Source organism: Fulvivirga ligni (genome assembly GCF_021389935.1).
Classification (GTDB): domain Bacteria; phylum Bacteroidota; class Bacteroidia; order Cytophagales; family Cyclobacteriaceae; genus Fulvivirga; species Fulvivirga ligni.
Genome location: NZ_CP089979.1, coordinates 3,008,693 through 3,066,363 on the forward strand (window position 1 = coordinate 3,008,693; position 57,671 = coordinate 3,066,363).

Here is a 57,671-nt window from a genome sequence, read left to right on the forward strand (position 1 = left end):
ATTATTTGTTCATTGATTATTCCAGAGGCGGTTTTACCAATTAATTTTTTAGTGATTGCATTGAGCTGGTAAGTGCTAAGATGAAGATTGTCAGCGTATTCTGATACCTGTTTGCAAGTTTGAATGTTGGCCTCTAAGAGCTCAGTGAAGGTATCCAGTTTCTCTTGTGCATGAGTCTGGTCGGTAGATAAAACAGCTTTTTTCTGTTGACGATTTAATTCAATAAACAAAAGGTTCATCCATGATCCGATGGCCTCTTCAAAATGTTGCTTTTGTTCCAAATACTCATTTTCGATGCTTTTGGTGATGAGAATAACCTTTCGAAGACTTTCCTCGCTCAGTTGAATCGGGCTATTTTGAGCTAGTGATCTGAGATGGCTGGTTTGGGTAGTTGAGAGCAGTTCTTTGCCAAACTGTAGGATGTAACCATGTGCAGGTTGATTGATATGTAGCGCATGGACCTGCCCCGGCTTTAATAAAAACGCGGAGCCTGCCTTGACTTCATATTCTGCAAAATCGATCGCATGAATACCATGTCCTTTTTCTACGATCAACAGGTAGTAAAAGCTATGCCGGTGTAATGGTTCGGAGAGTTCCTTTCTGGATAGGAGGGTGTGGAGATTTTTTATTTTGAAATGTGAATCACTGGGCAAATCAGAAAGTTGGCGAATTGGTATATCACTCATTATTTGCAGTTTTCTTGTATCAGGGCATTCACTTCATTACCATACTTTTCCTCAAAGCCCAGTAAAGAGGATTTAAAGAGATCTTCGCAGGCTAGTTCCATATTTCCTTTTTCCAAATGTACCAGTGCTCTATTTTTATAAGCATAGGCATTTTCTGGGGCTAATTGCAGGGAAGAATTAATGTCATCCAGCGCCTCATCTAACTTTCCGAGCTTGTATTTTGCAAAGCCTCTGTTGTTGAAGGTAAATGCGTAGATTGTAGAAAGCGTAGGGATATTTTTTGTAATCCTAATTAGCCTGCTATGATCCAAAATCGCTTTCTCGTATAAGTTGGCAGATGTATACAGCAACGCCCGTTGTTCAAAGGCAAAATAATCGGTTGAATCAATGTCTATGGCTTTATTCAGGTATTCCAATGCAATGTCAGGTTTATTTTGTTTTCTATTTACTGCACCTAGATAACTAAGAGCATTGTAATTATTTGGCTTTTGTTTTAGAATAAGTTCGAAATCCTGCTCGGCTTCTTTGAGCATGTTTGTTTTATAATGAAGTGAGCCTATGATTGATTGTATTTCAAGATCATCTGTATACTTAAACTGATACTTTTCTAGTATTTTCAATGCTTCTCTATCTGAATAGAGATTGGCTTGGTGATATATCATGGCCTTATAGATATTAGCCTTTTCATAATTATTAGTTTTGGTAGCCTGATTTATTGAATAAACCGCAGAATCTAGCTCGCCGGTAGCTGCATGAATGCGACTTTTAATGGTCCAAGCCAGCTCATCTTTGGGGTAAGATGCTAAGTAAGAATTTATTATAGTTAGAGCCTCATTGTACTTTTCCTCATTAAAAAGCTGAGCAGCATTTTCCACTTCATTAGGTGGCTGCGCACAGGCTGTTAAAATCGAAATATTAATTATTATTATAAGGAAGTGAAGAGCTCTCTGCATAGAGAGATAAGAAGGATTTGAACAGAACATTGAATTAGATTTAAGGTCTTTGCGCTAAACCGATTTAATTTCCCAACTTTAAGGCTGTCTATTCACGATAAATCTGATTAATGCAATGAAATACTACGTTAAATATTTTTTACTCTTTTTCCTATTTTCCACAACAGCTTTTGCCGCTGAGGTAGATACTGTTACTACCCACAGTACATCCATGAACAAGGATATCAATGCTGTGGTGATTACTCCTAAAAGCTATTCTAAAAAGAAGCAGTTTCCGGTGGTGTACCTTCTCCATGGCTATTCTGGTAATTATAAAGAATGGGTAAGGAATGTACCTAAGATTAAAGATTTGGCCGATCAATACGGGATGATTATCGTTTGCCCTGATGGTAATTATGGCAGTTGGTATATGGACAGCCCAGTGAAAAAGGAATCGAAATTTGAGACTTACATCGTAAAGGAATTGGTTAGTTATGTAGACAAAAACTATAGTACTATTGCCAAAAGAGAAGGGCGTGCCATTACTGGCTTGAGCATGGGAGGTCATGGAGGCCTTTATCTGGCATTCAGAAATCAGGATGTTTTTGCCAGTGCAGGAAGCATGAGTGGAGGTGTGGACTTAAAGCCGTTTCCAAATAACTGGGAATTAGCCAGTTTACTAGGCACTTATGCCGAGCATCCAGAAAATTGGGAGGCTAACAGTGTAATTGAACTGACTCACCTGCTTACGCCTAATTCATTGGCCATTTCTATTGAGTGTGGTACGGATGATTTCTTTTATGCTGCCAATGTAAAGCTCCATGAAAAGCTAGTTTACCATAATATTCCTCACCGTTTTACCTCAAGCCCTGGCGGACATACCTGGGAGTTTTGGAGTAATGCTATTGATTATCAGCTGGCGTTTTTTAACGTTCAGTTCAATAAGAAATAAATCAAATCACCAAAACTGTTTAAAAGCAGTTTTGGTGAAGTATTTATATTACCATCATGCAAGTGATGAAACCGCCTATTAATGTTAATTGCGTTATAAAGCCTATCCACCAGTTTTTCTTTCTGGCCTTTGGTGTGTAAATGGTTTTGAAGTCTCTTTTTCCAAGGTAGAATACCAGCCGGATTAAGGCTCCAAGCCAAACTGTAAACTGAGGCTGAACCTCAGCTGCGTTTTTAACATCGAGGTCGCTATTTTGAGAGTTTTCTTTCACTATTACTGTGACATGAAAGAATTAAGGTACCCACTTTTACTCAAAAAGCTTTGATAATCAGCAATATTTAGGATTTCCTTAACGGCAGTTTTTTTATCTTCAGCGTTCTGGTAGTAAGCTTCGCATATTTTATACCCCATCCAATAGCCCATATCCTTCGGCATACCTTCTTTTCTTTTGCCACCATATAGCCAGCCATGGTAGTTTTTGTCATTCATTATTTGAGTAAAATCCTTGCATAACTCTTCTTCATGTTCACTGCCATATTGAAATGAATATCGGTCACTGAGGTCGGAGTCAATCATAAGGCCGGCAATGAAATCAGCGGCCCCTTCTCTTATGCACTGCCCTAGTAAGGTGATCGATTTAGGATAGTTCTGATTGAAATGCACAGATTCATGCGCTACCATAAACTCGGCCGTAGCGAGTTGACCTTGTAGCACTTCTACTCCTATGATTATGCCATTTTTGGAGGCCGTTCCGCCAGAATTGAAAGCCCCTATCACATAGTAGGTGGTAGGAAATTGTGCCTCAGGATAGAGAGATGCTAGCTTCTTATAATAAGTAAGTATCTTCTGATTAACGATGCTGAGATCTAACTTGTCGCGAATAGCCAGGTAATCGTCTTTTCGTTTTTTTACCGTTTTTAGAAGGTTTTTATCGCTCTCAATTCTGTAGGGAATAAAGTCCTTGAGGCCGACGGAACCCTGGTCTAAGTATTCAGAAAATGGATTTTTTTCTATGTCCATTTTATCATAAGCAGCCCAGAAATTATCTATGTCTGTAGTGATAAATTGAGCCTCACCTGGATCAGACGACATAAGCGATTGAGCAAAGAGGGCAAACGGTAAGCAACTGAATAATAAGGTAATAATAGGTTTCATAGGTAAATTAGGTTTTTACCTAGAGACATGTGAAAATTACGAAGGTTGCAATTTTTTAAATAAAAAAGCCGGTGTATTCATTATAATACACCGGCTTTCATACTATATATTCAATCAGTTACAAGTCACATTGTCTTCAATGTAAATAGTGGTACCATGCAAAGTTTCAAGATCACATACATCACTAGGTATAGATGTAAGGTTGTTGGCCGCGAGGTTTAGGGTGTTAAGATTAGTGAGCTGACCAATCTGCTTTGGTATAGCGGTCAGTGAGTTATCTCTTAAATTGAGGTAGGTCAATTGAGTCATTGAGCCTATGGAAGTAGAGACCTGAGTTATGCTATTGCTTTCCAGATGCAAATAGGTTAATGAGCTGAGACTCCACATTTCTTCGGGAATGGTGGTGATATTATTGCTCCAGAGTGTCAAAAACTGAAGAGATGGGAAGTCATCAATATAGGTAGGAATAGTTTCTATTTCATTGCTCGTTAATATCAAATTCTCCAGCTTCGGCATCTCGCTTAAGGGCTTGGGAATTGAGGTGAAAGCATTGCTGGAAAGATTCACATAATCTACATTTATTAAATTGCTCATTTCTTCTGGTAAGTCAGAGATCAAATTATCACTCATCCAAAGAAGCTCCAGACTTTCTATTTCAGTGATAACAGTAGGGAAAGAGGTGAGACCTGCACTTGCCATTCTGAGCTGTTTTAAGGATGTGAGATTGCTAAAGCTTTCCGGTAAGTCACCAATGTTATTATCGGAAAATGAAAGGCTTTCTATTAATGTCAATTTGGTGATTTCAGGATCAAATTCAGTGAAATCATTGCTAGTCAAATTGAGGTATCTGATTTTATTCAATGCTCCAAAATTATCTGGAAGTTCTGATAAGCTGTTTGCTGATGCGTTTAAAGTGGTTAGATTAGTTAGCTGAGTAATTTCATCGGGCAGCTCCGTAAGTTGATTGCCACTTAATCTGAGCACTTCCAGGTTAGTTATATTGCCTAATTCATGAGGTAGAAAAGTGAGCTCGTTATATTCAAGATCGAGTATTCTAAGCATTTCAAGTTGATCAATCTCTCTTGGTACATATTTTAGCTTTGTTTCATCTAAAAGCAAGTTAGTTACTTCATCACCGCTATTGACGGTTACCCTGTTCCAACTGCTTAAATCAGCATTTTCACTGTCCCATCCCAATTCATTTCCAGGGTTCAGATTATCTATTTCTGTCAGTACTTCTTTATCTGATAGTACAAGACTCACATCCACCATATATTCCGCAGTACTTCCATCTTCCGCGGTAACGGTATACATTACAGGGAAAGCGAAATTTTGAGGGCCAGTAGGTGAAACGGTAGCTCCTTCACTGATTTCTATTTCAGGGGTTAGGGCAGTTCTGTCTATCCAGCCGGTGTAAACTACTGAAATGGTCTTAGAAGATTCTTCTATGGTTAAATCCAAGTCACCATTTAGCGTAGAGTTTTCACTGTTGGCAAACATAAAGCTGGTGATTTCTTTCTCATCATTCAGCTCTACCGGAGTAGGGGCATCGTCATCTTTTTTACAGCTGTAGAGCGATGTTAGTATTATTAATGTCAGGAGGTTGAGGTAATATATAGTTTTCATTTTTTTTTATGTTTTAATTAATCACATGCGCCAAAAATGGTAGTGCCATAGGTATCCTTCAAATTACATATTTCTTCAGGTACATTACTCCCATGTCCATTGCCATTGATGTAAAGGCCTTTAAGGTTGGATAACTCGCCTATTTCTTTTGGTATAGAATTCAGTTGACGACAATTATCGAGATGTAGCCTGTAAAGTTTTTTTAACTGGCCAATCTGAGGAGATACGTAGTTAAGCTCACTGTTTATGCCACAAGAAAAGTATTCAAGGTTAGTCAACTTACCTATTTCATCTGGTAATATCTCAAAATCATTCATGTGAATAAGTAATATCTTGAGGTTCTTTAAATACTGAATTTCAGGTGGAATATTCGTTAAACCGATGTTACCAAGAGTCAACTTGGTGATCACCCCATTAACCATTTCAATTCCATCCCAATTCTCTATATCATCCGATCTAACGTCCCATTCTAGCCCCCAGCTGTCAGGATTAGCATTGTAAATAGCTACCAGAGCATCCTTTTCATTCATGACTTTCACTTCGTAGTCAGCAGTAGATCCATCTTCAGCCGTTACCGTGATGGTGCTCTCATTGCTGAAATCATAGGCGCCAAAGACATTAATGGTAGCGCCTGAAGATACTTGAATGTGGGGTACGAGTGAAGTTTTTAAAGTGGCACCTGGAAGCACAGCTGTTATGGTGTGATTTAGGGTGTCAATTTCCCCAATCACATTGCTGCCGATCGGGTTTTCGCTAATGAGAAATTGAAAGGATAATAATTCCTTTTCACTACTCAGCATAACTGGGGCTGGGCCATCGTCATCAGAACCGCAGGCTGTAGCCAACAGAAAAAATGTCAATAATATAAATGCTGTTTTTTTCATATTCATAATTTTAGAGCTATTCGCAAGGGGTACTGCCTCTGGATATATAAGTTTCGTACATGTCTTCCATCTCACATATTTCTGAAGGGATGGCGCTTAAACCAGTGCTATAAATGTCTAATTGAAATAAATGGGTCAATTGCGAAATTTCTGTTGGAATGGAAGTAAGGTTCGGATTATTGTCTAATCTCAAATACTCAAGGCTTCTTAGGCTTCCAATTTTTGGAGAAATCGTTCTTAAAGGAGGATTGGAACCTACTGAAAGCACCTTGAGGTTTTTCAGGCCTTCGATTTCATCAGGAATTTCACGCAAAACGTTTTCGCTAAGAATTAAAGTCTCAAGGTTACTTAGGTATCTAATTTCAGGTGGTAAATAGTATGCATTATTGTTGGAGAGATCCAATCCTACCACTGAGCCATTACTCATTGTAACGCCGTCCCAGTTCTCTAAATCATAGGTGCTTGAACTCCATGAGGCAGCACCAACTCGGGATAGGCTTATTAAGGCATCTCTTTCATTCACTACCGTGATGGTATATTCTGATTTAGTGCCATCTTCAGCGGTGATGGTCATGGTGATTTCATTATTAAAATCATAAGCTCCATGAATGTCGGTGGAGGCGCCTTCTGAAACTCTTATTTGGGGCACTAATGAGCTCTTCAGTGTAGCACCGGGAAGCACAGCTAGCACAGTATGATTGGCACTATCTACTTCACCTATCACATTGCCATCAATCGGGTTTTCACTAATTAAAAATTGAAAGGATAATAATTCCTTTTCACTACTTAGCATAATTGGGGCTGGGCCATCGTCAGACCCGCAGCCTGAGAATAAAATGAGGCTTGCCCAGCAGATAAAAATAAATTTCTTCATGATTGATTTAGGTTTAATAATCACAAAGTTATTATCACTGCCCTTGGGCGGGTAGGAGGTATGTAACACTCTTTAGGAAATATGTAACATATGCCTTAAAAATGCCTTGCAAGCATCATAAAGTATTATTCAATTAGGGTTTAACTTTTAATATGTTACAAAAAGAATTACTCACATGGGGTAGATTCAGTGTACACATCGGTACCATAGAGATCTTCCATTTCGCATATTTCAGCTGGTATTACGGTTACGCCATTGTTATAAAGTCCCAGATAGTAAAGTTTAGTGAGCTGAGCAATTTCAATGGGTAATTCTGTTAAATCCGTGCTTCCAAATATGGCTAATCTCTGTAAGTTTTTTAATTGGCCTATGGTGGCAGGTATCTTATTCAGGTTTTCATTAAGGGCAATAGTTACAGATCTAAGATTCTGTAGTTTCCCAATCTCTTCTGGTAATTCCGTTAAAGGGTTATCGATGAGAACAAGTGATTCCAGATTTTTAAGATAGGCAATCTCAGGTGGAATTTCATAGCACAATACCTCGCTTAAATGAAGCCCGGTTACACTGCCATTATTAGTGCTAACGCCTTCCCATTCGTCCAGATTATTGATAGTAAAGTGCCAGGGCGTTAGGAGAGAGGTCTCTGCTAATTTCATAAGGGCCTCTTTTTCATTTACCACGGTAACTTCATAATTCTTGGTGGAGCCATCTTCTGCAGTAACTGTGAAATTAACAGCAGAGTTGAAGTTGTAAGCCCCTAGTAAATCTACAGTGGCCCCCTCAGAAACCACAATGTGAGGAACCAATGATGATTTTAAAGTAGAACCAGGCAAAACTATAAGTACTGATTGGTCTACGCTGTCAATTTCACCGATGGTATTGTAAGTAATGGGGTTATCCTTAATGAGAAATTGAAAGGATAATAATTCCTTTTTACTACTGAGCATTACTGGAGCAGGGCCGTCATCCTCAAAACCGCAGCCTGAAAATGAGATGAGACTTGTACACAAAATAAACATAAGATTCTTCATGATTGATTTAGGTTTAATTGTAACAACGGCTAGAAGGCATATATCCTAACTTAGGAGATATGTAATATTGGTAATAAAAAATGCCTCAATAATTACTTTCAAATTAAGAAACAATAACACATGAGGCACTTTTTATCCTTTATTTTTTTATAAATTTTCTCACAAAAGATCCATTTATGTTTGTTAATTGAATTAAATACGTGCCAGCTTTCAGTTGACTGATGTCAATCGACTGCCCCGGCTCTATTACGGTACTTGAAATTCTGCTCCCAGAAAGATCGAATATCTCCATGTGAGTAGACTCTTGTAATCCAATAATATTCAAGGTGTGGGTGGAAGGATTGGGATAAATTTTCAAGTCTTTATTCCCTTCTATATCGTCCTCTTGAGCCACGCGAGCATAGGCCGCTGCCGAGCTGGAGCTTATACGCAGCCAGTTGATGTTCCATCCACCAGCGGTGGCCTTTATAGCCAGCTGTTGCTGACCAGAATTGAGGTTAACAGTATGAGAAACAGTGGTCCAGTTTTGCCAGCCTCCTGTATTTGAAATATTTACAGTACCATAAACAGGTGAACCGCCTGCATTTTCAAGCTGCAAAGTTCCGGTGCTGTTGGGGCTGGCCACCCTGTACTCCACCATATAACTACCTGATGCCGGTACATTGATGTCATAAACCATCCAATCGTCTGCATCTATATAGCCAACATTGTTGCCACCTTCTACGCAACTTTCAACCTGTATGCCCGATTGCAGCGAGAAGCTCTCTCCTTCTATTTGAATAGAGAAAGTAGAGGTTGAGCCCCCCAGTTGTTTGAATGTAGCATCATTTCTTCCCAAATCATTTGAAATAGACTCCACAAAAAGCTCGGAGTTACGGTGCCTGATATAACTTCCCGGCAAATTATATGATTCAAAAGACTGTTTTGAGCCATCTGCGAGGCCAGCCCTGAGATAAAAAGTGGCATCTTGTTTATAACCATCGGTATTTTCATAATCATCCAGCCATACTTCTCCGCTTCTGTGCCTGAGGTATCTGTTAGGGAAGTTTCTTGACTGGAATGACACACCTGCACCTGCCAGGCCTGGTACCATTTTCCAGTAGGCATCATTTACAGGAGAGATGTTGGCGTCTATCCTGCCTCTGGAAGAAGCATGTCTGATATATCTATCCGAAAAATTATGTGACTGCCATGCAGAATAGCCTTCCGGGGGCTCAGGCAAACCATTTCCTGGATTTACATTCAGTCCGTTTGCTTCTCTTATGAGCTGAAAAATATGGTCTGGTCTAACTACTACATAATTGCTGTTCAAGGAATTAGCCACATTTTTAAAGCTGGTAGGCGTTACTCCCTGCCAGGGCTGAGCCTGTATGATGATAAATCTCGGAGAGTTGCCGTCCCAGTTTTCTGAGGCATAACCAATATGATCCTTCATGGCCTGCTCATTGGTGCAATAATTACAGGATAGTGCCATGCCGGGCATGCTATTGTTGTAAATGCTGAGGCCACCGCCGGTATTCTGTGCTGTTAATCCAAGTAATGAGGGAGCATGGTTGGCAAAGCTCTGTCCTACATTTTGGTTAATACCACCTGTGATGGTATTCCAAATGGTCACCACCCTGAAACCAGCTCTTTTGGTATAGTCTTCGGTAGTAGTGACAAATCGATTTAGCGAGGTTGCATTAGGATAGCTGTTAGGGTATGAATACCCATAACCGGAAGGACCGGAAATCAGATTATCATTATTAGTAGCCGTTTGATAATAAAAGTTCAATGCTCCTGGCATGGCGTCCAGCATAGCAGGTGAAAGTGTCCAGCCAATAGGCACTGAGCCTCTGTCAGGGTTATTCCATAGTTTACGCATGAGGTGCTCAACATATTGTAAATTGTCACCATCACTCAGAATAAAGGCTACATATAGCTTGTTTTGAAGCGCTGGCTTGGCAGGAGGCGCTGAAACATTTACTGTTCTGGGCATACCACTGTGAACCGTAAGGTTGGTAGACCAGTCACTGGCAATGGTGGCAATACCATAGTTAGATGCCCTTTCCACACCGGGGCCTTCTTCTGGCCACCAGCCCATATAATTAGCTCCTGCTGGCATAGAGCTTAGAAAATTATTGAGTAATTCGCTTTCTCCTGAAACGTTAGGATCCAGCCATATTACGGCAGCACCGAGCGCAGTGGCATATTCTCTTAAAGCAGCTTTATGTGCATTGGGGTTCAAGCCTATGAGCACTCTTTTGTCAAGTCCAGACCAGTAATTGTTAAATAAGGTCTGGTATACCTGAAGTTTGCTGGTAAATTGCCCACGCATGTCCATGACTATGGGCAGATTATAAGGTGCTGATGTGAGCCTGCTTACCAGAGAGGGAGCTACCACAAGCGCATTTTGGTTAGCAGCCAGCGTGGTGGCCAGGTTGATAGTGTGGGGCTGGCCATTATCATATACAATAATGCCATCTATCTCATTCAGGTATTTGCTGATCAGGTCCCATTTGTCAGCGGGCTCATTGTAGCCTAAGCCCAATGAATTTAGCCAGGTATACTGACCTTCTGCAAAGGCATCACCCTCATAAGAAAATATACGAGGTTGTGTTTTGTTTACAATACCTTTCAGTGAGGCAAAGAGCACCATCTCATCAGTCGATTGGCTACGATTCACCCAGAGGCGATCTACTTTTATGTAGGCCCCACCATGCCAGAACACCCTAAGCTCTATGGAGTGACCATCAGCAGGAATGGTAAAAGGTAATGAGAAGTCATTATAGGTTGAAGCCGTAGCAAAATCCTGACGATTGATAATTCTGGAGGCCAATCCCTGACCTGTGGTGGCATCTCTGACATCAATGGTCACCATAGGATCATTGTTAGCGGTGTTGTTGTCTACTTTTATCCTGAAGTTAGCTGTGTTTCCGCCTGCAGGTAAAGTAGTTACATAAGGGCCGTAAATCATGTGCTGGTTAGGTGCATCTATTCCTGTTTGACATAGCCATCCATCCCCATCAATATGACCGGTGTTATGGCCTAAGGCGGGGCCTTCAGCTTCCCAACTTTGTGAGGTCTCCCTCAGGATAATCAGATCTTGCGTAGGTGCGGTAGAGGGAAATGAAGGTAGCAATTGGTTTTGTGGCCAGCTAATCTGACCATAGGAAGTAGTAAGGGTACATAGCCAGATAAAGGCATAGACCAACCACCTCCATTGTTGTGGTGTTTTAATCATTGGTTTGGTATTTAGGTTGAAAAATAAAATTATGTGATTATCTCACACGTTAAATATACGCATAAAAAAAGGCTGGCTCTTTTCAGAACCAGCCTTTTCTAGAATTTATAAAGACTTTATTATTTCACTTCGAATTGTTTTACACCCATTCTGTACTCATCAGTGTAAACTTCCATAGTGTATATACCATCTTCCCAGTCAGAGCCTTTTTGATATTCAAAAGTAAGCTGCTGCTTAGTGTTATCAAATAATATTTCCTGGCTGGCAGTGTAGAAAACCTCCTTACCATCAACCATAAAGGTGCCAGATCCTTTGGCTACATCAAAGATTACCTGATCGTTTTGATCTACAATCCTTACTATGATGTCTTTACCTTCTATAGGAGCCACCTTGTTTTCTGCAATATTAAATACCACCTTGATTTTATCAATTTGGCGGGCTTTAAAAGGAGAATCTCTTTCTTTTCCTTTGTTGTTAACAGCGAAGATTTCAATGTTTTCAGCTTTCAGTTGAGAGGCCACAGCCACTTTATCCGCTAGCTTTTCGCTTGATTGTTTTATTCTGTTAATAGAATCAGAAAGTTGGTTCTTTTCAGTTTTTAAAGAGGTGTTTTCAGTAAGAAGCTCGTCATTCACACTTTTTAAGTGTTCTATTTCCTCATCTTTAGCTTTCAATAAGGTCTCATAGCCACCTACTTTGTCTTTTAGACTTCTAATAGTGCTTCTGTTTGCTTTTTGTGTTCTTGCAAGCTCTGCTTCAATATCTGCCTTAGCTTTTTCAAGTTCATCTACGTTACCACCTAGCTCTTGAATCTGAGCTATTTTCTCTTCCAGCTCTGCACTAATATCACTTAGCTTTTGCATGGTAGTAGCCAGTTCTTCTTCAGTATTAGTAAGCTCAGTGTCTCTGGCCACACTTTCCTGATGGTCCAAATAAATCTTAACTCCCTGAAGAATAATGATTACAGCAAGAATAGCCACTACTATAGCTGTTTTCTTACTTGATTTCTTTGGTGGTGGGGTAGAAGTAGTTTTATCGTTAGTGGTTTTAATTTCTGTCATAGGTTTAACCAGGTTTTAGCAATTAGACCGTAAAATTATTCTTTATTTAATAGAATTCAACTTTTTATCATTCATTTGTGGGATATAACGCTTTAATACTATTACTGTTATGTGTCTGGATGAAAATTACTGGAGTGGTCGGTATCAGTCTCATGATACGCCGTGGGATGTAGCTCAGATCACTACTCCCTTAAAAGAGTACTTTGATCAGCTTGAAGATAAATCTTTGAAAATCATGATACCCGGAGCAGGTTACGGCCATGAAGTAGCCTATTTATATGCAAATGGATTTACCAATGTTTTCATGGCAGATATATCTAAAGCACCATTGGAAGATTTTGAAAAAAGAAACCCTGACTTTCCATCTCACCAATTGCTCCATGTTGATTTTTTTCAGCATGAAGATAAATATGACCTTATTATAGAGCAAACTTTCTTCTGCGCGCTAGATCCTTCTCTCAGACAGCGCTATGCAGACCAGTGTCATAAACTACTAAAGCCGGGAGGAAAGGTTGTAGGCCTATTATTTCACGGAGAGTTTAGTACCAATCCACCTTATGGAGGTACTATGGAAGAATACCTCGAGCATTTTCAAGCCTTTGATAAACAGGTTTTTGAGCCATGTTATAATTCTATTCCTGCAAGGGCGGGAAGGGAGTTATTCTTCTCAATTGTGAAAAGTGGTTATCTCACTACACACAATGACTAGAAATTTCAACATCTTATTATTCGAAAAGCCTTAAATAGTGGTTTTTAGCCACTTGGAATAGTTTGTGCCTCTCTTAAATCAATTAGTTTAAGATTTAGAACATAAATAGAAATATTATGAATACCGAGAAACAAGCTATTCAGAACGTAATAAATATTTGTCATGATGGTGCTAAAGGATATGAAAGGGCCGCTGAAGAAATTAATAACGAGGAGTTCAAAACCATCTTCAATAGACTGGCTCAGCAGAGAAAGCTATTTATAGAAGAACTTAAGAATGATGTAAGAGACCAAGGCATTACGCTAGAAGATTCTGGTACTGTTAAGGGATATTTCCATAGAAACTGGTTAGATATCAAATCAACTTTTTCTAAGAAAGAAGACCATCAAATTATAGAAGAAGCCAAGTATGGTGAGCAGGAAGCTGTGAAAGTTTATGACGAAGCGCTGAATGCTGATGTGCCAGAGTATATCAAAGAAAAGCTAAAACAACAAAGACATTTAATAGCTGGTTCTATTGACCAATTGACGGAATTTGAAAGAGAAACTGTGTAAGTGATAATTGGCTGTTAAAATGAAAGGGTGTTGATTCAATCAACACCCTTTTTTATTAATCCAATTTCCATTTCTTTTCTACAATATCTTCAGCCAGCAATTTTCCTAGCCCTGCAATAGCGCTGGTGGCCACAGTCCATATAATTACGTGTGCCGTATCATAGCTATTTTGTCTAATTGTTTTAGGAGGATCTTCCTTCCTTACTTTCTGATATCCATAATCAAACAGTCTGCGTAAAGCAAAACTACTTGCAATGGCTATTCCTGGAAATACTATATTACTTAATATCTGTTTTTTTCGTTTTTTATTCATGGTCTGGTGTTTTTTATAGATCGTTCAATTTTATAGAGGTCAAATTACGTTCCAAGCTACTGGCAAATCATAGGGGCCTCATTGGGGAATTTATGTGGGGATTTACTGCCACACTTAGGGAATTTCTCAAGAATGAATGTTTGAAAAAATAAGAGAGAAACGTGTTGGCATGTTTTTTACAGTAGTTGCTTGTCAACTTAAACGGATAAATTATGAATTGCACTGTAAGATTAGACATGCCAGCCAAAAGATTTACCACAGTAATAGATGGTAAAGAAAGCTATTTGCAGTTTAAGCAAGTGGCTCCACAAGTGTTGGATTTAGAGTATATCTACGTTCCTGAAGAGATCAGAGCAAGAGGTATAGCCACTAATTTGGTATACAATGCCTTGATTTTCGCTCAGAAGGAGCATATAGAAATCATACCTGGGTGCGAGTTTGTTCAAAACTACATGATTAAACATCCTGAGTTCAGATGCGTTTCATGGAAAGAGGCTGTTTAATAAGCCTTATTAAATCAGTTTTATTTATATGTCAGAAGAATCAACCAAGGAAGACTTAAAAATTTTAAAAAAAGCGGAGAAGCACATCGTAGCCCTATTTAAGGAAGAGCTCTCCACCAAACTGCTTTATCATAGCCTTGCCCATACCACAGAAGTGGTGGAGGCATCTGAGAAACTAGCTGATGCTGCCGATTTAAATAAAGAAGACAAAGAGGTACTTATCATAGCTGCATGGTTTCATGATACCGGATATATCAAAAAATATAATGGTCATGAGGCTGAAAGTGTAGTTTATGCCAAGAAGTTTTTAGAAGAGGAGGGGTATCCTCAGGATAAGATTGACCAGGTAGAAAAGCTTATTCTCAGTACCGTGATGGCCAGTAAGCCAGAAAACTACCTTGAAGAGCTACTGCATGATGCGGATATGGCACACATGGGCCGAAAAAGGTTCTTTAGAAAGGGTGAATTACTGCGTGTAGAGCTGGAGAATTACTTGGACAAGACTTACTCTGAACTGGAATGGGAAAAGCATCAGTATAACTTTTTGGTGTCTAACACATTCATTACAGAAGTGGCCAAAAGTGAGTTTGAAAAGCGCAGAGTTAAGAATATAAAAGAGCAGCGTCAGAACATACTGAAGGCCCGCAAAGTTACCATAAGGCAAAATACAGGTAAGGATTTTGGTAGAGGAATAGATACGCTTTACAGGGCTAATTATAGAAACCATATTAATTTCAGTGCTATTGCAGATGGCAAGGCCAATATGATGATAAGTATCAACACCATTTTAATATCGGTGATTGTTACTTTATCAGGAGCCAGCCTGTCAATAAGTGATGGATTTGCTGTGGAAAGCCTGCGTTTTACGATACCGATTCTCATTCTCCTGGTAGGATCTTTAGCCTCTGTAGTTTTTGCCGTGCTATCTGCCAGACCGAAAGTAACAGAGAAAAACGTTGATTTAAATGACGTAAAGAAGAACAAGATCAGTCTTTTATACTTTGGAAACTTCCAGGGTGTGCCTAAAGAAGAGTTTGTTCAATATTTAAATAATTTGAAAAAAGATCAAAAAAGGCTCTACGAAAGTATGTCAGTAGACCTTTACAATTTAGGAATAGTGTTGAAGGAAAAATACCGCTTATTAAGTATATCATATAACATTTTTATGGCTGGCCTCAGCATTACCGTGGTAGCCTTTATAGTTATCTTTTTCTACACCAGCGGTTGATAAATCATAGATTATACATGCGAGATAGATCCCAAAAAATGGCCAACTTAAAACTTGGCCTTACTTTTTTATATATTATTTTACTCAGCTCCTGTAAAGTATCTGAGTATAGCCATAACGAATCAGTGAAGCAGGAGGTGCTTGAACATAACGGCCCTGATTCAGTAACTGTGCGAGCAGGTAAGCTATATGAGGCGGGCAAGTTCAAACGCTTTATGCTGGGAGACCACTACAGAGATGTGTGGCTGGCTCCGGTAAAGGTTCCCATTCTGAACATCAATGAAGTAAAAGGTGGCCTGAAGCTGGAGGATAAAGGAGGAGGTATGCAAACCTATTCTTTAAAAGTGGAAGGTGGAGATGGTAGACTATATTCTATCAGATCATTGCAGAAAGATCCTACACCCACACTGCCCACGGCGCTCCAGTATTCATTTGCAGATGACATTGTGCAGGATCAGATCAGTGCATCGAATCCGTATGCAGCTTTCATTTTACCATCTTTAGGAGATGCAGCCGGCATATATCATACTAATCCTCAGATATTCTACTTGCCGGATACACCCGATTTGGGTGAGTTTAGAAAGGATTTTGGCGGCACACTAGTAATGCTGGAAGAAGATGCCGATGAAAACTGGGAAGGCTATGAAAGCTTCGGAGGTACAGAAAATGCCGTAAGCACTAACTCCGTAATGGAAGATCTGCGTGATGATAATGATAATTACATTGATGAATCTAATCTATTAAGAAACAGGCTCTTTGATATGTGGATTGGTGACTGGGATCGACATGATGGCCAGTTTAGATGGTCCGAATTGGAAGATGAAGATGGTAAAACGTTCTTCAGGCCAATACCTGAGGATAGAGATAACATGTTCTTCAAATTCGATGGCTTCTTTCCCACCATAGCTAACAGAAAATGGGCGCTGAGAAAGTTTCAAGATTTTCAACCAGATGTGCGCGACATTGCAGGCTTAAATTTCAACGGCCGTTATTTAGATCGACGTTTCTTAACAGGAATGTCAGAAAAAGAATGGGTAGCTCTGGCCGAAGATTTACAAAAAAGACTTACTGATGAGGTGATAGAAAACGCCATTCATCAGATGCCAGATACGGTATTTGCATTAACCGGTGAGCGCACTATAAGAATACTCAAGGCAAGGAGAGCTAACCTGCCAGAGTTTGCTAAAAGGTACTATAAAATACTGGCGAAGGAAGTAGATATTTTAGGTAGCGATAAAGAAGAGGCCTTTGAGATTATCAGACATGAGAATAATACCACAGAGGTAAATGTGTATGAGTCTAACGGTAGTGGTAAGAAAAAGAGAAGGTTCTATCATAGAGTATTCCTACCAGGAGAAACCAAGGAAGTAAGGCTTTATGGTTTAGCGGATGACGATCATTTTTATATATCAGGCAAAAGCAATAAGGGGCCATTAGTAAGAATAATAGGAGGTAAAGGTGAAGATGTGCTTCAGGACTCCAGTAAAGTTTCCGGGTTAAAACGAAAAACCATTTACTATGATGATATAGACGAAGAGAATGAGGTAGAAGACGGTAAGGAAACGAAAGTGTTGTTATCAGCCGATAAGGACGCTAATAGCTATGATTTCAAGGACTTTAAATATGACTACTTCGGACCAACCTTGTATTTTGGGTTAAACAATGATGACGGCCTCTTCATAGGTGGAGGTACTATCATAAAGAAACAAGGTTTTAGAAAAGATCCATATGCCAGCATGCATAAGATTGTGGCGAACTATGCTCCAAGTACGTCAGCCTGGAATTTTGAGTATGAGGGAGACTTCACCGAGCTATTCGGAGATTTAGGATTGAGCATTAACCTTTTCGCGCGAGCTCCGAACTTCTTCACTAACTTCTATGGTTATGGAAATAGCACTGAAAAGACAGTGGATGATGACATGTATTACAGGGTTCGTTATGAGGAAGTATGGTTCTCGCCTGGGCTTACTTACAAGCCAGGAAAGCTTTCATCAGTAAAATTCGGGCCGGCTTATCAATATGGTAAGGTTCATAGAAGCAGTGATGATAACTTCCTGAAGGATAATCCTGATTTATTAGGTCCGGATGTGTTTAACAAGAGCCACTTTGCCGGATTCGCTTTCAAGGCTGATGTCAATACTACCAAAATACTGAATAAGCCCGAGAAAGGTATCCGCTGGATTACTGAAAGCACATGGCTGTCAGAGTTGAATAATGACAACAGCCGCATGAGTAAGATTGCCAGTGAGTTAAGAGCTTATTACACCATTGATATACCTCTAGAAACTACTTTGGCAGTGAGAATAGGAGGGGAAAGTATCTCGGGAGATTATACCTTCTATCAGGCTAGTACCATAGGTGGAAATGCAGGTTTGAGCAGACTGGGAACAGTAAGAGGATATGGTAGAGATAGATTTTCAGGAAGAAGTAGCATTTATCAAAACAATGAGATAAGAATGCGGTTATTGAGAGTGCCGTTCTACTATTTGCCATTTGAGTTCGGTATTTCAGGTCATTTCGATCAAGGAAGAGTGTGGTCTGATGTGGCAGAACAAGATGAGTGGCATACAGGTGTAGGTGGAGGAATATGGCTGGCGCCTTTAGGCCAGTGGGTATTTACAGCCACTTATACCAAAGGAGATTATGAAAACATGTATAACGTTAATCTAGGATTTCTTTTTTAATATAGTTTGTTAATAGATAGAAAAGGGAGACCCGGCCAGGTCTCCTTTTTTGTTGGCATAAAAAAAGAGCTACTTCTTGCGAAATAGCCCTTCTTCCACTTATCTGTGTTATAATTTCCTTAGTGCACTTGGTGATCTTTCTTGTTTGCTTTGTCAAGGAACTCTTCCAGCTCCACATTGCTGTCAGCACCGTAGCTATTGGTTAGAATTCCCTTCTCGCCAGCAGATGTTTCTAAAGTATATAGTATAGATGAATCTTCCGGGTTGGTTTCACCTTCGAAACGATACTCTTCAGTAATTGTGATTTCTTTCGGTTGATAAACCTTCTTTTGGCTGTCATTGTGTAATTCGCCATCTCTATAGTTAAAGTCATCAGTATAACCTTTCTCTCTAAGATCAGTCATCACTTCAGACATTGGTTTTAAATTATGAATAGACATATCAGTTTAATTTAAATATTAGTTAATGTTTATTCAATTAGTACCAATCTCATGCCAGTGACTAATGTCAGCTAGCGCGTTTATCTGCCCTGTTTCTCCCCAGCTCACCCAAGTAATCTTCTACAAACTGTGGAATATGTTATACATTGAATAAGAGGTGTTATGGGTCAATAATGGTTGATTTGTTTATTAAATAATTGATATTCAGTGAATTATGATTTTAACTTTCTTTTGGTATGTCTTTTTCATATGTAATGTCAGAAACAGCTAATTATTAACTTTTAAAGTGAAACAATTATGAATAATACAAACATTAAAATTATAGCAGGATTTGCAGCAGGAGCCATCGCAGGAGCATTAACAGGACTTTTATTAGCCCCAGAAAGCGGTGACAAAACAAGAAAAAAATTAGGTAAAGAGTCTGATAAATTCAGAGAGTCTTTAAGCAAATCTTTGGCAGAATCTTTTGATGCTGCAAAAACAAAATATAACACTTTATTAGACGAGTATACTGCTGAAGGTAAAAAGAAGCTCGCTAAGGTAAAAGACACTGCTAAGCTTAACTAAGCTTAGTAGTTTTTGAAATCAAATTAAAAAATCTAAAACCATACAGTCATGAGTGAATTAGAAATTAAAGGAAACTGGAACGAATTGAAAGGTAAGTTGAAACAAAAATATGGAGAACTTACTGATGACGATTTGACTTTTGCAGAAGGTAAGTATGATGAAATGCTAGGAAGAGTGCAAAAGAAAACTGGAAAGACTAAAGACGAATTGAGAAAAGAGATCGAAGCTCTATAAACCCAAGCCAGATAACCTGCGTGGCATTACGCTGCGCAGGTTTCTTTTTACCTGCATGTTATTAAGCCTTAATAGATGAAATTTAACTTTGAAAATGCCTTAGATCAGGTACTTGACAAACTTAACGGATGGCTAGACACATTCATAGGGATGTTGCCCAATATGGCAGTAGCCCTTTTGATATTTATTGCCTTTTTGGTCTTAGCCAAAATAACAAGAAATTTAATCCTTAAAGTATTTCACAGAGCCAGTAATAATAAAGCTCTGGAAAACTTATTCGCCACAGTGATTTATTATATGGTGATTGGCCTGGGCCTTTTCATCATACTGGGTGTATTAAAAATGCAAACCGCTGTTACCTCGCTCCTGGCAGGAGTAGGAGTAGTTGGTTTAGCGCTGGGTTTTGCCTTTCAGGATATCGCCGCCAACTTTGTATCCGGTGTGATACTGGCTTTTAGAAGGCCATTTAAAATTGGCGACATCGTGTCTATAACAGATTATATGGGCACCGTGGTAAGAACCAACCTGCGGGTAACTACAGTGAAAACATTTCAGGGCCAGGAGGTATATCTGCCTAACAAGGATGTACTACAGAGCCCTATTATCAACTACACCATTACAGGTGAGCGCAGAATAGACCTTGAAGTAGGTGTTTCATATGGAGACGACCTAAGCAAGGTGCAACAATTAGTATTAAAAGCAATAAAGAGCCTTGATGGACTGATCAGATCTGATGATGTCATTTTTGATTATCATGAATTTGGCAGTAGCTCTATAAACTTCTTTGTAAGATTCTGGATCGAATACCCAGATCAGCCAGGATTTCTGGCTATGAGAAACAAAGCCATCATGGCCATAAAAGATACATTTGACGAAAATGAAATCACCATTCCATTCCCTATTCGTACGCTCGATTTTGGGATTAAGGGAGGTGAAAAACTATCAGAAATGTCTCTACAGCTTGCTGGAGAGGCATCTAACTCTAACTAAACATTTACGATTATGAAAGCGGAAGAAAAAGAGATTTTATTTATATATAATTCTGAAAAACAAGAAGATAGAAAAGCTTTTGGGTACGCAGATTCTATTGATGGATTTGCCCTGAATGATAAAGATGTAAACAAAGTGAAGATCACTGAAACCCAGTTAGCAGAAATAGCTGATGATATGGGTGTAGCGGTGGTACAGCTGGTAGATGAAAACTCTGAGTACTACATGAACGAGCTGAAAGGCAAGAGCATCAATGACTCTGAGTTGACCACTATTTTGTCTAAGAACCCGCAGGCCATTAAAACACCTATAGCTTACTTAGGTAAAAAAGCCTTTTTCGTTGATTCAGCCTACAGCTTTGTGAAGCAAGGCATTGAAATAGAAGGTGTAAAATCTGAGAAGGGTAATGCATTTGAAAAGCAAGTATGAGTAAGCTGATCCATAGAATAACAATAATGGCTGCCTTCATGGCAGCCTTATTTCTGCAATGCCAGCAGAGTTCAGAGTCTGAAAATGCTGATGCTGAGAGCACATCCTCTGAAACAGTGCAAGAGCCGTCTTCTGAAAAGCCAGTCATGACTGATGATGGTAGCACAGAGGTCAAAACGGAAGGCTCCACAGACTGGTCTGCAGACAAGAATGGCCTTGTAAAGCAGGTGGATGATTATCTGGCAAAGATAGATGAGCACCTGGAGGACATTGCCGAGCATGTGGAAGAACTTCATGGTGATACCAAAGATGAAGTAGAGAACATCAAAGAGAAGCTTGAGGTTGAAAAAATAAAGCTACAAGCTCGAAAAGAAAAGCTGGAAGCTGCCACAGCACAAAACTGGAGTGAGATTGCTACAAATACTCAAGGCGCATTAAAAGACCTTAAAACTAAACTAGACCAACACGAAGAATATCTCGAAGAGGCTTACTAGCCAACCCTGACCCTCATGAAAGAAAGAATTGTAGATGCCTTTAATAATTTTTGGATTGCCATTGTAGACAGAGTGCCGGAGATCACCATCGGGGTGGTGCTCCTTTTTGTATTTATAGCGCTTGGTGTATTGCTCAGAAGGTTTGCCCAGCGTAGGCTTTTAGTGAGAATAGGAGATAAGCTCACTGCTAACTTCATAGGCAGAGTGATATTCCTTATTTTCCTCATTATAGGAATAGTTATTTTCCTCAATCAATTAGGCCTGAGTAAAGCTGCCGGTGGCCTTCTGGCAGGTGCAGGTGTATCTGCCCTTATCATTGGTTTTGCTTTCAAAGATATTGGCGAGAACTTTCTCTCCGGCTTTTTCCTGGCCTTTAGCCGCCCTTTCAGAATTGGAGATATCATTTTGGTTAACGATATAACAGGTTCAGTGAAGGCATTGAGCTTTAGAAATACCCATGTCCGCACCTTTGACGGAAGAGATGTTTTCATCCCTAACTCTATTTTAATCAAGCAGCCTCTTACCAATTTCACCAGAGATGGTCTTATGCGTCATGATTTTATAGTAGGTCTGGATTATGGAGATGATATCGCTGAGGCTACCCGGGTAACGCTTGATGAACTGAGCGCTATGCAAAACATAACCCATGCAGAAGGTGTAGAACCTTTTGTAATTATCAATGACTTCAGCACCAGCACCATCAATCTAAAAATCCATTTCTGGATCAATACTTATGATTTCCTTGGCTCCACTACGGTGTTAAAGAGCACAGTGATGCAGCAGGTTCTAAATAGATTGAGCAAGGAAGGATTTACCATGCCAGCAGATATTATTGAGTTGAAAATTTACCAGGAAGGACAGCCTATTCCGGTATCGATAAGAGATAACAGGCCCATAAAAACCGATTAAGAATGAAGAAGTACGATGTGATAGTGATAGGCAGTGGACCGGCAGGAGCAAGCATTGCTGATAAGTGTAAGGAAATGGGTAAGAATGTGGCTGTGGCAGACCATGAGTTTGGTGGCACCTGCGGCTTGAAAGGTTGTACTCCTAAAAAGGTGCTGGCAGTGACATCAGAAATACTACGCTACGCCTGCCATCTGAATGGCAAAGGGATCAAACAAGTAAATGTAGACTTGGAATGGTCTTCTCTCATGCATTTTAAGAGGTCCTTCACCGAACTTATTCCCATGAATACAAAGCAGGGATTGCTAAAAAAGGGCATTGACATTTTGGAAGGAACAGCCAGCTTCGTAGATGAGCATACGCTGGAGGTGAATGGAGAAAAATATCAGGCAGATAAAATAGCTATTGCTACAGGAGCTAAGCCCATGGAATTGCCCATAGAAGGCTTTGAACATTTAATAAGTAGCGATGAATTATTGGAGTTAGATGAAGTCCCTAAAAGAGTGGTCTTCGTGGGCGGAGGCTATATAGCATTTGAATTTGCACAAATATTAAGAAAAGCAGGCAGTAATGTGAGCCTGCTGGAAGCAGCTGATAGACCATTGTCAGGCTTTGATTATTTCCTGGCCGGAAGGCTAGTAGAGTTATTCCAAATGGAAAAGATCGATATCAGGACTGGCTTTAAGGTAGAGAAAGTAATAAAGAAGGGTAAACATTATCTGGTGCGCGGCGAGCATGCAGGAGTAATGGAAGAGGTAGAATGTGATTTAGTAGTGCATGGTGGTGGTAGAATGCCAAATGTGGCCAGTTTAAATCTGGAGGCCGCAAATGTGGAGCATTCTAAGAAAGGAATTACAGTAAATAAACACATGAAAAGTGTGTCTAATGATCATGTTTTTGCAGCAGGAGACGTGGCAGACACCGGTTATCCATTCACACTTGTGGCTGATTATGAAGGAAGGGTAGTGGCTAGCAACGTCTGTTCAGATGATAAATCGCGGACTTCTTATGATGGTGTTCCATTTGTGCTTTTTACTTCTCCAAAATTGGCCTCTGTAGGTATGCAGGAGCAGGAGATTATGGACAAAGGCTTAAAGTATGAAACGCATCAGGGAGATACCAGTCATGGTCTTATCTCACGTAGCCTTCAGGAAAATCTAAGTGGATACAAGTTATTTATAGGTGAAAAAGGAAATATTCTGGGTGCGCACCTTCTAGGCCCAAAGGCGGATGAGGTAATCAATGGCTTTGCCATGGCCATGCAACATAATCTCTCCGTACATGATCTGAAAAAGACCTTTTTAAGTTATCCCAGTGCCTTTGCAGAAATTAGAAAAATGATTTAGAAGTCATGAAAAGGAAGAGCAACTGTCCTCACGGCATTCATTATATATCAGATGATTGCCAGGGCTTTACAAGGAAAAAGCGGGGCAAGGGGTTTGAGTATTTTGATTGCGATGGGGATAAAATAACCAATACATCGGCTATTGAAAGAATAGAAGAGCTAGTTATACCTCCTATGTGGAAAGATGTATGGATCTGCCAGGAAGAGAATGGCCACCTGCAGGTTACCGGCTATGATGAGAAAGGTAGAAAGCAATACATCTATCACACTAAATGGACCGAATATCAGCAGAAGAACAAATTCAGCAGATTAAAGGAGTTTGGAGAAAAATTACCTCTGATCAGAAAGAAGATAGAAGAGGATATCAATAAAAAAGGCTGGCCTAAAGAGAAAATTCTTGCGCTCATAGTGATGATGCTGGATGAATACTACATCAGAATCGGGAACAAAAGATATGAGCATGAGAATAAAACCTACGGCCTTACCACACTAAGAAGAAAGCATATCACAGAGAAGGATGGCCATCTGGTTATTGGTTTTAAAGCTAAAAGTGGCAAGCAGCGTGAAATTGATATCACAGATAAGAAATTGATAAAACTAATCAAAAAGACTTCAGAACTGCCTGGCTATGAAATATTTAAATATCTAGATGGCGAAAAGAAATCGCACAGGCTAGATTCTCATGATGTGAACGAGTACCTGGTAGATATTACCGGAGAATACTTTACCGCAAAAGATTTTAGAACCTGGGGTGGTACCGTTCTGGCCATTGAAAATATTGATGAGGCCAGGAAAGAAATTGAAGAGAATCCTCGTAAAAAGCTTGAAACAGCTTTGGTAAAGAAGGTCTCGTCAGTTTTGGGTAATACAGTGGCAGTATGCCGTGAATACTACATTCATCCCAAAGTAATGGATGTATTGATGAAAAATAGCGTAGGACATTATACAAAAAAGAGCCTTAATGGTTTAAAATATAAAAGTGAATTATCAAAAGCAGAACAGCTGGCTTTGAAAATCATATAGAATGAAAAAACTAAGACGTGTTCTTTACAAGGTTTCTTTAGAAATAACCAACAGTATTGCTTTCTATCCTACACTAATCGCAGTAGGTTTTCTGCTGTTCTCTTTTCTGGTAATGTCAGTGGAGTATGAGTCTTTCATACTGGACTTTAAGGAGGATATCCGTATTCTTTTAGTGCATGGAGTGGATAATGCCCGTTTGATATTGGGCACCGCTGTCGGCAGTATTATTTCATTAATGGTGTTCAGCTTTTCCATGGTAATGGTAGTGCTGAATAGAGCTTCTTCCACCTTGTCACCGCGGGTAATCCCTGGATTAATCACCAATAAGGCGCATCAGGTAGTGCTTGGTGTGTACTTAGGTACCATCATTTACAGTTTAATTCTCACCATAAACATCCAGTCCCCAGATGCGAAATATAGAATACCGGCTTTGGGTATTTTATTCTCTATGATCTTCGTAATCAGTTGCTTAGGGCTTTTTGTGTATTTCATTCACTCTATTTCCCGGTCTATACAAGTAGACAATATCTTAGATAGCATTTACCGCCAAACGGAAGAACAAATGGAGTTGGCGGAGGTGGAAGATGAAACTAAAGAGCTTCCCGATACTGAAAACTGGTATACGCTCTATACCAAGCGGGCGGGCTATCTGAAGCAAATGAAGGAGGATTCGCTTTTGAAAATATGCAAGAAGCATGATATCAAAGTGGAAGTAATGGAGCAGAGTGGCTTCTTCATGGTAAAAGGCTTTCCTTTCCTTAAAATAAGCAAAGAGATTAATGAAGAGCTGGAAGAGGATATTCGTAGCTGCTTCATTTTTTATGCTGAGGAGCATGTTACTGATCACTATTTGTTTGGCTTTAAACAAATTTCTGAAATTGCGGTGAAGGCTTTATCTCCTGGAATCAACGATCCTGGAACAGCCATTAAGGCCATTGATTTATTGTCCATTCTCTACATAAGAAAAATGCGCCTGAAGGAGCGTGAATATCTTGGCGATTCTGATGGCAACCCCGTAATAATGGTGCAATCTGTTACCCTTGAAGAGCTCCTTTATTTCAACCTTACACCCATAAGAGAATATGGAAAAATGGATGCTACGGTTATGCTAAACATACTCGAAAGCCTTAAAAATCTGGCTTACGCAGACCGCGAGCACCTGGTGCATCAAGAGGTGTTAGAGAAATATGTGAAGAGTATGGTGGAGTCTTGTAGAAAGCACATACACAACGACTTAGATGTAGAATCTCTGAATAAAATGATTGATAAAATCAACAACCTTTTATCAGATGGATACCACGTTCAGCACATTGATGGGTAATATGGTCAACAGCAGGGGAATGTGATACCCAATAATGTGGTCTACAGATCAATTTATAGCCCAAATTATCATTTCAATGGCACTATTTCTTGGCACAGTATTGATTAGGTAATACATAACCTAATCTAAGAACAAAAAAACTAACTAGCCATGAAAACTCTTGACGATCAAATCCACCTTAAAAACATGCTCTCCTGTATTGATGATATTGAGAACTACTGCCCGGACCTTACACCCGATGAACTAGAAGAAGATGATGTGAAAATACCGGTATATAGAAGTCTCACTATGGTTGGTATTGAAGCTTCTCAGCTATTTGGGAAGTACCCTATGCTGAATGTTTTACAGAGCTTCAAGAAAGCAGACTTTATAGATGGAATCGGTCAGGATGTTTATGCTATGTATAACTTCATTGTGAACGATCTTGGATCTCTTAAGCAGGCGATCATTGATTTGAGCACAAAGAGAACCACCAGAAAAACCAGATCTACCCTTATGAGCGCATAAGCAGGTACGCTTTTTGGATTGTCTTAAGTATAACCAATAATAAAAAAACGCTATGGATATATTTAAGAAATCTGAATTTTTAAAACTTGCTGATATTCACGAGCCACACTGTGTGTCTATATACATTCCCACAGAACGAAGTGGGGGAGAAGAAGCAAGATATAAGAACAAAACCCGTCTTAAGAATCAACTAAAGGAGGCTGCTCAGCAATTACAGGGTTTTGGCCTTAACAAGTCAGAAATAGAAACCTATTTAAAGCCAGCTAATGATTTAATAGATTCAGATAATAGCTTCTGGTCTAAGCAATCAGATAGTCTGGCATTGTTTCTTTATAAGGACAAGATGGAGTACTATTCTCTACCCACAATTGTAGAAGAGTATACCTACATTTCTAACCAACTTTATTTACAACCACTAGCTAATTTATTACACGGATCTGGCAGACATTTTATTATGTTGCTCAGCCTGAATAACGTTAGCTTCTTTGAAGCCACTGAAAACACTCTCATTGTTGTTGAAACTGAAGGACTTATCCCGGAATCAATGGTTGAGGCTGTAGGCACACAAGTAGAAGAGAGCAATCTTCAATTCAGATCTGGTCATGGGGAGCAAGGTGAAGCATTATATCACGGTCATGGAGTTGGTAGTGAAACAGAGAAGAAGGAGGAAATTTCTAAATACTTCAATGCTGTTAATAAAGGCTTAATGGAAATGCTGCATGATGAAAGTGCTCCGTTAGTAGTGGCTTGTGTAGATTATCTATTTCCTATCTATCAGAAAAACAATTCTTATAAAGGTCTTCAGGCACAACATATATCTGGTAATCATGAACATACGGATATATTGAAAATTAAGGAGCTGGCCTGGGATATCGTTAAAGAACAGTTTAACGCAGAATATGAACAAGCGGGTAAGCGATATAATGAATATCTATCTCATGGAAAGGCTGCTTATGGTCCTGAAGAGGTAATCCCAGCGGCACTAAATGGTCAGGCAGAATCTCTTTTCATCAAAAAAGGAGAGCATATCTGGGGTACCTACCAGCAAGACACTAACAAAATTGCTATTGATGCCATGCATAAAGTAGGCAATACTGATCTACTCAATAAAGCTGCTGTTGAAACTGTGAAGCACGGCGGATCGGTGTATGTGGTGGATGAAGAAGATATGGTGGAAGAAGGATCGGCAGTAAGTGCGGTATTTAGATATACAATGCAATAAATACCTCAACTGTGAACAGAATGTGTAATCGGGTTCACGGTAAAATGTGTGGAATTAGGGTTTTAGCCCTTATCAAGCGGCTGGCACCATTTTTCCACTATAGAAAGTATATTAATTATAGAATTAAAAAATTTGAGATATGGACATTTTAAAAGATAGAAAAGTTGCCATTTTGGTAGCCGACGGATTTGAAGAAGTTGAATTTACAGAGCCAAAAAAAGCATTAGAAAGAGCGGGAGCTACTGTACATGTTATCTCACCTAACGAAGATAAAGTAAAAGCATGGGACAGCACAGATTGGGGTAATTCCTATGACGTGGATAAGGCATTAGATGCAGCATTACCAAGTGATTATAATTCACTACTACTACCAGGAGGAGTGCTAAATCCTGATCAACTGAGAGCTAATGATAAAGCCGTTGAGTTTGTGAAGCATTTCTTTGAAGCGGGAAAACCAATCGCTGCCATCTGTCACGGACCATGGACGCTGATAGAAACGGGAGCTTTAGAAGGAAGACAAGTAACGTCATATAAATCTATTAAAACCGATTTAATTAATGCAGGTGCTGAGTGGAAGAACGAGGAAGTTGTTACCGATCAGGGACTAGTAACTAGTCGTAATCCTGACGATATACCTGCATTTTGCAAGAAGATGATTGAAGAGTTTTGCGAAGGAGTACACGAAGGGCAGAAGACCATTTAATCATTTTTTTAGCTCGGGCTGAGGTCTGGTTTTTGGCCTCAGTCCATTTTTCTTTAAATCTAACCAACTAAATATTAAAAATATGAAAGCGTTATATACAGCGGAAGTAACCGCACAAGGTGGCCGAGGAGGTCATGTAAAATCACAAGATGGTGTACTTAACATGGAGCTGGCTAAGCCGGAATCTATGGGAGGTGAAGGTAAAGAAGGTACTAACCCGGAGCAGCTTTTTGCTGCAGCGTGGGGGCCTTGTTTTCTGGGAGCACTAGGTACAGTGGCAAAAAAGCAAAACGTTGATCTAGGAGATACCAAAATCATTGTTAAAGTATCTTTCAATGAGGAAGATAATGGATACGCTTTATCTGCAGCTCTTAATGTTATAGATGAGAGCGTAGAGGACGATGTGCTAAATGAGCTTGTACAGAAAACACAGCAAGTATGTCCATATTCTAAGGCAACTGCTGGAAACATTGATGTTACGGTTACAGCCAACAAAATTGAAGTTGAAGTATGATGATCAACGGAGTAGATAAGCTGAGAGAGACTATTGCCTCCATTGAAGTGGCCATGTTAACCACTAAAGATGAGAATGGTGAGCTCTTAAGCCGCCCAATGTATACACTTTCGGTAGGGCATGACGGAGATATTTGGTTTTTCACATCCAAAAACTCCCCTAAAATGGATGAGATTGAAGAGAATAATCTGGTAAATATCAGTTATTCTGATACTCATTCTCACACCTACGCTTCCATTAGTGGTACGGCCAAATGTGTGGATGACGACAGCCTAAAAAGGAGATTATGGAATGACATTCATGAAGCATGGTTTCCTAAAGGAATTGATGATCCGGATTTATGCTTGCTGAGAGTAAATATGAAATCAGCCGAGGTATGGGATCAGGAAACCGCAACTATGGTTACCGTAATTGCTAAACAAGTAGCAGAATAAGCTGTTAACATATAGATAATTTATAAAATAGACCGTCTTAAATTATTAAGATGGTCATTTTTATATAAAGGATTATAACACTTAATATTGCGCCGCCGTTATTGAGGCAATTAAATTAAATGGCAAGTAAAGGTTTCGAACACATTCTATTTAAAATTCTGAAAATCACAGGCTGGATTATTCTTAGCCTGATTTTGATTTTGGTCATTGCCATTTTCTCCCTGCGCCTCCCGAAAGTTCAGGAGTTTGTTACTGGAAAAGCACTTAATTTCTTCAAAAGCAAAGTAGATACAGAGGCCAGCATTGGCAGACTCTATGTTGACTTCCCCAAAACCATTGTCATAGAAGATATCTACATAGAAGACCAGAAGAAAGATACACTGGTTTATGCTCATCATATTGGTATAAACACCGATTTGTGGGGCTTATTGGATAATAAGTTTCAAATCAATGATCTGGAAGTAGAAAAGCTGGTGGCTAATATCTATTCCACTAATTCTGATAGTACATTCAATTATCAATTTATAGTAGATGCTTTTGCAGCTCAGGATACTACACAGGCACCTGTAGATACCACCCAGACCAAGCCATTCGACTTTTCCATCAAAGAAGTAGATATCAAGCATACCAGAGTAAGGTATGATGATTTATATACTGGAATTAGCCTAAACCTGAATGTAGGCTCGCTGTACACTGACATTTCTGAGTTTGATCTCAATAATGCTCATATTCTGGTAGATGAAATTGCTCTTGAGAACTCTGTGGGAAGCTTCAAAATTCTTAAGCCTTCACAGTCGTCAGATACTACCAGTTCAGAGGTATTTGATATTGCAGGTAACTTGCTCACAGTCAATAATGTAAAGTTCACCTTTGAAGACCGACCAGGCAATATGAAATTCAAGTCGGATATAGGTAAGGTGGGCATTGAGGTGGATAGTATGAGTTTGGCAAGACAGGTCTACGTGGCTAAAACCATAGATATAGAAAATACATTTATCTCCATCGATCAGTACACCCAGGATTCTACTCAGGTGGAAGAACCAACTGATACCACATCAGTTTCAGAGGAAGAGATAGAAATTCTTACCGGTGTAGCGCAGGCCAATATCAAAAATGTTGGTTTCAGGCTCTATAATCATAATTATGAAAAGGTAGATGGGTTTGATCCTAATCACATGTGGTTTCAAAAGTTGAATGCTGATCTTCAAAATATAGTATTTAAAAATGGCTATGCAGATGGTAAAGTGAATAGCCTCACGGCATCAGAGCAGGGTGGACTAAGCGTGAAAAGCTTCAATGCAGAATTCAAGTATGGGGAAAAGGAATCATTTGCTAAAAATCTCCACTTAGAAACTGATCACACCAATATAACTGGTGATTTGGCTATTGCTTACCCTTCTATGGAGGCTATAGCAGATAATCTCAACGCACTTCAAATCGATGCCGAAATACAGAGGTCAAGAATAGATTTTGAGGATATTTTCTACTTTCAGCCGGCCTTAAAAGAGAGCATGAGCTATTTCAATGGCAAAGCTAGTCAGGTAATTCTTCAGGGTGATATAAAAGGATCTATGGCCGATATGGATATCAATAACTTACAGGCTGAAGCATTGAATAATACCAAGCTGGCCATAGATGGTCAGGTTAGTGGACTGCCAGATGTAAATAAAACCAGACTGAACTTAAAAATTAAGAATGTAGCTACTAGCAGAGAAGATATCAAACTGGTCCTTCCCGATAGTCTGATACCACAGAATATCAGCATTCCACAGAATATTGCTCTGAAAGGTAAATTCAAAGGCTCTTTAAATGATTTTGCATCTAAGCTTAACCTCACCACTAGCTACGGAGATGCCCTGGCTGATGTGAAAATGAAGCTGGAACAGGATAGTATTTATAGCTATGCCGGCACCGTGAAGGTGGATAGCTTCAAGTTAGGTAAGCTTCTTATGCAAGAGGACCAAATGGGTAATCTCTCTCTAAATATGAAAGCCGAAGGAAAGGGGTTTGCCATAGAAGATCTTGATACACAGCTAGATGGAGAAGTAACGGCTGTCGATTATAATGGATATACCTATAAAAATATCTCTGTCAATGGTAAAGTACAGGCGCAGGAGTTTACCGGTCAGCTGGCTATGGATGATCCTAATGCCGACTTTGAGTTTGATGGCACCGTAAACCTTAATGACAGCGTTCCTCATTATCAATTTACCCTGGATCTGCGTACCCTCGACTTATATGCGCTGAATTTTGCCAAAGAAGAACTTAAAGTTAGAGCCAAGATCATTTCTGACATTAGAATGGCTTCCGCTAAAAGGATTAACGGTACTCTGGCTATAGATGATTTTGTGATGGGCAAAGGCACCCACGTGTACCAAATGGATACCTTTCTACTCACCTCAAAAACGGATGAAGATAGCACCAACATCAGTATTCAATCTAATATCATCACCGCAGAATTTAAAGGTAACTTTGATATCGTTACGCTACCTCAGGTTTTAGAGCAGCATTTTAACAGATATTATGACTTGGCCGATGTGGAGGACGTACAGCAGTTAACACCACAAAGCTTCGATTTCAATATCAACGTGATCAAGCCAGGTTTCTTCACTGATCTTCTGGTACCCGAACTGGATGAATTAAGGCCTGGCCCAATAAAAGGTAATTATAACAGTGAGCTCTGGGAGCTCAACCTTGATATCAATCTGCACAAGGCAATATATGCCGGTACAGAGGTAGACTCGCTGGGGATAGAAGTAAATTCTGATGAAGCTGGCATGAGTTATCTTATGAAGGTGGCAAAGCTGAGTAGTGGAAGCATCACGGTAGATCATATCAACTGGCATGGTGATGTGGAGGCTGACCACATTAAAACTGAGCTCATGATCAATAATGATGAAGGAGAAACCAAGTACATGTTTGGTGGTATCTTCATCAGTGGTGAGGATTATTACAGGTTTCAGTTTACTCCCGGGGAGTTCATTTTAAATTATCAGGAATGGGATGTAAAGCCTTCCAACAGAATAGATATTCACCCCTCAGGTATCTGGGTGGAGAATATGATTTTGCAGGATAGCAGCCAGCAGATCATTGTAGAGTCTAAAGTAAACGACAAGAGCGATAGTACACTGGCGGTAAATATTGAAAACTTCAGCCTGGGTGCCCTGGGTAAGTTGGAAGAATCAGATGTATACCTAATCAATGGTATTTTGAACGGTGAGTTTAATCTGAATATGGAAGAAGCGGGTCTAGCCTTTACTTCTGATTTAGATATCAATCAGTTTAGCTATAAAGGAGATACTGTGGGTAACGTAACTGTGGTGGCTTTCAATGAAGGCGGCAATAAGTATAACCTTGATCTAGATATTAAAAACAGCCTTAATAATGTAAAAGTAGATGGATATTATCTGGCAGATAGTGTTCCAGAAATACATTTGGATGCTAATCTGGTTAATCTTGATCTTTCTACAATAGAATCATTCACCATGGGCCAGCTAACGGAGATGAAAGGTAGCATAAATGGATTACTGAAAATCAGAGGAACTACCGCAGATCCAGATATTGCCGGCAAGCTGAACTTTAATCAGGCGCGATTCAAAGCTGCTTATGTTCAGACCACCTTCAAGATCAACAATGAGTCGCTCAACTTTACTAAAACAGGTATTTCATTTAATGACTTTGTGATTAATGATGTCAATGGTAATGCAGCCAGAATCAATGGAGACGTTGCCACCACAGACTACTCTTTTTATAAGTTTGACCTGAAGTTAAAAACAGATAACTTCCTTTTACTCAATACTTCAGAGGATGACAATGAGCTATACTATGGTAAAATAGAGCTTAACTGTAATGCCACCATCACAGGTAATTCAGATCAACCAAACGTGCAGATGGATGTGGGTATGAGCAGTGGCAGTGAGCTGACATACGTTATACCAGAAGCCCAGATTACTGAGCAACAGACAGAAGGAATTGTTACATGGTTTGACGCTGACGTGGAGAATGATCCATTTTATCAGCAATTCAACACCGGCGAGCAGGAGAAAGATACCATTGAAGCCCAAATTACCGGTATAAACATAAATGCAGACATCAATATTGATCAAAATAATACCCTTAACGTAGTCATAGATCCAGTTACGGGTGATAAGCTTGCTGTAAAAGGAAATGCCAATCTTAAGTTGGGCATAAAGCCAAATGGTGATATGACACTAGCAGGTAGATATGAGGTTTTTGACGGTAGTTATAATCTGAATTTCTACGGACTGGTAAAAAGAGAATTTAAAATACAGAGGGGAAGTTACCTGCTCTGGACGGGGGATGTGCTGAATGCCAGAATGGATATCTCAGCGGTTTATACCGTGCGTGCTACACCACCGGCAGAAGCTACTTCCAGTGATGTATCAAGTCAGAAATTGCCATTCCTGGTCTATACAGATATTCAGGGTGAATTATTATCACCAGAAATTTCATTCCGACTAGCTTTAGAGGAGGGCGCACCTGCAAGTACAGCGGTGGTGGCTTATGTAAACCAGCTCAATAATAGAAATGAAGAGCTGGATCAGCAGGTATTTGGTTTATTGCTATTTAAGAACTTCCTCACCGGCACATCGTCTAATAGTTCAAGTAATAATGTGGCTCAGACCACAGCCAGAAATAGTGTGAGTAAAATATTGAACACACAGCTCAGCAAGTTGTCCAACAAAGTAAAAGGAGTAGAACTATCTCTTAATCTGGAATCTAACGGCGCACCTACTAATTCTGACGATCCTTTGGCTAATACACAGCTGGAGCTTGGCCTCTCTAAGCAGCTTTTTAATGATCGAGTAGTGGTGAAAGTGGCCGGTAATTTCAACCTGGATCAAAGTGACCAAAACAGGCAGCAATCCATGAATGATTTTGCAGGTGACCTTCGGATAGAGTACAGGCTAACAGAAGATGGCCGTTTTAGGTTAGTGGGCTTTAGAGAAAATGAATATGATAACTTCTTTCAGGGTGGTGATGATGTAGTGAAAACTGGTGTTGGAGTCATCTTCGTTAGAGATTATGACAGCTTTAAAGAGTTATTTAAGGCCAAAGACAACACTGAGAAAGAGGACGCAAAAGATGAGGATGCCGAGAAGGAAAATGTAAAGAAAGAGGACGCAAAGAAAGAGGAAGAAGAAACTGAAAATAATAACGATAAGTAATAAGTGATTCGTCAAGCTAAAATATTAATAAGCACCACCTTCATTTTGGTAATGATCTTTTCCTGCAGCGGCGTAAAGCACCTGGAGGAAGGTCAGAATTTCTATGGTGGAGGACAGGTTGTGTTCAAAACCAAAAGAGACTTCAAAAAGAAGAAAGAGGTAAAGGCTGAATTGGAAGCACTAATTACTCCTACACCTAACACCAAGGTTTTAGGCTCCAGGCCAAAAGTTTTCTTTTATAACCTGGCTGGTGAACCCAAAAAGGAAAAAGGCTTTAAATACTGGATGCGAACTAAGCTCGGAGCTCCACCAGTGCTCATGGAAGATGTAGACATTTACAGAACTCAAAATCTGATAGAAAGCAGATTGAAAAATGAAGGCGTCTTTCAAGCAAGAGTTGAATCTAAAACCACTACCAAGCACAGAGAAACTAAAGTAACATATATAGCTTATCTCACCAGACCTTACAGGTATGATTCTATTCATCTGCCAGAAGGCGATGGACCGTTAGTTACTGCTATCCGAGAAGCTTCTGATAAGATGGTTTTCAAAAAAGGAGATCGATATGACCTTAATGATCTTGAGGAAGAAAGGGTTAGGTTGGAAGGAGAGTTGAAGAACAAAGGCTTTTATTTCTTTGAAGATAATCACATCTTATTCCGGGCAGATAGTACTGTGGGTGACAGACAAGTGGACATATTCATGACCGTGAAGGAAGATACCCCGGAAAGAGCCAAGGAAGTTTATAAGCTCGGAGAGATCAACGTATTTGCTAATTATGATTTCGTAGGTGAAAGTAAAGCTCAGGCTTCTGATACAGTAGTGGTTGATAGTATCAACTATTATTCTGATAATCAAGAATTTAAACCAAAAGCTATTACTGATCATGTGAAGTTGAGAAAAGGCAATATCTACACCAATGAAGACGAAGAGGTGACCATTGATAGGCTTCTGCAGCTAGATGTATTCAAATTTGTGAATGTAAGTATTGACGAAATGAATGATAATAGGCTCAGATCAAATATTTACCTCACGCCATTTAAGAAAAAGTCATTCAGGCTGGAGGTTCAAGGGGTTTCTAAATCAAATGGATATGTGGGGCCGAATGTAAATGCCTCTTTTAGAAATAGAAATGCTTTCGGAGGTGCAGAACTTTACGAGCTCACCTTGAATACGGGCTACGAAGTACAGGTCTCAGGTCAGCAGCAGAGTACCACCGGAGGCGCAGTAAATTCCTATACCATTGGTATTCAAAATACCTTTACCATTCCTCGTTTCATTACTCCATTAAATATTAAATTCAATTCATTTAAGTATGTGCCACAGACCATTCTTAAAGCTGGCTTTGCCATGCAGAAAAGAAGTGGCTTCTTTACCTCATACACAGCCAATCTGGGCTATGGTTTTAGCTGGAATGAAACGCCCACCAGGAGACATGAATTATTCCCAATTGATATAGATCTTATCCAGATCAGTAATGAGTCTGATGAATTTCTTGAGACTTTAAACAAAAACCCTTTCCTGGCCAGAAGTTATGCAGAACAGTATATTTTAGGAACCACCTATTCTTTCTACTATAATTCACAGGCCAAGCCAGGCAGAGATAAAAGAACCAGTAATTTCTACTTCAATGGCAATATTGATATTTCAGGTAATGTAATGCACCTGGCGCAAAAAACGCTGACCTCATCTGAAGAAGATCCCTATGAAGTGCTTGGCTTCCCATATTCTCAGTTTGCTCGTGGAGATGTGGATTTAAGATATTATCTGAGATTGGATGATAAGAATAAAATTGCCACGCGTATGTTGGTCGGTGTAGGTTATGCTTACGGAAACTCCATTTCATTGCCCTACAGTAAGTCCTTTGCTTCAGGTGGTAGTAGCAGTATCAGAGCCTTCAGAGCTCGCTCAGTGGGACCTGGTACTTACGAGCCAGACACCACCCAAATTTTCATAGATCAGATTGGAGACATCAAGCTAGAGGCAAACATCGAATATCGATTTGAAATAGTAGGAGCCTTCAAAGGAGCGGTCTTCCTTGATGCCGGTAATATCTGGACCATGAGAGCGGAAGAAGAGAGACCTGGTGGAGAATTCGATCCAAAGTCATTTTATAAGCAATTGGCTGTAGGTACAGGCTTTGGTTTCAGGTTCGATGCTGACTTTTTTGTGGTGAGGTTAGACTTGGGTTATCCACTAAAAGACCCTGCTAAGCAAACTCCTGCCACAATTCGCTCAGATAATACATCGTCGCCTTTAGGTAAAATAGTTTATAACATAGCAATAGGGTATCCTTTCTAATATATTGTGGAGTATCATCCACACTATTCTTAAAGGTTTCTTCGTTTTATTTGAAATACGGTACATTACACAGTCTGGTACTCATTTTGGTAATGCTTTCATGAAAATAATCAATTATGAAAACAATGGAATTAGTGAAAAATAGAGCAATATCATTAGGAACAGCGTTATTGATCCTTTCTGCATTTGTATTATCATCATACATACTTACTGGGTGTCAGGCTAGTAACACAGCAAAAGGTGGTGCTGTAGGAGCAGCGGCCGGTGGAGCCATAGGTGCTGCCATAGGTAGTGGATCAGATAACACGGCCGTAGGTGCCATTATTGGTGCCGCTGTAGGTGGTACAGCGGGTGCTTTAATAGGTAGAAAAATGGATAAGCAAGCTGAAGAACTAAGAAGAGATTTAGAAGGTGCAGAAGTAGAAAGAGTAGGTGAGGGTATTAAAATTACTTTCGATTCAGGTCTTTTGTTTGATGTAGATTCTTATAATCTAAAATCGGCTACAAGACAGAACTTGTCAGACCTGGCCGCAACTTTAAAGAAGTATGAAGATACTAACATCCTTATAGAAGGTCATACTGATAACACTGGTGCTGATAGCTATAACCAAACGCTTTCTGAAAAAAGAGCTTCTTCAGTTTCTAGTTATTTAAGTTCAGATGGTGTAGCTGGTAGTAGAATCACCACTACTGGTTACGGAGAAAATCAACCTATTGCTGATAACGGTACAGCTGCTGGTCGTCAGCAAAACAGAAGAGTTGAAGTAGCCATTTATGCTAACAAGAAAATGAAGAGAATGGCCGAAAGAGGTGAGCTGTAAAGAATAAATAAAGCTTTTAAATTAATCCCAATTCCGATACTTTAGGAATTGGGATTTCTGTTTTTTATATGATTTTAGAATTGTTTAATTGAGAGTACTTTTCATCATTGGATTTTTAAGTGCACTAGCACTGAGCAGTTATGCCCAAAAGCCTAAGCCCAAAAGCTCATCTGGCATGGATAGCGTAGCGGTGCGTGGAAAAAGCTTTCTCATTCTGGCCGATTCGTCAATTTATATAGAAAATGATACAGTAATTCTTCTTCCAGACACTATAGCGGTAAAGCTTCGTCGCGATGAAACCCGAAGAAGCGATGATTTCTACAATAACCTCAAGAATAGGTTTTACAAAAAGAAATTTACCAAAGAGCTGTACGATCTACTTTTTGTAGATGTAAATACCAGTAAAGTAAAGACAGAACCAGTTTCTAATCAGGATTTTTACCAGTTATATGCGGGTAAGCGAATCAAAGAAATATCCGTGAAGAAACTTGAGGTCTTCGGTACCAGTATCAATGACACTACCAAGCATACTAACTCATGGGCGATTCGGGTCGCCAATAGTCTACACGTTTATACCAGAAGTTATATAATCAGAAATAACCTCTTCTTCGAAACAGGAGATGTGCTGGATCCTGATCTTCTCAAAGATAGTGAACGGGTGCTCCGGGGCTTGCCATATATTAAAGATGCTCGAATATATATAGTGCCTGATGAAGAAGATTCTGAGTTGGTGGGTATACTTATTCTAGTAAAAGATGTATGGTCAATTTCGGGAGAGCTCAAAATAGGCAACTTTCAGAAAAGTGATGTGGCGGTTATAGATAAGAACTTTCTTGGGCTGGGGCAGGAGTTTCGAAATGAATTTCTGTATGACACAGATAACAGTCCTGTGATCGGCTATAATGGTACCTATACCATCAATAACATTCGCAAGACCTTCATCACAGGCGAGGTTAATTATGCCAGTTCGGAACCGATATCCAGATATGCCGCCAGAATCTATAGAAACTTTATAACGCCAGAGATTAAATATGCTGGCGGTATTGATTTAAGTCACAACATTATTCAAGCCGAGCGCCAATACCCCGACACCACTTATGAATACACCACTAAGTATAACCTGCAAGATTATTGGTTTGGTAGATCATGGCTTATCGGCTCTGATGATGATCATGGAAGAACAAACATCCAGGCCGCTATTGGGTATAGCAAGTATAATTACATCGAACGCCCAATTACCACTGCGGATACGAATCAGGTCTTCTTTGACCGCAAGTTCTACCTATATTCTGTAGGTATTTCAAGAAGAAACTATGAACGTAGTACTCTCATAAACGGTTATGGACGTACGGAAGATATTCCTATAGGCTATTTGTTAGAATTTACTGCTGGTAGAGAATTTAATGAGTTTTACAATCGTACCTACGCCGGCTGGCGGTTTTCTGCTGGCAAGTACTTCGGGCGCGTTGGCTATATACGTCCCTCTGTTCAGTTTGGTGGATTTATGTATGATGGCCATTTGGAGCAAGGAGTGCTAAGAACGGGCGTGCAATACTTCAGCTACCTCTACAGATATCATAAAGTTAACCTTCGTCAATTCCTTAGCATAGATTATGTGCTTGGCGTCAATCGCTTTGGCTATGAATATGTAGATATCAACGATAGGAGAGGGGTGAGGGGACTCAGTAATACCTTCCTAAGAGGAAATAAAAAGCTATCCATTAAAACAGAGACCGTGGCATTCACTCCATTTTACCTGGTAGGGTTCAGGTTTGCCATTTTTGGCTTTGCTGATCTGGCCATTGTCAATCTAAATTCCGCTAAGCTTTTAAAGAACAAACTTTATCAGGGCTATGGAGTAGGCTTAAGACTCCGAAATGAAAACCTAGCCTTTAATACCATTCAAATTAGGCTAGCCTGGTACCCACAAGTGCCTGAAGATGAGTCATCATTCGGTGTAAAAGTTAGCGGACAGACCAACTTGGGAATTTCTGATTTTCGTATAGAAAAGCCAGCCGTTATAGAGTTTTAGCACCATTTGTAGAACATCCTACACGTCATTTAATCCTTAATTCGCCTTCTTTCTTCACTCTGGCCGTATTAGAGCCATGGCATGACTTTTATACATTTATCAATAGAAAGATCAACTAAACTATTGAAGATGAAAAAGCTATTTATAATAATGTCATTAGGAGCCTTACTTGTAAGCTGTGAGCCAAAACAAGGCACAGTAGATGATAAGGACGCAGTAAAAGGAGATACCCTTAATTCTACAGAAGGTAAGGGTGAAGGAGATGTTGGTGAAGGTGTTTACGGCCGATAACTCTTAATGATATGATTCGCGAAGGTTCCAAAGTAAAATGGAAATGGGGTAACGGCCATGCTACAGGCAAAGTGGTTAAAACCTATAAAGAAGAAGTGACCAGAACCATTGATGGCAGTGAGATCAAAAGAAAAGGTAGTGACGACGATAAGGCACTGTACATTGAGCAGGAAGATGGTAGCAAAGTATTGAAATTAGAAAGTGAAGTAGAAAAAGACTAAGATCATGAACATTGAAGAGCAACAATTACATTTAAATAATATCATAAAAGGAATTGAAGAGGTGGTAGAACTTACCAGAGAGCTGGATTATCACCAATTTACCCAGGAAGAACAGGTTAAAGAGGAGGTTTATAGCAACCTACAAATGGTGGGGCAAGCGGCTTATGAGCTATCCATTAACTCTGATAATGCAGGCGATCTCAATTTTGAAACCGACATTTTAAGCGGTTTCCGAAATGCACGCTATAACGATGAAATGGAAGTAGATCATCAGATGATATGGGGCATTATTGAAAATGATTTACCCATTATCAGAGACGAAGCCATTGAAGCTTCCGCTCAACTGGGTGTACCAGAAGAAACAGAAGCTAGCGGACTATTGTAAAGTGAATTTTACAATAACCAATAGTTTCTAATTTTTAACCATTAAATACGAACAGTTATGTTATACGATATTGAACAGAAAAGTAAAAGAAATAGCTTGAATCAAGGTTTTTGGGATGAGTTTACCAATAGAGACGTTTTTGAAGACTTTATTAGCAATAGAAAAGAGCGTCTGCCAGCAGTGAACGTTATAGAGAACGATGCGGAGTTCATTCTAGAGCTAGCATCACCGGGTATGTGCAGAGACAACTATACGCTGGAAGTAGAGAATGATGTACTGAATATTTCAGGAAATGTTAAAACACCCAACTCTACTGAAGAGATGACGTACAAGAGAAGAGAATTTAGTTATACCGCCTTTAACCGATCATTTATTTTGCCTGAATATGTTGATGAAGAGAAAATTGCAGCCAGCTGTGCTGATGGTATTCTCACCATTCATATTCCGAAAAAAGATCATGTTACAGTTAATAATAGAAGAGAAATTGTAATTGACTAAAATAAAACATTGAACCTGAGGTATTTTGCCTCAGGTTTATTCTTGTGTAAGGTTTCTTTAGTCACTTAATTTTAATAATTCTAAATTAGAAACGTGATTTTGTCTCGCCATCATTAATTAGCGCATTGATAATGAGGCATTTAAAAAATATACCCATCCAAATTATCCAATTTATTCCTCTTATTTCAATCCTTTTCGAGGAGGATGAATTTTATTTATAAGCATTCTAAATAAAGATGTGAAAGGCCTTTTTCGACCCTATGAGGGCATTTTTCACATCCACTAACGACGTTTCCTTTCATTTTGTTGCAATAGGTGCCAAAAGCTGCTCTAAATATGTTTGAAATAAACTAATCCGATAGTAGATTTGTGCCGGGTTAAGACATGCAAGTTGTTGCATTGAGAGTTATAAATTAAGTTAACAATGGCGCAAAAAAAATCATTGAGAAGCGTTTTTCTAGCATTAATAATATCTGGTTCGTTTTTATATTCATTCACTTCACAGGCGCAGGATACTACTGCTACTGAAGAAGCTGCAGCTACTGAAACAGCTGCTGCTGAAGGTGCCGCTGCAGCTCCTGGTGAGGTACCTACAGACGACGCTAGAATTTCCGAGGGTAAATCTTTATTTGAAGCAAACTGTAAGACTTGCCACAGAGTACACGAAAAATTAGTTGGGCCAGCCCTAAAAAATGTTTACGATAGAGCTCCTTCCATAGACTGGATTGTAAACTTCGTGCACAACTCATCTAAAGTTATCTCTAGCGGAGATGATTACGCAAACAAACTTTATAACGAGTATGATAAAACTCAGATGACAGCTTTCCCTAGCTTCTCTAGGGATCAAATCCTGTCTATCATGGGTTATATCAAGCAACAGACTGAGGCAGGTCCTGAACCTGATCCTAATACTGTCGCCACTACTCCAGGTGCAGTAGCGCCAACAGGTAGCTCTATTCCAGAAGGCTACTTAGATGCCATTATGGTAGGTCTGGTTATCGTGTTAGTACTTATCCTAGTAGTACTACTCCTTATAACTACCGTATTAAAGAAATATCTTAATAACAGAGGCGATCTTGATGAAGATGATACAGAAATTGTAAATGCTTCGTTTAGCTTAGAGAAAACAGTAAAAAGCAAGCCTTTTATCTTCATAATTGTGTTTGTCTTTACTGCCATAGCGTTTAAAGTGGTTATCAACAACCTTTTCGCTGTAGGTATCCAGCAAGGATACGCTCCTAAGCAGCCTATCGCATTCTCTCACAAACTTCACGCTGGTCAGTATGAGATTGATTGTAACTACTGCCACACGGGTGTAAGAAAGAGTAAGAGTGCTAACATACCTTCACCTAACATTTGTATGAACTGTCACAGTGCTGTTAAAACTGAGTCTGATCAGATCCAGAAGATTTACGCTGCGATAGAGAAAAATGAGCCAATTGAGTGGGTAAGAATCCACAACCTTCCTGATTTAGCATACTTTAACCACTCTCAGCACGTAAAAGTGGGCGGTATCGAGTGTCAGACATGTCACGGAGAAATTCAGGAAATGGAAGTAGTTCACCAAAATGCCTTACTTACTATGGGCTGGTGTATCGATTGTCATAGAAAAACTGACGTAAACACGAAAGGTAATGAGTACTATGACAACCTTGTAGAACTACACGACGCTGAAAGCAAAGACGCCTTAAAGGTTGAAGACATTGGTGGTTTGGAATGTGCTAAGTGCCACTACTAAAAAATTGATTGATAAGATTCCATCTATAGATAGATTATGAGTGATAATAAAAAGACATACTGGAAAGGTATTGAGCAATTATCTAACAATCCGGAGATTGTAAAAAATTCGGAAAGGGAATTTCCTGAGGTACTACCAACGGACGGTGAAGAAGGAGGAAGTAACAGACGTGACTTCTTAAAAATGATGGGTTTTGGTATCGCAGCTGTTTCTTTAGCAGCTTGTGAAGCTCCTATTAGAAATGCCATTCCTTATGTAAATAAGCCTGTTGACGTTGATCCTGGTGTTCCTAACTATTATGCTACTACATACGCTAATGGCGGTGATGTTTGCAGTATTGTAGTTAAAACCAGAGAAGGTCGTCCTATAAAAATAGAAGGGAACAAGTCGTCTAAAGTTTATCAGGGAGGTACTGATGCACAGGTGCAAGCCAGTGTATTAACACTTTATGATAACGAAAGACTTAGAGGTCCTAAAATTGCTGGTAAAAACGGCGATTGGGAGACCCTTGATAAAGAAGTGGTAAGCAAACTTAACAGCGTAGCTGCTAAGGGAGGACAAATAAGAATTGTAAGTAACACAGTTAACAGTCCTTCAACACTTCAGGTAATAGAAGAATTTAAAGCTAAATACCCTACTGCGCAGCACGTAATGTACGATGCTGTTTCTAGTGATGGTATTTTAAGAGCTAACCAGGAATCATTCGGAGAAAGAATGATCCCTTCATATGATTTTAGCAAAGCTGATGTTATCGTAAGCTTTGGAGCTGACTTTTTAGGTACTTGGTTATCTTCTACTGAGTATTCTAGACAATATGCTCAAACAAGAAAATTAGGACATGGTAAGAAAAACATGTCTAGACACTATCAGTTCGAAAGCAACCTTTCTATAACAGGTTCTAACGCTGATTACAGATACCCTACTAAGCCTTCAGAGCTAGCTAACCTTGTAGCTGAGCTTTATGATGCTTTAGGCAGCAAAAAGTCTAGTAACGAAGGTATTAATAAAGTAGCCGCTGATCTTAAAAAAGCTAGAGGTAAAGCTTTAGTTGTAGCCGGATCTAATGATCCTGCAGTTCAGGTGGTGGTGAATGGTATCAATCAGATTTTAGGCAGTTATGGATCTACTATAGATACTACCAAGCCTGCTTATGTTCGTAAAGGAGATGATGCTGCTATGCAGAGATTTGTTTCTGATGCGAAATCTGGTAGAGTAGGAGCGGTTATTTTCTATAACTGTAACCCACTTTATAACTATGCAGGTGCTGCTGAGTTAAAGGCTGCATTAAGCAAAGTATCTGTTAAAATCAGTACTGCTGACAGACCTGACGAAACAGCAATAGCTGCTGACTATGTAGCCCCTGATCACCACTTCTTAGAGTCATGGAATGACCATGAGGTGAAGAAAGGAAGCTTCAGCTTTACTCAGCCAACTATTACTCCAATCTTTAAGACAAGACAAGCTCAAGAAAGCTTCATGGCATGGTCTGGTGTTTCTAAGCCGGATTATTATTCATACGTGAAGAGCTACTGGGCATCTAAAGGAGTATCTGACTTCGATAAAGTATTATACACTGGTGTGCACGAAGGTGCAGGTATCATTTCATCTGAAACTGAGGCGCCGGTAGCTCCTGTGGCTGCTAGCTTTGGTGGAAATGTAGGTGCTGCTAAACAAGCCATCAAGAAAAACTATAAAGGAAACGGCGTTGAATTATCATTGTACCAAAAAGTAGGTATTGGTGATGGTTCTCAAGCTAATAACCCATGGCTACAAGAATTACCAGATCCGGTTTCTAAGTCTACATGGGATAACTACCTTACTGTATCTAAAAAATGGGCTTCTGATAATGACCTTACTTCTTTTGAAGGAAAGTGTAACAAAGCCAAAGTTACAGTGAATGGTAAATCAATGGAATTACCAATCCTTATCCAACCTGGTCAGGCCGAAGGTACTGTAGGTTTAGCATTAGGATATGGTAGAACTAGTGCTGGTAAAGTAGCTAACGGAGTAGGTGTTGATGCTTACCCATTAGTAACTATGGTAAACGGAACATGCTCTTATGATATCATGTCAGGCGTTACTGTAGAAGTATTATCAGATACTTATCAAATTGCACAAACACAGATGCACCAGACTCATATGAACCGTGAAGGTGTTATTCAAGAGTCTGTTCTGTCTAAATATCAAGAAGATCCATTTGCAGGAAGATATCAGCCACAAATTGCTGACTGGAGATCTGAGGATGGAACTACTAACCCTGGCGCAATAAGCCTTTGGAAAGGACATAAATACGGCAACCACCACTGGGGAATGGCTATTGACCTGAACCTTTGTACTGGATGTAGTGCTTGTGTAATTTCTTGTCACTCAGAGAACAACGTTCCTGTAGTAGGTCGTCAGGAAGTGATCAATAGAAGAGATATGCACTGGTTAAGAATCGACAGGTACTACAGCAGTGATGCTGCTCCTGAAGATTTAAAAGGACTTGAGGAGGCTGCGGCTAACCCTGAGGTTACTTTCCAACCAATGATGTGTCAGCATTGTAATAATGCTCCTTGTGAAACTGTATGTCCGGTTGCTGCAACCAGCCACAGTACAGAAGGTCTGAACCAAATGACGTATAACAGATGTATTGGTACAAGATATTGTGCTAACAACTGTCCTTACAAAGTAAGACGTTTCAACTGGTTCAAATATCATGACAATGGTAACTTCGAGAACATCAACACTGCCATGAACAATGATCTTGGTAAGATGGTACTTAACCCTGATGTAACTGTTCGTTCTAGAGGGGTTATGGAAAAATGTTCTCTTTGTGTTCAGAGAATCCAGTACGGTAAATTAGAAGCTAAGAAAGAGGGTAGAAGACCTAACGACGGTGATGTAAACACTGCTTGTGCAAGTGCTTGTCCTTCTGAAGCTATCGTATTCGGTGACATGAATGATAAGAACAGTAGAATCTATCAGTTACTACAAATCCAGGATACTGAGAAAGAACACTACATTACTGAATCTGAAATACATGAGCCAAGAGCATACCATGTATTAGAAGAGATTGGTGTGAAACCGAACATTACGTATCTCACCAAGATCAGAAACAAGGATTTAAACGATCATAAAGCTTAATTTAATAAGGTAAACTGGAAACAGGGCGCTAAACTGAAATTTTTAATAGAGAGAATATGCAAGTTACTTCATCCGTTCGAGAACCATTAGTTACCGGTGGTAAGACCGTTCATGATGTTACGGAAGATATATGCAGACAGGTAGAGGGTAAGCCAAGCAAGTCGTGGATGCTAGGAGTAGCAGTGTCACTTGTGGCTTTACTTTTAGGAGCCTATGCTGTATTCATGTTATTGTGGGAAGGTATCGGTGTATGGGGATTAAATAAAACCATAGGCTGGGCCTGGGATATTACTAACTTCGTATGGTGGGTTGGTATTGGTCACGCTGGTACATTGATTTCAGCCATCCTTTTACTATTCAGACAGAAGTGGAGAATGTCTATTAACAGAGCTGCAGAGGCGATGACAATTTTTGCCGTTATCTGTGCTGCTTGTTTCCCTGGTCTTCACATGGGACGTCTCTGGTTAGGTTTCTACTGGGCACTTCCTTTACCAAATGCTTTCGGTTCTCTTTGGGTTAACTTTAACTCACCTCTCTTATGGGACGTTTTCGCAGTAAGTACTTATTTCACCGTTTCTTTAGTATTCTGGTACATCGGTCTTATTCCTGATTTCGCTTCTATTAGAGATAGAGCTACTAATAAAATTTCAAAATTAGCGTACGGAGTTTTAAGCTTCGGTTGGGATGGAGCTGCTAAAACATGGTCTAGATATGAATCTGTGGCCTTAATATTAGCAGGTCTTGCAACACCACTAGTACTTTCAGTACACACCATTGTATCATTTGACTTTGCTACCTCAGTTATTCCAGGATGGCACAGTACAATTTTCCCTCCTTACTTCGTAGCTGGAGCGATTTTCTCTGGTTTCGCAATGGTACAAACACTACTTCTTATCTCTAGAAGGGTACTTAAATTAGAAGATTATATTACTCGTGAGCACGTGGAGTTAATGAACATCATTATCATCGTTACAGGTGGTGTGGTTGCTGTAGCTTATGCTACTGAATTCTTCATAGGCTGGTACACAGGAGTAGAATATGAAAATTATACATACATGTCATACGGTGCGGCTACAGGACCTTATGCATGGGCTTTCTGGGCATTAATTATCTGTAACATTTTAATCCCTTCTACATTATGGTTCAGAAGTGTTAGAACTAGTTACATGCTATCATTTATCATCTCTATTGTGATAAACATCGGTATGTGGTTCGAGCGTTTCGATATTATTGTAATGTGTTTGAGCCGTGATTACCTTCCATCAAGTTGGGCTATGTTCCATCCAACTATTTATGATGTGGGTGTGTATGTGTTCACTTTAGGTTTGTTCTTCACTTTGTTCTTATTATTCTCTAAGTTCTTCCCAGTGATCAACATGGCCGAAGTAAAAAGTATTATTAAGTCATCGTCTTCTAAACAGAAATAAATAAATGGAAAGCAATAAACACTTTGTATTAGGCGTCTATGATGATGAAGACGTACTCTTAAGTGCAGTAAGAAAAGTTAGAGGAAGTGGAGTTAAGATCCACGAAGTATATAGCCCTTTTCCTGTTCACGGTTTGGATGATGAGCTGGGATATAAAAGAACTCGCCTACCAATAGTAGCATTTATGTTTGGTATGCTAGGTACATCTTTGGCTCTTACTATGCAGTTTTGGATGTTAGGGTATGACTGGCCTATGATCATAGGTGGTAAAAACTTCACATCACTACCTCCATTTATTCCTGTTACTTTTGAGCTAACAGTATTACTTTCAGCCTTAGGTATGGTAGGTACTTTCATGATTATTAGTAACCTTAAGCCCCACGGTAAGCCAAGGTTAATGGATATAAGAATCACAGATGATAAGCATATCATGGCGATTGATTTGGCGAAGAATAACTTGAGTCAGGAAGACATTAAGTCTATCATTAGTGACTCTGGTGCGCAAGAGGTGAATTTAAAAGATTTTTAAAAAGTAATAAGGAATACTTAGCACAATGAATATTTATAAAAGTATAACATTTGTTTTTGGACTAGCCGTGATCGGCTCGCTGGCGTCATGTGCTGCTGGTGGCGAGGATCAGGGTCTGGAATATGCTCCTAACATGTATCACTCAGTTCCTTATGAGCCTTTATCTCAGATCAAAGATAAGGATGCTGGTAATGCAGCAGAATGGTTGGATGCTAACAGTGATGGGCACGGTGAGTACTATAACTCTAACCCATTAAATCCAAATGGTATGACAATGAGAGTACCGCCAGTAAATACGGTACCTAGAAATAAGAACGGTTATTTGCCTTACAGAATACCAAAAGACAGCCTTACTTATGCGTCTACAATGAAAAACCCTTTACCAGATAATGATGAAGTGGTTAAAGACGGACAGATGCTTTACAACAGATTTTGTGAGCATTGCCACGGTGGAGCAGGCCAGGGAGATGGATTGGTTTCTGAGAAATTTGCTGGGGTAGCTAACCTAACAGGTGCAGCTTATCAAAATATCACTGAAGGACACATTTTCCATGTTATCACATGGGGTAAAGGAAGAATGGGAGCTCACGGTTCTCAGCTTAGTCCTGAAGAGAGATGGAAGATTGCTAAATTTGTTAAAACTTTACAAAAGTAATAATTTATAATGCCTAAGGCATAAAATAGATATTCAAATGACTGAAGAAAGATTTTCGTTTACCGCTGGAGCTAAAAAGACCTTAATGATCCTAGGGATAGTGGGTATTGTACTTTTTGTGATAGGTACTGTATTCAATATGTCTGGCGGTCATGGGCATGATGAAGGTCACGGATCTGAAGAAGCTGGCTTAACTGTTGATGAGAGCTCATCACTATTGGCTAGCGCTGATGATCAGCATGAGGGGAGTGCTCACGCAGAGCCACAGCCCAATGACGAGCACGAGGATGTAGAAGCAGCTCACGGTGAGCATCATGAAACGGCTCATTGGTTAAAAAGAATTTATAATAGCTTATGGGTAAACAACGTTTACTTCACAGGATTAGCTATTATCGGATTATTCTTCGTAGCTGTACAGTATGTAGCTCAGGCTGGCTGGTCTGTAGGATTTTTAAGAATAGGATTAGCTATGGGTAACTGGTTGCCTATCGCTGGTATCCTGATGTTTATATCTTTCTGGTTAGTACGTCATGATGTATTCCACTGGACTCACGCTTCATTATATGGTGAGCACGGTGATGAAATATTAAAAGGTAAAGCAGCACTTTGGTTCTGGCCTATGGCTAATGGTAGTGCAGTACCTTTATTCTTTATTTTAAGAATGGTTATCTTCTTTGTGCTTTGGTACTTGATGTTCACTTACATCAAAAGAGAGATCTTCGCTGAAGACATTAACGGTGGTGTTGATCACTGGAGAAAGACACGTAAATATTCAGTTATCTTCTTAGTAATATTCGGATTCTCATCTACAGTAGGAGCATGGGACTGGGTAATGTCTATTGATCCTCACTGGTTCAGTACATTATTCGGATGGTATGTTTTTGCTAGCTGGTGGATCAACGGATTAGCTGTAATCGCTTTAATCACTGTGGTATTGAAGCAACATGGTTACTTGAAGATTATCAACTCTAACCACTTACACGATATTGGTAAATTCATATTCGGTTTCAGTATTTTCTGGACATACATCTGGTTCGCACAGTTCTTATTACAGTACTATGCAAACATGCCTGAGGAAACTATTTACTGGGCTCAAAGATTAGAGGTTCCAAATTACAGCTGGATATTATTCATGAATTTGTTCTTGAACTTCGTGCTTCCATTCTTACTATTAATGACTCGCGATGCCAAGCGTCAGATGTCTTTAGTGAAGTTGGTATGCCCTATAGTAATAGTTGGTCACTGGTTTGATTTCTACCTGATGATTACTCCTAGTACTATGAAGTTGGAGGGAGCGTTTGGTCTCACTGAAATTGGTATGATGATGATCTTCGGTGTAGCATTCTTATTTGTTACATTAACAAGCCTTACTAAGGCGCCATTGTTCGCGAAGAACCATCCAATGTTAGAGGAGAGTTTACATCATCATATTTAATAATAGTTCTAAAATAAAGATTAATATATAGGGATATGTTCAAAGTAATTATTGCTATAGGTGTTGTTCTTCTTGTGGTTATCCTTCTTATCTTATTTAGGATAGGTACGCTAGTAAACGTAGTAAAAGGCACCCATAGGGAGAAGGTAGGATCGGGTAATAAGATTAATGCTGGTTTATTACTGTTATTTATGTTCGTAAGTTTTGGATTATTCTTCTGGTATTCCTTTGCTTACTTTGATGATTACACATTGCCTCAGGCCTCAGAGCATGCTGGATCTATGGATTTTGCATTCTGGTTAACTACGGCCTTGACAGGTGTTGTATTCGTTGTTACTAACGTTTTACTTTTCTTTTTTAGCTTTAAATATCAACACAAAGACGGTAATAAGGGTAAATTTTATCCTGATAATACAAAACTTGAAATTCTTTGGACTGTAGTTCCTGCTGTTGTATTAGCTGGTTTAGTACTAACTGGTCTTAGCGCGTGGAATAACATTACTTCAAAAGCTTCTGATGATGCAGAGGTAGTGGAAGTAATGGGATATCAGTTTGCCTGGGGTGTTCGCTACCCTGGTGTTAAGGATGATAAACTAGGTGAATACGATTATAGATTAATTGATGCCTCTAACCAGTTTGGTATGGATCTTACAGATGAAAATTCTTATGATGACTTCATGCCAATGGAAATGCATATTCCTAAAGGAAAAGAGGTATTGTTGAAGATTAGAGCGAGAGATGTAATTCACAGTGTGTTTATGCCTCACTTCAGAGTGAAAATGGATGCTGTTCCTGGTATGCCTACTCACTTCAAATTCACTCCGACAAAATCTACTCAGGATATGAGAGACGAGATAGGAGATCAAGAGTTTGATTATTTCATTACTTGTACTGAAATATGTGGTAGAGGTCACTTTTCAATGAAACTTAAGGTTGTAGTAGATGAGCCTGAAGATTATGAGGCTTGGAAGGCTGAGCAACCTACCTGGTTGAAATTGAACGAGGATTACTTGGAAAAGATCCCTGTGGAAAAAAGAGAGTTAGCTAAGATCAAAGCTGGCTTTGATAAAGAAGAAAATACGGAAACTGAAGCTTCACTATAAGGAAAAGATATATAGATTATGGCAACTGCTGATTTACACATAACAGATGGAGGGCATGATCATGAACATGATCATCACGGTAACTTTTGGACAACATACGTCTTCAGTACAGACCATAAAATGATAGCCAAACAGTACCTGATTACAGGTATCTTTTGGGCTCTTATTGGAGGTACTTTATCTATCATTTTTAGATTACAATTAGGTTTTCCTGATGCTGATTTAGGCTGGTTAGAGCCATTATTAGGAAAATGGATTAGTGCAGAAGGTAAATTAGATCCGGAGTTCTACTTAGCGCTGGTAACTATGCATGGTACCATCATGGTATTCTTTGTACTTACTGCGGGATTAAGTGGTACTTTCTCTAACTTCCTTATACCATTACAAATTGGAGCTCGTGATATGGCTTCAGGATTTATGAACATGCTTTCTTACTGGATCTTCTTTGTATCTAGTGTGGTAATGTTCACTTCTTTATTTATTGAAACAGGTCCTGCTTCTGGTGGTTGGGTTATTTACCCTCCTTTAAGTGCATTACCTCAGGCTGTGAATGGCTCTGGTTTAGGTATGACTTTATGGCTGGTAGCTATGGCTCTGTTTATTGTTTCTAACCTTCTAGGTGGTATCAATTATATCGCTACGGTTATTAACATGAGAACTCAGGGGATGTCATTCTCTAAGTTACCTTTAACTATTTGGGCGTTCTTCTTAACGGCTGTTATCGGTTTACTTTCTTTCCCTGTATTATTTGCAGCAGCATTATTATTGATATTTGATAGAAGCTTCGGAACAAGTTTCTACCTTTCTGATATTTACATTGGTGGTGAGGCTCTTCCTAACCAAGGTGGTAGCCCCGTATTATTCCAGCATTTATTCTGGTTCTTAGGTCACCCTGAGGTATACATTGTATTGTTACCTGCGTTGGGTATTACTTCTGAGGTAGTAGCAACTAACTCAAGAAAGCCGATCTTCGGATATAAGGCTATGGTTGGATCTATGTTATTCATTGCCATTCTTTCATTCGTTGTTTGGGCACACCACATGTTCGTGTCAGGTATGAACCCATTCTTAGGTTCTGTATTCATGTTATTAACATTGATCATTGCAGTACCTTCAGCCGTAAAAGTATTTAACTATCTTACTACCTTATGGAAGGGTAACATCAGGTTTACGCCTGCTATGCTATTCGCTATAGGACTAGTATCATTCTTTATCTCTGGTGGTCTTACAGGTATATTCTTAGGAAACTCTGCCATAGATATTCAGCTTCACGATACTTACTTCGTAGTGGCTCACTTCCACTTAGTAATGGGTAGTGCATCATTCTTCGGTATGCTTTGTGGTGTTTACCACTGGTTCCCTAAGATGTTTGGTAGAATGATGGACAACAGATTAGGATACGTACACTTCTGGTTAACATTTGTAGGTGTATACATGGTATTCTTCCCTATGCACTACATCGGTATCGCAGGATATCCAAGAAGATATTATTCATTTACCAACTTTGATACGCTTAACTCATTCACTGACTTGAATATGTTTGTGAGTATTGCAGCTATAATTACCTTCTCGGCTCAAATGATCTTCATTTTCAACTTCTTCTACAGTATTTGGAGAGGTAGAAAAGCTACTGCTAACCCTTGGGAGTCTAACACTTTAGAGTGGACTACTCCAATCAACCCTGGTCACGGAAACTGGCCTGGAGAGATACCGAAGGTTTACAGATGGCCTTATGATTACAGTAAGCCAGGTGCTAAGGAAGACTTTATACCTCAGCACATACCATTCTCTATGACTCCTGAGTCTAACTTACCTCATGAAAATGATATGATTAAGTTAGAAAAGGATGACGATGTGACGGTTGTGGTGGTAGATGATAAGAACGGACACTAAAAACAGAGCGAGGCTGCTCCATAGGTTCAGCCTCATTACTCTTATTGCTGTATATGTACTTATCCTGGTAGGAGGGATTGTAAGAAGTACAGGTTCAGGAATGGGATGCCCCGATTGGCCAAAATGCTTTGGAAACTGGGTGCCACCTACAGATCAATCTGAACTGCCTGCTGACTACAAGGATATTTACGCTAACAAGAGAGCACAGAAAAATGTGAGGTTCGCCAAATATTTGACAGCTCTGGGGTTTGATGATACAGCTAATAGGATTCTGAATGATGAATCCATTTTAGTAGAGAACGATTTTAATAAATATAAAACTTGGACGGAGTATGTGAATAGGTTAGTGGGGGTTTTAATCGGCTTCTTTATTCTTATCACATTCATACTGTCTTTACGATACTTGAAACAAAACAAGACCATATTCTTTGTAGCGGCAGCTACATTACTTCTGGTAATCTTTCAGGGGTGGATAGGTTCTATAGTGGTATCTACCAATCTGGTGCCATGGATGGTGACTATTCATATGTTCTTGGCCATGGTTATAGTGGCATTACTGGTTTATCTTTATTTTGTTACTGGTAACGAGGACAATGCTAATTATGTAAGTGGCGTTAAAGGTCTTCTTGTAGCTTGTATGGCTACTTCTTTAATTCAGGTATTTTTAGGAACACAGGTGAGAGAGGTCATTGATGTAGTAGCGGCTAGCTTAGGTAATGATCAAAGGCTTCAATGGGTGAATAATCTTGGCGGAGAGTTTATAGTTCATAGATCTTTCAGCTGGGTGGTGCTGTTATTACATGTAGTATTGATCTATATGCTTGTTAAGAACTCAGTGAAATCTTCATTAGCTTATGGAATTATGGCTACAGTATTAGTGGCGATCATAAGCGGAGTTTCAATGGCTTATTTTGGCATTCCTGCTTTTATTCAACCTGTTCATCTTTTATTGGGAACTTTAATTTTTGGACTTCAATTCTTATTGTTTTTACAACTTAATAATAAGAGGAAGTTAGAGATATAATGATTGCTAATAACACAACATATAAAATTAGTTTGATTTCACTGAAGGTGAAAAGCTTTATAGAACTCTTGAAGGTGAGGCTTTCACTATTGGTGGCATTTTCTTGCGGATTTGGATACGTACTTGGAGCAAAAGGAGATATTCATTGGGGCGAACTATTAGCCATCTGTTTTGGAGGGTTTTTGATTTCTGGATCTTCAGTCATTATCAATCAGATTATTGAAAAGGATTTAGATAAGCTTATGTCTAGAACCATGAACAGACCATTGCCGACTAATCGTATTTCGGTAACGGAAGCCATGGTATTTACATTCCTTACTGCGGCCTTGGGGTTATGGATTCTTAGTTTCTATACCAACGGCCTTACAGTATGGTTGTCTTTGGTTTCAATGATCCTATACAGCTTTGTATATACGCCTTTAAAGAGAGTAGGACCAATAGCAGTATTTGTAGGAGCTATACCTGGAGCTTTACCTCCTTTATTAGGATGGACTGCAGCTACAGGACAATTATCTTATGAGGCATTAATAATATTTGGAATTCAATTTATCTGGCAGTTTCCTCATTTCTGGGCTATCGCATGGGTGGCGGATGATGATTATAAGAAAGCCGGATTTAAGCTTCTGCCTTCTGGTGGAAAGAAAGATATGAACACAGCAGTTCAGATCATGATCTATACGCTTTTCCTTATTCCTTTAGGATTGCTGCCAGCTAAGTTTGGCATCACAGGAATAGATTCGGCTATCGTGGTTACTGTTTGTGGCGTGCTGTTCCTGGCTCAGACATTCTCATTGATGAGACATGGAAACAGGAAGTCAGCATTAAGAATTATGTTTGGGTCATTCTTATATTTACCTATCGTGCAGATAGCGTTTTTATTAGACAAAGTGTAAGGAGGAATGGAGATGACATCAGATTTTAAATTAGTAGAAGAGCCAGAAAAGACATTATCAATGCATCCTAAAAAGTTTGCATTGTGGTTATTCATGGTTACTGTAGTGATGATATTTGCGGCTTTAACAAGTGCTTATATCGTGAGACAAGCAGAAGGCAAGTGGTTGGTATTTGAACTGCCACAAATTTTCTGGTACTCTACAGCTTTGATTGCTATGAGCAGTATTTCTATGCATTGGGCTTATCTTTCAGCTAAGAGAGATAATCTGGACATGGTAAAGGTGGCCGTAGTGATTACAACCATATTAGGATTATTATTTACAGCTAGCCAATACTACGGTTTCTTAGCACTGGCAGAGGAAGGATACCATTTTTCAAGTAATGATGTATCGGTTTCTTTTCTCATAGTTTTAGTAGGACTACATGTAGTTCACTTATTAAGTGGGATTATTGTTTTAATCATTACTTTAGTGTCTACATTTAAGTACAAAGTACATTCTAAGAATTTAACTAGGTTACAAATGTGTGTTACCTACTGGCATTTCTTAGATGTGCTATGGATTTATTTATTTATATTTTTATTATTGAATCATAATTAGAGATTTAAAGTATCATTATGTCAACTACCACACAGACAATTGATGGCCCAAAGAGAAGTATTTGGGATGGCGGGCAGTCACCGTTTAAGGCAAGTTATGGAAAACTAATGATGTGGTTTTTCTTATTGTCAGATGCATTTACTTTTTCTGCCTTACTAATTACTTACGGAATGGTAAGATCTGCACATCAGGCTTATGATGGAGCAGCTGAAGCTTTCCAATTCTCCAATGAGTATTGGCCTATTCCTGAAAAAGTATTTAATGCCGTTCCTTTTTTACACGGACAAGATCTTCCTCTTGTGTTTGTGGGTATCATGACTTTTATCCTTATCATGAGTAGTGTTACTATGGTATTAGGTGTGGAAGCTGGACACAGAATGGATAGAAAAGCGGTTGAAAAATGGATGCTTTGGACTATCATCGGTGGTCTTGTATTCTTAGGCTGTCAGGCTTGGGAGTGGACACACTACATAGTAGGAACTGAGAGTGGTACTGCAATGAATTTCCTGGTTAATGGTAGTTGGATGGAGAAAACAATTTTCGGTGCTAACCTTACTGTGAACCAGTACGGTCCAGCTGACTTTGCAGATTTCTTCTTCTTTATCACTGGTTTCCATGGTACTCACGTATTCAGTGGTGTTGTATTAAATTTCTTAATTTACTATAACACAGTGAAGGGAGTTTATGATAAGAGAGGTAGCTATGAAATGGTAGAGAAAGTAGGTCTTTACTGGCACTTTGTAGACCTTGTATGGGTATTCGTATTCACCTTCTTTTATTTGGTTTAAGATTATAAAATATTAAGATATGCACGCTGAAGAGACAACACACGTACAAGTACAACCGGCAGATAAGAATAAGATTAGAAAGATATGGCTGACAGCTGGTATTTTAGCAGCTATTACAGCCGTAGAATTCATCATTGCTTTTACTATTCCATTATCAATGGAAACTCTAAGAATAGCGATTTTCGTAGGGTTAACCATCGTGAAAGCATTTTATATCGTAGGTGAATTCATGCACTTGAAATATGAAATGAAGTCATTAATTTGGTCTATTCTAATTCCATTGATCTTCGTAGTATGGATGCTTATTGCATTCTTGTATGAAGGAATGGCCATATTTGATGTGAGATTCTTAAACTAAGAATTAAAAATATATGATCTTAAAATAAGGCTAGCGGTGAAAACCCTAGCCTTATTTTATGTTTAGCATTATGAACAAAGTCATTAAAGTCGCTTTTCTGGTTATTACACTGGCCATACCAGTGGGAATATTCCTGTTTTTAAAAGTATTCGGTAATAACAAATTTGATATTCCAGTTTATTACCAGGAGGCAGGTACCACCACGGATTGTGGTGAGCTAGGTGCGGATTATACAATTCCAGATTCGTTAAAAGCTGAAGGGAAAGGGCAACTAGTATTTTTCTATCAGCCTTCCATAGCAGATCCGCTGGAAATCAGTAATCAATTTGTGAGGTTGAAGGATACATTTAATGACCAAATGCCGACCTTTGTACTCTATAGTTCTAAGCAAGTTGAAATTGAGGGAGTGCCAACCACTGTATATAATAGACAAACTTATGATAAGGTGCTCAATTGTGCTTATGCGGCCGAGTATTCTGGTCAGTATGTTTCAGTGGATAAGTTAGGCAGGATTAGAGGCTATTATGCCACTGATTTGGATGAACAAGATAGGTTAATCGTAGAATTAAAGATTTTAAATGAAAACGGAGAGAATTGATAAGGAGGTAAAGTATAAGAAGCTCATAGTAGCTTTATCTATCATTATACCTGTTGCGGTAGCAGTTTTGTTTAAAGTACGCATAGAAGGACTGGATTTTTCGTTTTTGCCACCTATTTATGCTGGTATCAATGGCTTTACTGCTATTTGCCTGATATGGGCTTTCATTGCCATTAAAAACAATAATTGGAAACTGCATGAGAAGCTAATGAAGGTTTGTAT

55 protein-coding genes (2 of these 55 running past the window's edge) are annotated in these 57,671 nt (G+C 39.3%); 43 read left to right on the forward strand and 12 right to left on the reverse strand.

Features of this window, described 5'->3' with window-relative positions; translation table 11 throughout:
* Positions 1-686, reverse strand: partial view of a helix-turn-helix domain-containing protein gene (locus LVD16_RS12835; protein WP_233774347.1) — the 5' portion only. Its footprint begins 151 nt before the window's first position; the window shows 686 of its 837 coding nt (coding positions 1-686); its start codon is at positions 684-686; its stop codon lies off the left edge, out of view.
* Positions 686-1,669, reverse strand: coding sequence for a tetratricopeptide repeat protein (locus LVD16_RS12840; RefSeq protein WP_233774348.1), 984 nt, complete (start codon positions 1,667-1,669; stop codon positions 686-688). The genes LVD16_RS12835 and LVD16_RS12840 overlap by 1 nt, the downstream gene beginning before the upstream one ends.
* An 85-nt stretch (positions 1,670-1,754) precedes the next feature.
* On the opposite strand from LVD16_RS12840, the gene LVD16_RS12845 reads away from it, so the two are divergent.
* Complete coding sequence (locus LVD16_RS12845) at positions 1,755-2,570, forward strand: alpha/beta hydrolase (RefSeq protein ID WP_233774349.1); 816 nt, start codon at positions 1,755-1,757, stop codon at positions 2,568-2,570.
* Between the two features lie 43 nt (positions 2,571-2,613).
* On the opposite strand, the gene LVD16_RS12850 is transcribed toward LVD16_RS12845, so the two are convergent.
* The 8 genes from LVD16_RS12850 to LVD16_RS12885 form a co-directional block, all read right to left on the reverse strand.
* Positions 2,614-2,841, reverse strand: a complete 228-nt coding sequence (locus tag LVD16_RS12850) for a hypothetical protein (RefSeq protein ID WP_233774350.1) — start codon at positions 2,839-2,841, stop codon at positions 2,614-2,616.
* 2 nt (positions 2,842-2,843) lie between these two features.
* On the reverse strand, positions 2,844-3,725 hold the full coding sequence (locus tag LVD16_RS12855; RefSeq protein WP_233774351.1) for a gliding motility protein GldB-related protein: 882 nt from the start codon (positions 3,723-3,725) through the stop codon (positions 2,844-2,846).
* Positions 3,726-3,839: 114 nt separating this feature from the next.
* Positions 3,840-5,351: a leucine-rich repeat domain-containing protein gene (locus LVD16_RS12860; protein WP_305039001.1), complete on the reverse strand. Its 1,512-nt coding sequence runs from the start codon at positions 5,349-5,351 to the stop codon at positions 3,840-3,842.
* A gap of 17 nt (positions 5,352-5,368) precedes the next feature.
* Positions 5,369-6,235, reverse strand: a complete 867-nt coding sequence (locus LVD16_RS12865; protein WP_233774352.1) for a leucine-rich repeat domain-containing protein — start codon at positions 6,233-6,235, stop codon at positions 5,369-5,371.
* A 16-nt stretch (positions 6,236-6,251) separates the two neighbouring features.
* Positions 6,252-7,109, reverse strand: a complete 858-nt coding sequence (locus LVD16_RS12870) for an SGBP N-terminal domain-containing protein (RefSeq protein ID WP_233774353.1) — start codon at positions 7,107-7,109, stop codon at positions 6,252-6,254.
* Between the two features lie 167 nt (positions 7,110-7,276).
* Positions 7,277-8,140 carry an SGBP N-terminal domain-containing protein gene (locus LVD16_RS12875; protein ID WP_233774354.1) on the reverse strand — a complete coding sequence of 288 codons (864 nt, stop codon included), beginning with the start codon at positions 8,138-8,140 and terminating at the stop codon, positions 7,277-7,279.
* 139 nt (positions 8,141-8,279) lie between these two features.
* Positions 8,280-11,363, reverse strand: a complete 3,084-nt coding sequence (locus tag LVD16_RS12880) for an AbfB domain-containing protein (protein ID WP_233774355.1) — start codon at positions 11,361-11,363, stop codon at positions 8,280-8,282.
* A 119-nt stretch (positions 11,364-11,482) separates the two neighbouring features.
* Positions 11,483-12,424, reverse strand: a complete 942-nt coding sequence (locus tag LVD16_RS12885) for a DUF8428 domain-containing protein (protein WP_233774356.1) — start codon at positions 12,422-12,424, stop codon at positions 11,483-11,485.
* Between the two features lie 109 nt (positions 12,425-12,533).
* Between LVD16_RS12885 and LVD16_RS12890 the strand changes: the two genes are divergently transcribed.
* Together LVD16_RS12890 and LVD16_RS12895 are read left to right on the forward strand one after the other, a co-directional pair.
* Positions 12,534-13,133, forward strand: coding sequence for a methyltransferase (locus tag LVD16_RS12890; protein ID WP_233774357.1), 600 nt, complete (start codon positions 12,534-12,536; stop codon positions 13,131-13,133).
* Positions 13,134-13,249: 116 nt separating this feature from the next.
* Entirely contained in the window at positions 13,250-13,687 is a 438-nt protein-coding gene (locus tag LVD16_RS12895; RefSeq protein ID WP_233774358.1) for a ferritin-like domain-containing protein, read from the forward strand.
* Between the two features lie 55 nt (positions 13,688-13,742).
* Here LVD16_RS12895 and LVD16_RS12900 read toward each other — a convergent pair whose 3' ends face one another.
* Positions 13,743-14,000 carry a DUF4235 domain-containing protein gene (locus LVD16_RS12900; RefSeq protein ID WP_233774359.1) on the reverse strand — a complete coding sequence of 86 codons (258 nt, stop codon included), beginning with the start codon at positions 13,998-14,000 and terminating at the stop codon, positions 13,743-13,745.
* A 212-nt stretch (positions 14,001-14,212) separates the two neighbouring features.
* On the opposite strand from LVD16_RS12900, the gene LVD16_RS12905 reads away from it, so the two are divergent.
* Genes LVD16_RS12905 through LVD16_RS12915 form a run of 3 tightly spaced genes read left to right on the forward strand, consistent with a single transcriptional unit; the run spans position 14,213 to position 18,415 of the window.
* A complete protein-coding gene (locus LVD16_RS12905) occupies positions 14,213-14,503 on the forward strand; it encodes a GNAT family N-acetyltransferase (RefSeq protein WP_233774360.1) in 291 nt (96 codons plus the stop codon).
* Between the two features lie 28 nt (positions 14,504-14,531).
* Positions 14,532-15,731, forward strand: coding sequence for a Pycsar system effector family protein (locus LVD16_RS12910; protein WP_233774361.1), 1,200 nt, complete (start codon positions 14,532-14,534; stop codon positions 15,729-15,731).
* Positions 15,732-15,748: 17 nt separating this feature from the next.
* Positions 15,749-18,415 (forward strand): BamA/TamA family outer membrane protein, encoded by a 2,667-nt coding sequence (locus LVD16_RS12915; protein ID WP_233774362.1) that lies wholly within the window; start codon positions 15,749-15,751, stop codon positions 18,413-18,415.
* A 119-nt stretch (positions 18,416-18,534) separates the two neighbouring features.
* Here LVD16_RS12915 and LVD16_RS12920 read toward each other — a convergent pair whose 3' ends face one another.
* Entirely contained in the window at positions 18,535-18,855 is a 321-nt protein-coding gene (locus tag LVD16_RS12920; RefSeq protein ID WP_233774363.1) for a hypothetical protein, read from the reverse strand.
* A 297-nt stretch (positions 18,856-19,152) separates the two neighbouring features.
* Here LVD16_RS12920 and LVD16_RS12925 point away from each other — a divergent pair, with 297 nt between their 5' ends.
* The 37 genes from LVD16_RS12925 to LVD16_RS13105 all read left to right on the forward strand — a co-directional run.
* On the forward strand, positions 19,153-19,422 hold the full coding sequence (locus LVD16_RS12925; RefSeq protein WP_233774364.1) for a YtxH domain-containing protein: 270 nt from the start codon (positions 19,153-19,155) through the stop codon (positions 19,420-19,422).
* Positions 19,423-19,470: 48 nt separating this feature from the next.
* Complete coding sequence (locus LVD16_RS12930; protein WP_233774365.1) at positions 19,471-19,656, forward strand: CsbD family protein; 186 nt, start codon at positions 19,471-19,473, stop codon at positions 19,654-19,656.
* Positions 19,657-19,731: 75 nt separating this feature from the next.
* Positions 19,732-20,646: a mechanosensitive ion channel family protein gene (locus LVD16_RS12935; protein ID WP_233774366.1), complete on the forward strand. Its 915-nt coding sequence runs from the start codon at positions 19,732-19,734 to the stop codon at positions 20,644-20,646.
* A 12-nt stretch (positions 20,647-20,658) separates the two neighbouring features.
* Entirely contained in the window at positions 20,659-21,075 is a 417-nt protein-coding gene (locus tag LVD16_RS12940) for an arsenate reductase family protein (protein ID WP_233774367.1), read from the forward strand.
* Entirely contained in the window at positions 21,072-21,569 is a 498-nt protein-coding gene (locus LVD16_RS12945) for a hypothetical protein (protein ID WP_233774368.1), read from the forward strand. The genes LVD16_RS12940 and LVD16_RS12945 overlap by 4 nt, the downstream gene beginning before the upstream one ends.
* Before the next feature lie 15 nt (positions 21,570-21,584).
* A complete protein-coding gene (locus tag LVD16_RS12950; protein WP_233774369.1) occupies positions 21,585-22,478 on the forward strand; it encodes a mechanosensitive ion channel family protein in 894 nt (297 codons plus the stop codon).
* A gap of 2 nt (positions 22,479-22,480) precedes the next feature.
* Complete coding sequence (locus tag LVD16_RS12955; protein WP_233774370.1) at positions 22,481-23,821, forward strand: dihydrolipoyl dehydrogenase family protein; 1,341 nt, start codon at positions 22,481-22,483, stop codon at positions 23,819-23,821.
* Positions 23,822-23,826: 5 nt separating this feature from the next.
* Positions 23,827-24,843 (forward strand): DNA topoisomerase IB, encoded by a 1,017-nt coding sequence (locus tag LVD16_RS12960; RefSeq protein WP_233774371.1) that lies wholly within the window; start codon positions 23,827-23,829, stop codon positions 24,841-24,843.
* Position 24,844: 1 nt separating this feature from the next.
* Positions 24,845-26,164 carry a DUF2254 domain-containing protein gene (locus LVD16_RS12965; protein ID WP_233774372.1) on the forward strand — a complete coding sequence of 440 codons (1,320 nt, stop codon included), beginning with the start codon at positions 24,845-24,847 and terminating at the stop codon, positions 26,162-26,164.
* A gap of 150 nt (positions 26,165-26,314) precedes the next feature.
* Positions 26,315-26,671: a hypothetical protein gene (locus tag LVD16_RS12970; RefSeq protein WP_233774373.1), complete on the forward strand. Its 357-nt coding sequence runs from the start codon at positions 26,315-26,317 to the stop codon at positions 26,669-26,671.
* 52 nt (positions 26,672-26,723) lie between these two features.
* On the forward strand, positions 26,724-27,893 hold the full coding sequence (locus LVD16_RS12975; RefSeq protein WP_233774374.1) for a baeRF7 domain-containing protein: 1,170 nt from the start codon (positions 26,724-26,726) through the stop codon (positions 27,891-27,893).
* Between the two features lie 139 nt (positions 27,894-28,032).
* Positions 28,033-28,596 carry a type 1 glutamine amidotransferase domain-containing protein gene (locus tag LVD16_RS12980; RefSeq protein WP_233774375.1) on the forward strand — a complete coding sequence of 188 codons (564 nt, stop codon included), beginning with the start codon at positions 28,033-28,035 and terminating at the stop codon, positions 28,594-28,596.
* A gap of 82 nt (positions 28,597-28,678) precedes the next feature.
* The gene (locus LVD16_RS12985) at positions 28,679-29,110 is read left to right on the forward strand and encodes an Ohr family peroxiredoxin (RefSeq protein ID WP_233774376.1); all 432 of its coding nucleotides are present in this window, start codon (positions 28,679-28,681) and stop codon (positions 29,108-29,110) included.
* The gene (locus LVD16_RS12990; protein WP_233774377.1) at positions 29,107-29,544 is read left to right on the forward strand and encodes a pyridoxamine 5'-phosphate oxidase family protein; all 438 of its coding nucleotides are present in this window, start codon (positions 29,107-29,109) and stop codon (positions 29,542-29,544) included. The genes LVD16_RS12985 and LVD16_RS12990 overlap by 4 nt, the downstream gene beginning before the upstream one ends.
* 119 nt (positions 29,545-29,663) lie before the next feature.
* Positions 29,664-34,733 (forward strand): translocation/assembly module TamB domain-containing protein, encoded by a 5,070-nt coding sequence (locus LVD16_RS12995; protein WP_233774378.1) that lies wholly within the window; start codon positions 29,664-29,666, stop codon positions 34,731-34,733.
* A 3-nt stretch (positions 34,734-34,736) separates the two neighbouring features.
* Positions 34,737-37,034 carry a translocation and assembly module lipoprotein TamL gene (gene tamL / locus LVD16_RS13000; RefSeq protein ID WP_233774379.1) on the forward strand — a complete coding sequence of 766 codons (2,298 nt, stop codon included), beginning with the start codon at positions 34,737-34,739 and terminating at the stop codon, positions 37,032-37,034.
* Between the two features lie 125 nt (positions 37,035-37,159).
* Positions 37,160-37,855: a YiaD family glycine zipper/OmpA-like lipoprotein gene (locus tag LVD16_RS13005; RefSeq protein WP_233774596.1), complete on the forward strand. Its 696-nt coding sequence runs from the start codon at positions 37,160-37,162 to the stop codon at positions 37,853-37,855.
* An 88-nt stretch (positions 37,856-37,943) separates the two neighbouring features.
* Positions 37,944-39,887, forward strand: a complete 1,944-nt coding sequence (locus LVD16_RS13010) for a BamA/TamA family outer membrane protein (RefSeq protein ID WP_233774380.1) — start codon at positions 37,944-37,946, stop codon at positions 39,885-39,887.
* A 129-nt stretch (positions 39,888-40,016) separates the two neighbouring features.
* Positions 40,017-40,178, forward strand: a complete 162-nt coding sequence (locus tag LVD16_RS13015) for a hypothetical protein (protein WP_233774381.1) — start codon at positions 40,017-40,019, stop codon at positions 40,176-40,178.
* Positions 40,179-40,189: 11 nt separating this feature from the next.
* Positions 40,190-40,399 carry a hypervirulence associated TUDOR domain-containing protein gene (locus LVD16_RS13020; protein ID WP_233774382.1) on the forward strand — a complete coding sequence of 70 codons (210 nt, stop codon included), beginning with the start codon at positions 40,190-40,192 and terminating at the stop codon, positions 40,397-40,399.
* 4 nt (positions 40,400-40,403) lie between these two features.
* Positions 40,404-40,784: a HepT-like ribonuclease domain-containing protein gene (locus tag LVD16_RS13025; protein ID WP_233774383.1), complete on the forward strand. Its 381-nt coding sequence runs from the start codon at positions 40,404-40,406 to the stop codon at positions 40,782-40,784.
* A 57-nt stretch (positions 40,785-40,841) separates the two neighbouring features.
* The gene (locus LVD16_RS13030) at positions 40,842-41,282 is read left to right on the forward strand and encodes an Hsp20/alpha crystallin family protein (protein ID WP_233774384.1); all 441 of its coding nucleotides are present in this window, start codon (positions 40,842-40,844) and stop codon (positions 41,280-41,282) included.
* Between the two features lie 424 nt (positions 41,283-41,706).
* Positions 41,707-43,020 (forward strand): c-type cytochrome, encoded by a 1,314-nt coding sequence (locus LVD16_RS13035; RefSeq protein ID WP_233774385.1) that lies wholly within the window; start codon positions 41,707-41,709, stop codon positions 43,018-43,020.
* Positions 43,021-43,056: 36 nt separating this feature from the next.
* Positions 43,057-46,146, forward strand: coding sequence for a TAT-variant-translocated molybdopterin oxidoreductase (locus LVD16_RS13040; RefSeq protein ID WP_233774386.1), 3,090 nt, complete (start codon positions 43,057-43,059; stop codon positions 46,144-46,146).
* 56 nt (positions 46,147-46,202) lie between these two features.
* A complete protein-coding gene (gene nrfD / locus LVD16_RS13045; RefSeq protein ID WP_233774387.1) occupies positions 46,203-47,573 on the forward strand; it encodes an NrfD/PsrC family molybdoenzyme membrane anchor subunit in 1,371 nt (456 codons plus the stop codon).
* 4 nt (positions 47,574-47,577) lie between these two features.
* Positions 47,578-48,102, forward strand: coding sequence for a DUF3341 domain-containing protein (locus LVD16_RS13050; RefSeq protein ID WP_233774388.1), 525 nt, complete (start codon positions 47,578-47,580; stop codon positions 48,100-48,102).
* 25 nt (positions 48,103-48,127) lie between these two features.
* Positions 48,128-48,757 (forward strand): c-type cytochrome, encoded by a 630-nt coding sequence (locus LVD16_RS13055; RefSeq protein ID WP_233774389.1) that lies wholly within the window; start codon positions 48,128-48,130, stop codon positions 48,755-48,757.
* Between the two features lie 37 nt (positions 48,758-48,794).
* The gene (locus LVD16_RS13060; RefSeq protein WP_233774390.1) at positions 48,795-50,192 is read left to right on the forward strand and encodes a quinol:cytochrome C oxidoreductase; all 1,398 of its coding nucleotides are present in this window, start codon (positions 48,795-48,797) and stop codon (positions 50,190-50,192) included.
* A gap of 35 nt (positions 50,193-50,227) precedes the next feature.
* Positions 50,228-51,295 carry a cytochrome c oxidase subunit II gene (locus LVD16_RS13065; RefSeq protein ID WP_233774391.1) on the forward strand — a complete coding sequence of 356 codons (1,068 nt, stop codon included), beginning with the start codon at positions 50,228-50,230 and terminating at the stop codon, positions 51,293-51,295.
* Positions 51,296-51,313: 18 nt separating this feature from the next.
* On the forward strand, positions 51,314-53,188 hold the full coding sequence (locus LVD16_RS13070; protein ID WP_233774392.1) for a cytochrome c oxidase subunit I: 1,875 nt from the start codon (positions 51,314-51,316) through the stop codon (positions 53,186-53,188).
* Positions 53,169-54,212, forward strand: a complete 1,044-nt coding sequence (locus tag LVD16_RS13075; protein ID WP_233774393.1) for a COX15/CtaA family protein — start codon at positions 53,169-53,171, stop codon at positions 54,210-54,212. Before LVD16_RS13070 ends, LVD16_RS13075 begins: the two co-directional genes overlap by 20 nt.
* The gene (cyoE, locus tag LVD16_RS13080) at positions 54,212-55,105 is read left to right on the forward strand and encodes a heme o synthase (RefSeq protein ID WP_233774394.1); all 894 of its coding nucleotides are present in this window, start codon (positions 54,212-54,214) and stop codon (positions 55,103-55,105) included. Before LVD16_RS13075 ends, cyoE begins: the two co-directional genes overlap by 1 nt.
* Positions 55,106-55,117: 12 nt before the next feature.
* Entirely contained in the window at positions 55,118-55,705 is a 588-nt protein-coding gene (locus LVD16_RS13085; protein ID WP_233774597.1) for a cytochrome c oxidase subunit 3, read from the forward strand.
* Between the two features lie 17 nt (positions 55,706-55,722).
* Complete coding sequence (locus LVD16_RS13090) at positions 55,723-56,493, forward strand: cytochrome c oxidase subunit 3 (RefSeq protein ID WP_233774395.1); 771 nt, start codon at positions 55,723-55,725, stop codon at positions 56,491-56,493.
* Positions 56,494-56,512: 19 nt separating this feature from the next.
* Entirely contained in the window at positions 56,513-56,851 is a 339-nt protein-coding gene (locus LVD16_RS13095; RefSeq protein ID WP_233774396.1) for a cytochrome C oxidase subunit IV family protein, read from the forward strand.
* A 70-nt stretch (positions 56,852-56,921) separates the two neighbouring features.
* Complete coding sequence (locus LVD16_RS13100; protein ID WP_233774397.1) at positions 56,922-57,449, forward strand: hypothetical protein; 528 nt, start codon at positions 56,922-56,924, stop codon at positions 57,447-57,449.
* Positions 57,430-57,671, forward strand: the 5' portion of a protein-coding gene (locus tag LVD16_RS13105; protein ID WP_233774398.1) for a DUF420 domain-containing protein. The gene runs 289 nt beyond the window's last position; 242 of the gene's 531 nt are visible here — the first part of the coding sequence; the start codon lies at positions 57,430-57,432; the stop codon falls past the right edge of the window. The genes LVD16_RS13100 and LVD16_RS13105 overlap by 20 nt, the downstream gene beginning before the upstream one ends.

Bases quoted from the DNA above. Each gene is read 5' to 3' on its own strand.
- LVD16_RS12840 (WP_233774348.1), bottom strand. From the start codon at position 1,669: ATGTTCTGTTCAAATCCTTCTTATCTCTCTATGCAGAGAGCTCTTCAC.
- LVD16_RS12845 (WP_233774349.1), top strand. From the start codon at position 1,755: ATGAAATACTACGTTAAATATTTTTTACTCTTTTTCCTATTTTCCACA.
- LVD16_RS12855 (WP_233774351.1), bottom strand. From the start codon at position 3,725: ATGAAACCTATTATTACCTTATTATTCAGTTGCTTACCGTTTGCCCTC.
- LVD16_RS12860 (WP_305039001.1), bottom strand. From the start codon at position 5,351: ATGAAAACTATATATTACCTCAACCTCCTGACATTAATAATACTAACA.
- LVD16_RS12865 (WP_233774352.1), bottom strand. From the start codon at position 6,235: ATGAAAAAAACAGCATTTATATTATTGACATTTTTTCTGTTGGCTACA.
- LVD16_RS12870 (WP_233774353.1), bottom strand. From the start codon at position 7,109: ATGAAGAAATTTATTTTTATCTGCTGGGCAAGCCTCATTTTATTCTCA.
- LVD16_RS12875 (WP_233774354.1), bottom strand. From the start codon at position 8,140: ATGAAGAATCTTATGTTTATTTTGTGTACAAGTCTCATCTCATTTTCA.
- LVD16_RS12880 (WP_233774355.1), bottom strand. From the start codon at position 11,363: ATGATTAAAACACCACAACAATGGAGGTGGTTGGTCTATGCCTTTATC.
- LVD16_RS12885 (WP_233774356.1), bottom strand. From the start codon at position 12,424: ATGACAGAAATTAAAACCACTAACGATAAAACTACTTCTACCCCACCA.
- LVD16_RS12890 (WP_233774357.1), top strand. From the start codon at position 12,534: ATGTGTCTGGATGAAAATTACTGGAGTGGTCGGTATCAGTCTCATGAT.
- LVD16_RS12895 (WP_233774358.1), top strand. From the start codon at position 13,250: ATGAATACCGAGAAACAAGCTATTCAGAACGTAATAAATATTTGTCAT.
- LVD16_RS12900 (WP_233774359.1), bottom strand. From the start codon at position 14,000: ATGAATAAAAAACGAAAAAAACAGATATTAAGTAATATAGTATTTCCA.
- LVD16_RS12905 (WP_233774360.1), top strand. From the start codon at position 14,213: ATGAATTGCACTGTAAGATTAGACATGCCAGCCAAAAGATTTACCACA.
- LVD16_RS12910 (WP_233774361.1), top strand. From the start codon at position 14,532: ATGTCAGAAGAATCAACCAAGGAAGACTTAAAAATTTTAAAAAAAGCG.
- LVD16_RS12915 (WP_233774362.1), top strand. From the start codon at position 15,749: ATGCGAGATAGATCCCAAAAAATGGCCAACTTAAAACTTGGCCTTACT.
- LVD16_RS12920 (WP_233774363.1), bottom strand. From the start codon at position 18,855: ATGTCTATTCATAATTTAAAACCAATGTCTGAAGTGATGACTGATCTT.
- LVD16_RS12925 (WP_233774364.1), top strand. From the start codon at position 19,153: ATGAATAATACAAACATTAAAATTATAGCAGGATTTGCAGCAGGAGCC.
- LVD16_RS12930 (WP_233774365.1), top strand. From the start codon at position 19,471: ATGAGTGAATTAGAAATTAAAGGAAACTGGAACGAATTGAAAGGTAAG.
- LVD16_RS12935 (WP_233774366.1), top strand. From the start codon at position 19,732: ATGAAATTTAACTTTGAAAATGCCTTAGATCAGGTACTTGACAAACTT.
- LVD16_RS12940 (WP_233774367.1), top strand. From the start codon at position 20,659: ATGAAAGCGGAAGAAAAAGAGATTTTATTTATATATAATTCTGAAAAA.
- LVD16_RS12945 (WP_233774368.1), top strand. From the start codon at position 21,072: ATGAGTAAGCTGATCCATAGAATAACAATAATGGCTGCCTTCATGGCA.
- LVD16_RS12950 (WP_233774369.1), top strand. From the start codon at position 21,585: ATGAAAGAAAGAATTGTAGATGCCTTTAATAATTTTTGGATTGCCATT.
- LVD16_RS12955 (WP_233774370.1), top strand. From the start codon at position 22,481: ATGAAGAAGTACGATGTGATAGTGATAGGCAGTGGACCGGCAGGAGCA.
- LVD16_RS12960 (WP_233774371.1), top strand. From the start codon at position 23,827: ATGAAAAGGAAGAGCAACTGTCCTCACGGCATTCATTATATATCAGAT.
- LVD16_RS12965 (WP_233774372.1), top strand. From the start codon at position 24,845: ATGAAAAAACTAAGACGTGTTCTTTACAAGGTTTCTTTAGAAATAACC.
- LVD16_RS12970 (WP_233774373.1), top strand. From the start codon at position 26,315: ATGAAAACTCTTGACGATCAAATCCACCTTAAAAACATGCTCTCCTGT.
- LVD16_RS12975 (WP_233774374.1), top strand. From the start codon at position 26,724: ATGGATATATTTAAGAAATCTGAATTTTTAAAACTTGCTGATATTCAC.
- LVD16_RS12980 (WP_233774375.1), top strand. From the start codon at position 28,033: ATGGACATTTTAAAAGATAGAAAAGTTGCCATTTTGGTAGCCGACGGA.
- LVD16_RS12985 (WP_233774376.1), top strand. From the start codon at position 28,679: ATGAAAGCGTTATATACAGCGGAAGTAACCGCACAAGGTGGCCGAGGA.
- LVD16_RS12990 (WP_233774377.1), top strand. From the start codon at position 29,107: ATGATGATCAACGGAGTAGATAAGCTGAGAGAGACTATTGCCTCCATT.
- LVD16_RS12995 (WP_233774378.1), top strand. From the start codon at position 29,664: ATGGCAAGTAAAGGTTTCGAACACATTCTATTTAAAATTCTGAAAATC.
- LVD16_RS13005 (WP_233774596.1), top strand. From the start codon at position 37,160: ATGGAATTAGTGAAAAATAGAGCAATATCATTAGGAACAGCGTTATTG.
- LVD16_RS13015 (WP_233774381.1), top strand. From the start codon at position 40,017: ATGAAAAAGCTATTTATAATAATGTCATTAGGAGCCTTACTTGTAAGC.
- LVD16_RS13020 (WP_233774382.1), top strand. From the start codon at position 40,190: ATGATTCGCGAAGGTTCCAAAGTAAAATGGAAATGGGGTAACGGCCAT.
- LVD16_RS13025 (WP_233774383.1), top strand. From the start codon at position 40,404: ATGAACATTGAAGAGCAACAATTACATTTAAATAATATCATAAAAGGA.
- LVD16_RS13030 (WP_233774384.1), top strand. From the start codon at position 40,842: ATGTTATACGATATTGAACAGAAAAGTAAAAGAAATAGCTTGAATCAA.
- LVD16_RS13035 (WP_233774385.1), top strand. From the start codon at position 41,707: ATGGCGCAAAAAAAATCATTGAGAAGCGTTTTTCTAGCATTAATAATA.
- LVD16_RS13040 (WP_233774386.1), top strand. From the start codon at position 43,057: ATGAGTGATAATAAAAAGACATACTGGAAAGGTATTGAGCAATTATCT.
- nrfD (WP_233774387.1), top strand. From the start codon at position 46,203: ATGCAAGTTACTTCATCCGTTCGAGAACCATTAGTTACCGGTGGTAAG.
- LVD16_RS13050 (WP_233774388.1), top strand. From the start codon at position 47,578: ATGGAAAGCAATAAACACTTTGTATTAGGCGTCTATGATGATGAAGAC.
- LVD16_RS13055 (WP_233774389.1), top strand. From the start codon at position 48,128: ATGAATATTTATAAAAGTATAACATTTGTTTTTGGACTAGCCGTGATC.
- LVD16_RS13060 (WP_233774390.1), top strand. From the start codon at position 48,795: ATGACTGAAGAAAGATTTTCGTTTACCGCTGGAGCTAAAAAGACCTTA.
- LVD16_RS13065 (WP_233774391.1), top strand. From the start codon at position 50,228: ATGTTCAAAGTAATTATTGCTATAGGTGTTGTTCTTCTTGTGGTTATC.
- LVD16_RS13070 (WP_233774392.1), top strand. From the start codon at position 51,314: ATGGCAACTGCTGATTTACACATAACAGATGGAGGGCATGATCATGAA.
- LVD16_RS13075 (WP_233774393.1), top strand. From the start codon at position 53,169: ATGATAAGAACGGACACTAAAAACAGAGCGAGGCTGCTCCATAGGTTC.
- cyoE (WP_233774394.1), top strand. From the start codon at position 54,212: ATGATTGCTAATAACACAACATATAAAATTAGTTTGATTTCACTGAAG.
- LVD16_RS13085 (WP_233774597.1), top strand. From the start codon at position 55,118: ATGACATCAGATTTTAAATTAGTAGAAGAGCCAGAAAAGACATTATCA.
- LVD16_RS13090 (WP_233774395.1), top strand. From the start codon at position 55,723: ATGTCAACTACCACACAGACAATTGATGGCCCAAAGAGAAGTATTTGG.
- LVD16_RS13095 (WP_233774396.1), top strand. From the start codon at position 56,513: ATGCACGCTGAAGAGACAACACACGTACAAGTACAACCGGCAGATAAG.
- LVD16_RS13100 (WP_233774397.1), top strand. From the start codon at position 56,922: ATGAACAAAGTCATTAAAGTCGCTTTTCTGGTTATTACACTGGCCATA.